The following is a 51032-nucleotide window of genomic DNA, read 5'->3' on the forward strand; positions in this document are numbered from 1 at the left end:
CAATGCATACGTAATCAGTATGCCCTCCTGTCTCGTCATCTTCATATCAGCAATTCCAACTGATATCTTCTTCTCCATCTATCATTCCACTCCTAGTTTTTTCATAAGAACATTTAAAGACTCTACATCAGGCAGAAGCAGCATATTACTATTTAATGCTTTTCCGTCTATTTTGAATTTGCCAGTTATCATCATAATCCTGTCTGAATGCTGCCCCATCATCGCGATTGGCACGCTCATAATTCCACCTAACATATTCACGGCAAGCTGCGGAACTGACAGTTCTACACTCATATTCACCAGGGAAGCCATTGCAGTAATATAGGATGAAATAACTATATTACCAATCTCCATGAGAACAGACGAATCAATCTCCTCTAATTCAAAGAAATCTTCCTTCGTCTTACCCAGCATTCTCAATAAGATTTCATCAGAAAATTCTTTCGTCAGAATGAACAGCATGATACCGCCCAATTCTCCCGACATCTCAACTAATATAGCCGCGACCACTTCCTCCGGATCTCCCACATTGACCAGCGCCTCATTAAAATCCAGAATCTCCACTTTGGGAAGGGACATGTTCACCTTCGCATTCATCATACTGGATAGGGCTGTTGCGGCGTTACCGCCGCCAATACTGCCGATTTCCTTCAAAATATCAATCTCCAGCTCGTTCATTTCTTCATATGTTTTTATCCCCATAATCCACCTCTCTATCCCCTTAATGTATTAACCGTATTCACAATCTCATCGGATGTCTGAACCATCTTCAAGGCATAGGAATACGCTCTCTGCGCCTCAATAATGCGGGTAAAATCATCAGAAACACTTGCGCCTGACATCTCCAATGCATGATCCACCACTTTTGCACCTGGCATCAAAAACGGCTGCCCGTTCTTTACAGACGGCACATATTCGTTATCTCCGACACTTAACATCCCGTCCATTATGTTGAAGCCGTAGACTCCAATCTGCCCGCTTAGCTCCCCGTCAATAATCTGAATTGGGTTACTGTTCTGGTCCAGAACAAAGTTCCCTTTATCGTTCACGAGATAGAATTCATCTCCGCGCTTTGACATACTGAAATGTCCGTTCCTTGTATATGTAATCTCATTGGTAATCGGACTTCTCATCATGAAAAATCCGGAATCAACGATTGCATAATCGAAATCTCCCTGTGTCGTTACCAGTCCCTTAGGACTGAAATCCGTCTTCGTCTGTTCTACAAGGATTCCTGTCCCCGCTTTCATCGGGGTATCGTCCCCGTTATAGTTATTCAGATTATAATACATCAGATCCGAAAATACCGGCGTTTTTGCTTTATAACCATAGTTATTCACATTTGCAAGGTTGTTGGCAACTACATCCAGCTTGCGCTGTTCCTCCATTGCTCCTCTTGCAGCAGTATAAAATGATGTGTACATATGCCTCTCCTCTCTGTCCTGCGTGTCAAACCGCCATATACAGCCTGTAGCTGGTCATCTGTTAGCTGCGCCCTACGTTGCAGAACCTATTGTAACCATCTTTGCTTCCAACTGATCATAAATCTTAAGAATCTGAGCCGAGCTCTGCAGAATTCTCTGACTGCTGATCATCCGTGTCATCTCCTCCGCCATGGAAACATTGGAGTCCTCCAGATATCTCTGTGTAACTGTGGTTCCACCGTCTGCCGCCTGAGGCTGTGCATTGGCTCTGAACACGCTTCCGCTAATCTTGGTCAACTGACCGTAATCCGCAAAATCTACAATCTGCAGCGTTCCGAAAAACTGATTTCCCTCCTCGCTGAAGATATTTCCCTGTTTATCGATAATGATATTATCTGTAGTCAGACGAATGGCTCCATTGGTCCCCTGCACCCTTCCGATTCCCGGCAGGGTTAAGTATCCCTCATTATCCAGGTTAAATGAACCGTCCCTCGTATATACAGGCCCTTCGCCGGTATCAATAACGAAGAAGCCATTGCCGGTCAGTCCCACGTCCAGAGCATCTCCTGTCTCCCGAATACCTCCTTCTGTATAGTCCGTTACCCTCTCGTCCGCGATGTTCATCCGTGATACCATACCTACTGCAGTCTTACCATCCCTGTCATATCGGTAGATCATCTCGTCCCGGAAGGTACTCTGCATGATTCTGTCCATCTTATATCCCGGAGTGGATACATTCGTCATATTGTTGCTGACGACATTCAGATTACGGTTCTGTGTGATCATATTAGAAGTTAGATCATAATACCCTTGAAACATTCCTGCTCTCCTTTTCTTCGTTAAATCTCTCCATGTGTTTCCTTAGTTTCTTTATTGCATTCGTATGAATCTGAGAGACACGCGGCTCACTGACACTCAGCACATCCGCAATCTGTCTCATATTCAATTCATCTATATAGTATAGTGAGATCACAAGCTGCTCATTCTCCTTGAGCGTACCGACCCCTTCCGCCAGAACCTGCGTAAGCTCCTTCTTAAGAAACTTACTCTCTGGCTGCTCACTTTTATCCCCCTGCGGCAGCGTCACTCCAACCTCATTCCCCTGTGCCTCCGCCAATACCATATCCAGTGAAAGAATGTTAAACAGTGATGCCTTGCGCATCGTCTCCTGATACTTCTCAGGGGTAATGTTCAGATAGTCTGTCACCTCCTGTACAGAAGGATAATACCCAAGTTTATTATATAACGTTGTGACCGCTTCTTCAATATCTCTAGTGCTCTTTCTTGTACTTCTTGGCACCCAATCCTGCTTTCTGGCAAGATCAATAATCATTCCTTTGATTCTTTTGGAAATAAATGTCTCGAATTTTACATTTTTATCCATATCAAACTTATCAATGGAGGACATAATCGCAATAACGCCCTCGCTGATGATATCATCTACCTGAGAAAAACTCATATAAATATCCCGCATTTGAAGCGCAATGCTCTTCACAAGATAGATATAGCGCATAACGATCTCCTGCTTTACTTCCAGGCTGCCCGTCTCTTTATACAGTTTTAAAAGATCTTCGTTCGTTTTGTCTTTATACCGTTCCTGCGTGTTCATATTGCACTCCGTTAAATTTTGTTCTACATCGCTATATTGCCAACTGCCTGTATCTGGATATTGTTGCTGATCTCATTAAACGACAGCACATACACATCTGGGAAGAATTGCTCTATCAGACGGTAGACATGGATTCTTACCACCTGACTTGTCAGAATAATTGGCGTCTGGCCAAGCTCCTGAAATTTCTTTACTTCCTCAGACATCTGTGTAATCACATTCTGCATCACATCCGGACTAAGCGCTAAGTATACGCCATGGTCGCCGTTTGTTAAGCTGGTAATAATATTTTTCTCCAGCTCGGCATCCAATGTCACGACTCTCATGCTGTTGCCCTCGCAGAATCTTCTGGTAATCGTACGTTTCAGCGCAACACGAATATTCTCCGTAATGGAATCCAAATCCCGCACCGTCATGGAAGAATCTACAATGGTCTCCATGATCGTCTCCATATCCTTAATTGGAATACCTTCTTTCAGCAGATTCGTCAAAATCTTCTGGAAGTTACCGTAAGAGATCAAATTCGGGATTAATTCGTCTACAAGCCCTGGCGACTGCTTCTTCATATTGTCAATCAGACGTACAACCTCCTGACGGTTCAAAAGCTCATGAGCATGCTTCTTCACAGTCTCTGACAAATGTGTCAGCATAACAGACAACGGATCAATAACCGTATATCCATAGATCTCAGCCATTTCTTTCTTATCCACGGTAATCCATTTACTAGGAATACCATATGCAGGCTCAATGGTATCTATTCCATCGATCTCCTTCTCAAGATTCGGCGGCTCTAAGGCAAGGTAGTAGTCTACCAAAATCTCTCCTTTCGCAACTTCCTCTCCCTTAATCTTAATAACATACTGGTTCGTGTTCAGGCTTGAGCTGTCACGCAGCCTGATGGACGGAATGACAAGTCCCATCTCCTGTGCATACTGACGCCGGAAAATTACGATACGGTCGATCATCCTTCCGCCGCTTGCCTCGTCTACGAGAGGAATCAGGCTGTACCCAAACTCCATCTCGATTGGCTCCACTGAGATCAAAGAATATACGCTGTTGATATCTTTGAAATTTTCTTCATCCTCCATTATATTCATCGGATCAGCTTCCGCAACCCCGGACTGCCCATAGCCATTGGTCCCTGTTCCGGAACCGCTGCAAACGACTGCATACGACGAAGGAGGTAAAAACCACCAAGCATCATTATAAGAGCAATCACTGAAAGCTGGAGCTTTGGCATCCCCGGAACTGCAATCAAAATAGCAAGAACGCCGCCTGCAATCATAATTGACCTTGGCTGTGCTGAGAACTGTCTTGTCACATCAATGTTCAGACTGTCTTCCGCAACCGCACGGGTTACAATCATACCGGTCGCCGTTGAGATAAGGAGTGCTGGTATCTGCGATACCAGACCGTCGCCAATGGTCGCAATGGAATATACTTGAAGTACTTCCGCAAATCCCATACCGCCCTGTACCATACCGATGATACAGCCGCCCAGGAAATTGACTGCCGTAATGATCAGGGACATGGTTGCATCTCCCTTAACAATCTTCGTAGCACCATCCATGGAGCCATAAAAGTCAGCTTCCTTCTGAATCTTGTAACGCCGCTCCTTCGCCTCATCCTCTGCGATAAGTCCGCTTCCCAAGTCAGCGTCAATCGCCATCTGCTTACCAGGCATAGCGTCCAACGTGAATCTCGCCGCTACCTCAGCTACACGCTCCGCGCCCTTAGTAATAACAAGGAACTGTACTAATACAATAATCAGGAAGATAACAACTCCGACAACCACATTTCCCTGGAGAACAAAGTCACCCATGGATTTGATTACCTGTCCCGCCGTACCTGAATTACTAAGGATACTTCTCGTGGAAGATATATTGATTCCGATACGGTATAAGGTTGTGATAAGAAGCAAAGAGGGGAAAATAGAAAATTCCAGCGCCTCTTTGATATTCATACTGATCAAAAGGATAATCAGCGATACCGCAATATTCAAAATAATCATAACGTCCAGAAAAAACGGACTTAACGGTATAATCAACAGCAGAACAATCATGACTACGATCAATGATACCGCATTATTTAATATATTTTTCATCCTCTACACCAACTTTTTATTCATTCGGAATACCTCAACCAGTATCTCCGCTACCACTCCATAATACTCTGCTGGAATCTGTCCTCCAAGCGGAGTCGAAGCATAGATTCCCCTTGCAAGGGGCTTATTTTCAATCACCGTGACATTGCTGTTCTCTGCAATCTCTACGATCTTAAGAGCAATATAATCCTGGCCTTTTGCCACGACGACAGGGGCATTGTCATGGTCTATATCATATCGAAGCGCAACTGCAAAATGCGTAGGGTTTCGGATAATAACATCTGCATCCGGAACTGCCTGCATCATTCTGCTCCTGGCCATGCTCTGCTGGAGACTCTTAATCTTACCCTTGACCTTAGGATCTCCTTCCATCTGTTTGTATTCTTCCTTGACTTCCTCTTTGGACATCTTAATATCTTTTTCATATTTCCATCTCTGGAAGAAAAAGTCAAAACCCGCAACAGCTGCAAAAATCATCCCTATCCTTAAAACCATGCTTATAATCTCATTCAGAACATACGTAGCAACGCTAATAGTATTAATATCCATCATCTGCGCAATTACTACAAGCTGCTCCTTCAAAATCCTATATATAACTACTGCCAGAACAATAATCTTTAGAAGCGATTTAAGCACTTCCACAAGCTGTCTCGTAGAAAACAGATTTTTAATACCTTTTATCGGATTAAGCTTACTAAGTTTAAATTTTAACGGCTTCTTAGTAAAAAGGAACCGTGTCTGTATTCCAGTGGTAAGCACGCCAATAGCCAGACTAATTACACCAATTGGAAAAATACACCATGCCAACGTTTCCACCGCTTTCATACCTACAAGCTGTAGATTACCAAGAGAAAGCTCATTGATATCTGCAACCGAGGAGATCTGAAAGATTAAACTCTCCCGAAGTCTGCGGTAAATAGTTGGAAAAAATAATTTTATACAATAGAAACACCCTACAAGCGAAGCGACCGCGATAACGTCCTTACTTACAGGAACATTACCTTCCTTACGTTGGTCGTTTCGCTTCTTAGGTGTGGCTTTTTCGGTTTTTTCATCTGACGCCAAAGGTGTTCACTTCCTTTATAAAAATGTCAGTATTCCCTGGACCGTCTTCATCATCGTTGTCATGATCTTCTCGATGAATTCGCCTGCAGGCGCATATAGAAGCGCCAAAAGGCCCAGACCAACAATTAATTTCATCTGAATATTAATTACAAATATACTAATCTGCGGCACGACTTTATTCAGGATTCCAACTCCCATCTCCACAAGAAACTCTGCGGCAATCATGGGTAACGCAAGCTTCACTCCCATGCTCACACATTCCAGAAAGATATCAATAATTTTCAGCGCAAGTCCCTGGGTAAGCACAATTCCGCCATATGGCACGATTTCTGCCGAAGTCAGCAAAATTTTCATCAGCGCCAGGTGACCGTCTACTGCGAAAAAAAGCATAATCAACCATGCCTGATACACACTACCTGTTATAGGCATCTGTGCATTACTCTGGGGATCATACACTGTAGCCATAGACAAACCAATCTGATAGTCTATAATATATCCTGCAAAACTAACAATAAAAAAAAAGTGCATGACATATCCTAACACATATCCTGCCGCAAATTCTTTGATCAGAAGGAATCCGAACTCAATCGTACTCACAATCTCTACCGCCTCTTCCATCGAGGCCGAATATACCATCATCGTTAAGATAAAAATAAATCCTCCCTTAACTCTAATCGGTATATTATTTCTTCCCAATATCGGATTCATTAAGATAAACCCTGACATTCGCATCATAATCAGCGAAAATAAGGTAAGCTGTGCGGTATTATCTATCGACATGTCATCACTCCTCGCATCAGCCTTGTATCATCCGAAAGATCTTCGTGGTAAAATCCTGTAATGACTCTAACATAGAACTGCCGGAAAAGACAAGTATGACACCTATTACCAATAATTTCGGCACAAATGTAATCGTCTGTTCATGAATCTGCGTCGCTGCCTGTATGATGGAGATCAAGATGCCTACCAGCATACTGATCACCAACATTGGACCTGCCAGTTGGATAATCAGTATGAATACCTCATACATCAGGTCCGCCACTTCTCCATTCGTCATCTATATACTCCTTCCCGTCATCGGAAACTATTGACAATCGTGGAAAACAGAAGCTCCCATCCATTTACAGTTACGAATAACAGCAGCTTGAACGGCATTGAGATCATCGCCGGAGGCAGCATCATCATACCCATAGACATAAGGGTAGATGAAACCACGATATCGATCAAAAGAAATGGAATGTATAACAAAAATCCTGCAGTAAATCCTCTTTTCAACTCACTCGTCATGAAGGATGGGATTACCACTGTCATAGGAAGATCTACTCTGTTTTCTGTTTCCTCCACCCCCGACATATCCACAAATAGCTTAAGTGAACTCTCCTCCGTATTCGTCAGCATAAATTCCTTCAGTGGAACCTGAGCGCGGGAAATGGCTTCTTCCTGAGTAATCTCCTGGTTCTTATATGGCGTATAAGCTTCTGTATTGATCTGCTTAATGACCGGATCCATAATAAATAAAGTCAAAAAGATTGCAATTCCGACTAATACCATATTTGGCGGCGTTTGTTGGACACCCATCGCATTTCTCAAAAAGAGAGAATGATTACTGTTCTTGCAAAAGACGTCACCATGATTAAAAGAGAGGGCAGAAGTGATATGACTGTCAACATCAGCAGGATATCCAGTGTAGGAACCTGATTGCCATTCACATTGATTAATGAATCGTACACTAATTTCTACCTCCTCTTTTCGTTATGTCACCCAGTTTATCCATCATCGATTTAAAGTCTGGTATCTTCCCAGCTCCTTCTTCTCCATCCGGCTCCAAAGGAAACAGATCCTCATCCGAAATCTCGGACAGGAGACTGACCTGGCCTGACGTGACACCAACGAGCAGATATTTTCCACCCACCTGCACAATCGCAATGTGTCTGTCCTGGCCAAGGGTGATCTGATCGATCAGGCGCATATAACGAGAACTGCCGTTTCTGCCCAGCCCTTTGCCTATGTATTTGCTGGCCAAATAACTCAGATATATAATCACTATTACCGCAACAAAGGTGGCAATCACTCTCCACATATCTTTCCTTCCCTACTCTCTTAATGCTGCTCTAACGCAATCAGATTCACTTTCATGATCTCTGTAATTCTTATTCCAAAGTTGTCTTCCACAACTACAACATCACCCTTTGCAATGCACTGACCATTGACATATAAGTCTACCTGCTCGCCCGCCAGTTTGTCCAGAACTACCAGGGAACCTTTTGTAAAGTCAAGTATATCCTTCACCAGCTTCTTTGTCCTGCCAATCTCAACGGAAACCTCCAGAGGCACGCTCATGATCAGTTCCATGTTTTCTTCCTGTTCGCCCTCCAGTACGATTCCGGTATCCGCCTTCAAATTTGGCTGCATTGGAGGCTGTACATGGATCATCTTCGGCTCAGGCGGCGCTGCCACCGGCTTGGGCGCACTATTCTGCTCCTGCATCTGCTGCTGCATCTGCTGCATCTGCTGCATCATCTGCTGCATCATCTGCATCTGCATCATAGAAACATCGGGACTCACCATGGGCTGTGCTGCCCCCTGCATCATCGGCATCATCGCAGGCTGTGCTGCTGCACCTGCCGTCGGTTCAGCTACGGGCGCTGCCGCAGCCTGTGCTGGAACTGGCGCCGGTTCTGGCGCTGCCGCTGGTGTCGGTGCGGGCTCTGCTGCTACTGGTGTCGGCGCAGAAGCTGGCTCTGGCGTTGGTGCTGGCGCCGGTTCTGGGTCTGGCTCTCCGCCTACCATACCTGCAAGCATTCTCTCAATTTCCTCCTGAGACATCTTGCCCCCCGAAGCCTCTGCTGCCGGTTCGCTCGCTGCCGGCGCTGGTTCCGGTACTGGCGCTGGCGTCGGCGCTTCTGCCTGCGGTACGCTTTCCTGTCCGCCTGGAACATAAGGAATAATATCCTCCGGCGGAAGGAAACCTTCCACCAGTCCCTTTGCCAGTGCAATCGGCATAACATTAAAGAATTCGCTCTCCAACTTATCTGCAATCTTCAAAGTGAATCCAATTAATACCTTTGGTTCTTCATCTATAAAATATTTATCTATAAACTGCTGCTCATTCTCCACCTCAAAAGAAATTGGCGTGGAGATATCTACTACTCTACCTAAGAATTCAGACAACGCTGTCGCAGATGCCCCCATCATCTGGTTCATGACCTCACAGACTGCACTGATGTTGATCTCATCTAACTCAAAATCTTCATCCGCAATCTCCATCCCCATAGCCATCTCGACGATTACTTTAATATCATGCCTCTTAAGAAGCATAACATTCTGACCCTCCAGACCAGCAACATAAGTAATCTCGACACAGACTGCCGGATCAACCCTGTCTAATTCAAACTCTTCTTTTTTCACGATGTTGACAATAGGTGTCGTTATATCTACCCTTGCACTCAGCATCGTGGAAACTGCTGTTGCCGACGCACCAAGGCTGATATTGAGTATCTCACCTATCGCATCTATTTCCAGTTTACTAAAGCAATCTGAATTCATATAAACCCTTCTCTCCTTCCGGGAAAATCACCCCTTTTTCTATTTGCCGATATCCAACGCTTTCTGCGCCATCAGCTTCATGGCATTAAAGGCCGTAATGTTTGCCTCATAGGCTCTCGTCGCAGACATACCGTCTATTGTCTCTTTTACAAGATCTACGTTCGGCATCATAACATAGCCTTCCTCATTTGCATCCGGGTGATCCGGATTATAAACAGGATTCAGGTCTCTCTGATCTTCCACAATCTCCGTTACTTTCACTCCGCCCTTGGACGCAGTCCGGTTTAGGAGGCTGTTAAATTTGGTACGAAAAGAGGTGGTCGGTACCTCCTGCAAGACTACCATCTTTCGGCGGTAAGCTCCCCCGCTGGCCGTCCTGGTTGTCTCAGCATTGGAGATGTTCTCTGCTGCAATATCAAGCCGCTGCCTCTCTGCCGTCATCCCTGATGCACTTATATCAAATGAATTCAAAAAAGACATACTAACCTCCTTAAACTAGCCAAGGATCTTCTTCACAGTTGATAAGACACGCTCCGGCTTAAATGGCTTTACAATAAAATCCTTTGCTCCTGACTTAATGGAATCCATAACCATGGTCTCCTGTCCCATAGCAGAGCACATAACAACCGTTGCTCCTGGATCCATCGCCTTGATCTCCTTTAATGTCTCAAGACCGTCTTTGTTCGGCATGGTAATATCCATGAATACAAGATCCGGCTTCTCAGCAGTATAAGCCTCCACCGCTTTTACACCGTCCTCTGCTTCAATCAGATCCGTATACCCTGCCTGTGACAGCGTATTTTTTAACATCATTCTCATAAACGCCGCATCATCCACTAATAAAATCTTTGCCATTTCTTCTACCTCACTTTTGTTAATGTTATTGTTATCATTATAATTTATTTACTCAGATAATCCTTGGATTTATCTGGTAGTTATACTGCCACGTCTTCTTCCGCCTCTTCAAGCAACTTGTTCGGCTCAATCAGACGATCCTCAATCTTGACTGCTACATTCTTGTTATGTACGCCAAGCTGGCCATTGAACCATGGCTGGCCCTCGATATAGAGGGAAATCAGCGAATCCTGTGGTTTGTTCAGGTCGATGACGTCTCCCACATGGAGATTGTATACATCGTCCAGATTCAGCTTCGCTATGCCAAGCTGCGCCATAATATCCATCTTGGATTCTCTGATATTCTCCAGAATATCCTCCTTGGTGTTCCGAAGATGCGCCGCATCGATCTTCTTTGCCAGATGCTTCGTCTTATCAATGATTTCAAACATGTTGCTTAAAAGCGTGCCTGGCATACAGATATTCATACTTCCATCAATTCCGCCAAGGGATATGTGCAGCATGATAATTACTACTGTCTCATCTACACTAATTCCCTGGAACATACTTGGGTTCTCTTCCACCCGCTCGAACTCAACATCCAGATTGATATAACCAGCCCAGACATCTTTGGTAATCATAACCAAATACTTTATAATTTTTGCATAGAGGGCAAGCTCAATATCCGTATAAGTATAAGACATATCTACCGACATATCCATCCCCGTCCCTCCAAGCATACGGTCAATCATAGACGCCATCAGCAATGGACTAATATGCATCAGCATTGGAGGGTTACTGGACCGATCGGGCAAGTCTATATTAGCGATTGTGAGTACGTCCGACTCATTCAACGCATTTCCAAATTCGTAATAACGCTGCTCCTCAACCCCCATAACCTCAACTTCACTGGCAGCCCGGAACAGACCATTGATCTGTGAAGCAGCTATCCTGGAGTAGTTATCGTAGATACTGCTGAGCATCTTCAGCTTATCCTTCGTATACTTCTTTGGACTGAAGAAGTCGTACTTTTTGTACTCCTTCTCCTTTACTACCTCCTTCTTTTCCTCTACCACCTCATCCGCACCGGAATTCTGCATGGAATTCAGCAATGCGTCTATCTGACTTTGCGATAATACATCTGCCATCCTAAACTCCCACTTTCCTTACTTTACTCGGTTGTTCTGTTCATCATCTGATAATACTCTTCCAGAGAATGTTCTACTGCGTCAGACTTGGTGATCAGTAATTCAACCCTCCGGTTCTTCGCCCGATTCTCCGGCGTATCAAACGGTGCAACAGGCCTGAACTGTCCATATCCCATCGGAACAATCTTATCTGGCGTTACTTCCGTCCGCTGTTGGATGAATGCCGCAACCCTTGCCGCTCTCTCCGATGAAAGAACCCTGTCATTCTCCGGATTGTTCGGAATCACTGGGTCTGCCTGCGTCGTATGTCCCAACACCTGAATCTCCTTCACAGAGTCCTTGACTCCTGAGATAATCGACGCAAACTGCGCCAAAACATCCATTCCCTCCTGTTTAATCACAGAACTGTCTCCGTCAAAGAATACATTATCCTGAAATGTGATAAAAGTATAGCCATCCCCTTTAAACAGCTCTACTTCGCTATTCATATTCGCTTCATCCACTGCGGCTTTCAGACTCTCATACAACTCGTCAAATGCCTCTGCCTCTACTGCTCCCGACACATCGTTGGGCGCGCCAGGGTCAGTCTCATCTGCAATCTGGGACAACTCCTCGGCTTCAGGGTTGAAGCTCTTAACAATCATAATCCATTTCGACTGGTCCAAAGTAGAGATGGAGTATAGTAATACGAAGAAACATAACAGCAGAGTTACCAGGTCTCCATAGGTGTCCATCCAATTGGCGCCGCCACCGCCGCCGCCTTTGTTCCTCTTCTTCATAGCTCCCTCCTGTTATTCTTCTGCCTTTTTGCCCTTTGCAGCAACTGCATCCGGATCCAGAAGCTTCTGGCGCTCTTTCTGGGACACGAATGTAACCAGCTTCTCACGCAGGAACTTCGGATTGTCTCCCGCCTGAATTGCAAGGATTCCCTCAATCATAATCTGCTTATACAGTAATTCCTCGTCATTCCTTACTCTCAGTTTCTTAGCAATTGGTGAGAATATCAAGTGGGCAAGTATACATCCGTAGAATGTCGTAATCAACGCTGTTCCCATGGCAGGGCCAATGTCTCCCGCACCGCCTTCATCAAGATTCATACCCTTCAGCATGTTGACCAGTCCGACCAGCGTACCAATCATACCAAAAGCAGGCGCTTTCGCATCCAAAGTATCATAAATCCCGATACAGTCCTCATGTCTTGACAGCATGGCTTCCACGTCACTCTCCAGAAGGGTACGTACTTCTTCCGGTTCTGTTGCATCCACAATCAACATGATGCCTTGCTTGAAAAACATGTCATCAAGCTCATTCGCTTTCTCCTCCAACGCCAGCAGACCATTCTGTCTCGCAAGCTGAGCCATCTCAACCAGTATATCAATCAATTCACCGATGTTATACTTCTTCCCCTGAAATAGCATCTTCGTATGCTTGGGAAGAGTCAGCAACATATTGAAGGGATAACATGCGATTCCCGCTGCAAGCGTACCTCCAATAACAATCGCGATACTGGGAAGGTCCCAGAAGTTTCAAGCTTTGCCGGTCCGATACCTACGAATACGATCAGCACCGCACCGATAACCACACCTAAAATACTAGTTATGTCCACTTATCTTCACCACCCTATTCCTTAATTACTATACTATCTATCTCCACGGTAGCAATGTATCTTACCATTGTACTCAATTGTTTTCCTGATTATCTCTTCCGCACCTTCTTTTACGATGTAAAACTTGCCGTTAGTCATAAGGATCTTTGATTCCGGTATCAATTCCACAGATTCTATATGCGCACAATTCAATACGATCTTTGTGTCATTTAATTTCGTCAGCATTATCATATCATAGTTCCTCATAAATTTCAAACATATCCCAGTATATGGTGAAGATGTATTCGCCATATACTGGAATATGCTGTCAAAATCACATCTATTACTTGCCGGCGGTTATTAACGCTTCATATTAACAAGCTCCTGTAACATTTCATCCGTTACTGTGATAATCTTTGAGTTGGCCTGGAACCCTCTCTGGGTTGTAATCATGTTGGAAAATTCATTCGCAAGGTCTACGTTTGCCATCTCAAGTGTTCCTCCTAAAAGCTTTCCAACCGGACCGCCGTTGGGTTTGATCGCCTCTACATCCCCGCAGTTTGGACCCACTGAGTAATAGTAACCGTCCTGCTTCTCAAGGCCGTTGGGGTTCTCTACGGAAACCAGGGCAATCTGTCCGACCGGAATAGTACGGTTGTTTCTGTCGGTTCCCATAATAGTTCCGTCTTCATTGATTCTCCAGCTCTGGATATCATACCGCTGACCTGTTTGTTCATCAATCGGAATACGAATGGCAGTCAATTCGTCCGCATACTCTGCCGCTACGCCTGGAATCAAATCATTTCCCTGATTTCTTCCATCTTCTACTGGCTCAACAAAATCCACATTTGGCGTACCCACTGGACCATTACCATCATTCACAAACATCGCTCCATAAATTCCAGTACCCGCAGCGCCAATTGTTGTAGCAAATGTATCGCCAGCCTCTTTTGCTGTAATTGTAAGCGTTGCACTATTAAGATATCTTCCGATACGGTCCAGGCTGACATTGACTTTCGTGAAATCCAGTCCGTTACACTCTGGCACAAGTTTTCCATTTTCATCCAGCTTCTGCTTTGACACATATGTTACCCAGTCATTCACGGCATCTTCAAAATCATTTACCGAAGTAACGTTTGTGTCAACCTTTACACCAGCTATTGTAATCGTCCATTTTGTACCTGCCGCAGCACCCTGAGCCGGCTTCTCCAGTTTAACAGGAACATCTTTAATCGTAACAGAGCTGGCTGACGCCGGTGTCTCCGGCGTTCCTGTTCCCTCAATCGGCGCATATCCATACACATAACTTCCCTGATTATCTACCATATATCCATTGTTATCTACACGGAAGATGCCGACTCTTGACAAACTAAGTCCTGATGACTCCACGTTATCAAACGCACCGTTTACCATATTACCTACCAGGAAGAAGCCTGTTCCGTCAATCATACAATCCAGATTGTTGGAGGAGGGCGCCGGGGCGCCGGTGTTAAACTCCGTAGAGATTGATGATAACTTTGAACCGTAACCTACCTGAGAAGCGTTATGTCCTCCGGCTGCTCCCGCCAACTGGCTTCCGCCTGTACTGCTGATAGAATTCGTATACATTCCGTCCTGAAAGTTATAGCTAAAAGACTTAAAACTCCATGTATTAACGTTCGCTATATTATTACCGATAACGTCCAATTTGGACTGATGTGCCTTGAGTCCTGCAACTCCTGCAATCATTGATCTAACCATTTGTTATACACCCTTTCTTTATTATATCCTGCGCGTCTTTGGGAAACCTATGGTATTCTCCATCGGCTCCACTGTGTATCTGCAAGTCATACAGATACGAAACCCCCATCAAATGGTCCGGCTTACATTAAGACCGCGCTGTCAATATTGGTAAATATATTTTCCCTCATCTCTGTTCCTGACATTGTTGTCACTACGACGTTATGTGGAACATTTACTATAAAAGCCCCGCTCTCGCCGATGATAACCACGTCTCTTGCACCTTTTTCCCTGGCTTTCGATACTGCCTGGTTCAAGTCCTTAAGGAGACCGTCTGTCATCTCGATTCCCCGCTCCCGGACTCTCTGTACCGCATGTTTGGAGAACTGAACGGACTGAGCTTTGTCGGCTTCTTTCTGCAAAACGTCTGCGAACTGCACCTTAGTGACTGTATTCGCACCTGCACCTGTGATTCCCTGTGTCTGCAGCTGCGCTGACGCATGCTGCAGCTTAAGCGCTCCGGCATTGGTAATCTGGTTCATCTTACTCATCACTTGCACCGCCTTTATCTCTAATCCCCTTAATCCCCTTAACTACTCTTTATCCTTATCACCTGTCGTATTGTCAGTATCCGTCTTATCGGTTCCTTCCGTCTTGTCTGTGTCATTTTTATCCTTGTCTTCATCCTTCACCGGAACTTCACCGATACCCATTACTTGTGACAACTCGTACTTTTTTCCGTCGATATATACTGCCGTAGCGCCAGTTAAATCTACGCCTGTTACCGTTCCCTTCTTGGTTCCGGTTACTTCGCCCTCCTCATTCGTAATCGCAACGGTTACTTCTTTTCCGAGCAACCCTGTAGAATAGGTGGTCAAGGTTACCTGCGACAGATTGTTGGAAACGGTTGCAAAATTAGATACTGCCGACGTCACCTGAGTCATAGCATTCATGGTAGCCATCTGTGTCATCTGATTCATCATTTCACTGTTACTCATCGGATTCATGGGATCCTGATATTGAAGCTGTGCCGCCATCAATTTCCAGAAATCATCCATGGTCATATCGCTCTTGTTAGATACCGCCGACGTCTGTGTAGCCTTCGACGCATCGTATTGATATTGGGCGGCATCGCTCTTTAATACATCTTCAACTCCTGCCATATTCTTCTCCTTTCTTATCCAACCAATCCCAGACGCAGCTTCTGCAAAAATTGTTCTGCATCCTCACCGTCCTGGTTCTGATTTTTGTCTTTCTTCTCCTGCTTTGCGTTCTGGTCTGCCTGCTCATTTTCATCCCGTGTCTGATTCAGGTAGTCAGTCTCCTGCTTCTCCACAATAATGGTCGTCTCCCCGCCAAGATTCCGGTCAATGATGTTGCCAATCTCACGCGCGTTCTGACTAAGTGCATCCATAGCACGCTTTTCTGAACAAACGATCGAGATTGTTGCCTGATTCCCTTCATACAGTACTTTTACAGCAATCTTTCCAAGATTTACAGGTTCAATATGAATCTCAAACTCCTTCACACCCTCCACAAGCTTGGAAAGCATTGTATCTGTAACCTTCTCTGGAAGTTCCTCTGGCTGCTCTACATAAACTCTGGCAATCGTCTCCGGCTTTTCCACCTCTGGCTGTGGGATCCTCTCCGCCTCTGGTCTTACTGCCGCCGCTGCCTGCTCCGGCGTAAACTGCTCTGACTGTACCTCCCCCTTTTCCTGGGGCTGTTCAGTTTTCACTGCCTCTTTTAAATTCGATGAGAAATCCTGGGGCTGCTGCTGTGTCTCAGACGCGTCTTGTGTCTGTACAACCGACATCGCTTCCGCCGCCTTCACCTCTGTTTTCCCTTGCATCTGCTCTGGACGAGTCTCAGCCTGCTTCGGTAAAACCGTCTCAACCCTTCCGGTTTCCGGCATCTGAACCTGCTGAGCTTCTGCCTCAGTCTGCACTTGAACCGCCTCTGTTTCTTTAGCGTCCGTCATCTGCATCATCAGTTCTTTGCCTTCAGCTTCAGTCTGCACCTGAACCGCCATCTCTGGCGTTGGGGCCGGGGCCTGTTCTCCCGTCTTCTGCTCAACAACAGCGAAGCCACAAGAGAGCCGTTGGCACATCTGCGCCGCAATCATTGCTTCCGCCTGACTGGTATCTGTCTCTTTGCTGTCTGTCTTATCCGTCTTGTCCTTAGACACTCCTTCTTGCTTCTGCTCGCCTGATGCCTCGGTCTTATCTGTCGCTGTATCCTGATCTTTATCCTTGGTTACTTCCTTACTATCCTGTTTCCCTTGTGCATCCTCATCCTTGCTCTGAAGCATCTTCCGGAAGTCATAGTCTCCAGATACATCCCCAGTCTGATTAGGCGCTTTCGTCTTTCCTGCAGCCTGAAATGCAATATCCATCGTCTTCATACTCAATTTCTCCATGGGCTTCCTCCTCCTTTCTTAATAATATTGGTGTAACTCTTGACACTCTAATTTACAGCCACGCCCTATAATATATGAGAGAATACTGTTTTTGTGTCTTCGTTACATTTATAGTAATCTGTCCGGAACAATATCCATCATCCCTGACAGGATTACCCGACAATTCTCGCCATCGCCCTTTTGTGGCAACAAATTCTTCTATAAATTGTTCTTCTTCCTTCTGGACTTCCTTCTCGTATTCCTTGTACTTCTTTTCCTTTAATTTATCTATGGAGGAAGTTTCTTTTTTGCTTCCACCACCTCGTTGCGCTTGGCTTCTTCCTTCTCCTGGAGCTTCGCCAGTTCTTCATACTTCTTCTTAATCTTAATCCCCAGCGCCTCCAGATAATTCTCATAGGTATGGATATCACAAATCTTCATTCCACTCATCCGGCTATTCCGAAATTCTATCGTACAACGGCGATGCTCCTCCTCCATTGTCTCAATGGTTCGTTCACATTCCCTAACCTTCGCAAGAATCCTGGCATGCTCTGCTTTTAGTCCATCAAGCACCTGCTCCTTATAATTAAGTACAGTATCCAATGAAAAAAAGAACTTCTTCATCGCAATATCTCCTTCATCATCTCTAAGGATTTGTCACTCGGAAAACTCTCGTCTATCTTCTGCATGAGAAAAGCATTGACTCTGTCAATCTTGGAAATAGCCCCGTCAAGCCTGGGATTCGTCCCTGACTTATAGGCTCCAATTGAAATCAAATCTTCATTCTTAGCATATATGCTCAAAATATCTCTCATCTTTGCTGCCGCTTCACGGTGATCCTCTGGTACAATATTCGTCATCAGACGGGAAATACTGGCATTTACATCAATCGCAGGAAAGTGATTTTCATTCGCCAGTTTTCTTGTAAGTACAATGTGTCCGTCCAGAATACCACGGACGGTATCTGCAATCGGTTCGTTGGTGTCGTCACCCTCCACCAACACCGTATAGATACCAGTAATCGAACCCTTCTCGAATTTCCCGCTTCTCTCCAATAGCTTCGGGAACTCTGCATATATGGAAGGGGTATAGCCTCTTGCAACCGGCGGCTCTCCGGTTGCAAGCCCAATCTCACGCTGCGCCATTGCGAAACGGGTAAGAGAATCCATCATCAACAGAACATCCTTCCCCTGATCTTTAAAATACTCTGCAATGGTCGTCGCCACAAGGGGACATTTCATGCGCAGCATTGCGGGCTGATCAGAAGTCGCAACCACAAGTATGCTGCGTTTCATTCCCTCCGGTCCGAGATCCTTTTCTATAAATTCACGAACTTCTCGGCCTCGCTCTCCCACGAGAGCAATCACATTAATATCGGCTTTAACATTTCTCGCAATCATTCCAAGTAATGTACTCTTGCCGACGCCACTACCTGCAAAAATACCGATACGTTGCCCCTTCCCAACCGTGTTCAGCCCATCAATCGCTTTCACGCCAAATTCCAACGGGTCCGTAATCGGAGGTCTTGCCAAGGGATTGATATAATTATTCTCTACATAGTAATAACGTGAAGAAGGAAGCGGTCCTAAATCATCCATAGGATTCCCTGTGGCATCTATGATCCTTCCTCTCAAAAATTCACCTACCGGAATCTTCAAACGCTTCCGGGTATTTCTCACAAAACTGCCGGCAGCCACACCATTCAAATTCTCGTATGCCATAAGCTGCATCTTGTCTCCACGGAACCCCACAACCTCCACGGGAATCTGCCTGTGCTTTTCTTCGTTGTAAATCATGGCAATATCCCCGATACTTGCACGGTTTCCGGAAGACTCCATCGCCATTCCAATGACATTCTCTATCTTTCCTATGTAACTGATCGTCTCTGCTTTCTGTATCAGCTCCGGCAATTTTGAAAACATTCTCTCTCTCCTTGATTACACCCTGACATTGTTCAGTATGTCTTTGATGTTCTCTAACTGCGTACCGACGCTAGCGTCAATAATCTCATCGGGCAATTCTATAATACATGTGCCTTCTTCTCCATTATCCATAGTAACAATCTTAATATTCTCAGAAAGTTTGGACAGTTTATCCAAAAATTCCGTATCTACATCCATAGAAACAGCCGTATCACACTTCGTTATATAGATCTTGGCCCACTGTTTTTCGTGATCTTATCGGTAGCCGCAAGAATCATACGCTTCACGATGTCGCCGCTGGACTGCAGGCTGGTCTGGATCACCTTTTCCGCCACAGTAAGGGAAATCCGTTTCAAATCATCCACATACTGCTCAAGCAGCTTCTCCTTCTCCACCGAAACACTCTGGATTACCTCTGATATATTATTCTGAAGTTCCTGTATCTCGGCGTCTAAAAGCCTGCGCTGTTCGTCATAAGCTTCCCGCGTCCCATCCTGGCGTCCCGTCTCCTGCCCTTCCCGATAGCCCTGATCCCGCAGGTATTCTGCCTGGGAGCGGGCATCATTAATAATCTGCCTGGCCTGAGCCCTCGCTTCCTCCAGAATTTCTTCTACCGAAACAGCATTTTCTTCATCTTCTTCAGCATCGCCCTCTGAGTCTTCATCTTCCTCTTTCGGCTCCTCAATGAGCTTGAAGCCGGCAAAGAAGTCGTACGGCTTAACGTCCTCCTTCTTCTCCGGTTCTTTTACAATCCTAGGCAATGATTTCATCCTTTCCGCTCTTAACAATAATCAATTCTCCGGCTTCTTCCAGTCTCCTGATTACGCCGACAATTCTCTGCTGCGCTTCCTCCACGTCTCTCAGACGTACATTAACCGTAATCTCAAGGTCAGACTGAATACTCTCAGCCATACGTGAAGATACATTGGAAAATACAAGCTCCTTGATCTTCTCGTCGGACCCTTTGAGCGCGTATACGATATCCTTGACATCGCACTCGCGGATAAATCTCTGAATTGATCTGTTGTCCATGGACACAATATCCTCGAATACGAACATCTTCTTCCGAATCGTCTCTGCCAGTTCTTCGTCGTTTTTGCCCAATTCGTCGAAAATGTACTTCTCGTTCGCTCTGTCCATATGATTCATTACATCTGCTATGTAATCAATACCGCCAATGGTGGTAACATCTGTCGTAAGAATGCTGTCAAACCGCTTCTTAAGCGAATCCTCCACGACCTTAATCGCTTCCGGAGACGCGCTCTCCATTCTGGCAATAGCTTCCACAACCTTAATGCGCTTCTCCTTGGGAAGCTCGCTAATAACCATAGACGCCTGATCTGAATCCGCATAGGACAGAACCAATGCAATCGTCTGCGGTCTTTCATGCTGCAAAAATGATATCAAATTCTTTACATTACTCTTACGTATAAATTCAAAGGGCCGTATCTTCAGAGATTTTGACAACTTATCCAGCAGCGATTGTGCTGTGCTTTCCCCAAATGCCTTCTCAAGCACTGCTCGCGCATACTCCATACCGCCGTCAGTTACGACCTTCTGGGTCAAGCAGGTCTTATAGAACTCATCCAGAACAAGCTCCATCTCATCAGGGCTGATATGCCCTAACTTTGCCACTTCAATCGTCAGCCTCTCAATATCACTCTCGCTCAGATGCTTATAGATCTTCGACGCTTTATCAGCCCCAAGGGAAACAACGACAGCAGCAGCTTTCTGCTCAGGCGTCAGCTTGCTCTCTTTAACTTCCTTAGTTTCCTTGGTTTCTTTGCTTTCTTTATTCTCCTCCATCTGCAACGCCCCCATTCAGCCAGTTCTTCAATAACTGAGCAGAAATCTCTGCATTCTGTTCCGCGAATTCCCGTACATTCTTCTTGAGTTCCATACTCCTGTCGTTCTGAAGCTGAAGAAGCTCCTCATTCATATCAAGCACAGCCGGAATTTCTTCCACTGTCTCAGCTTCTTCGACCAGCTCCTCAATTTCCTCTTCATCCTGCTTCCGCCTTCTGACTATCAGGATAATAATAACTATAATTAACAGCAAGAGCAGAGCTGCGGCTGCAATAATTGCCCACAACGGTATACTCTCCAGAATTCCGCCAGACGATACTTCTTCAGATTCATCGTCTGCATCGATTCCATCAAACGGCGCGCTCACAATCGCAATCTTCTCTTCCTGGGCGTCTGCCGCGATACCCGCCGCATTTCCCACCAGAGAACGAATCTGATTCTCTCTTAAGCTTCCATATCCATTACCGTTAATCGCAACAGATACCGTAAGGTCCTCCAATTCGCCAGGATCAATCTGCCCTTCCTCTTTCAACTCGTTGACCAAATAATCCCGAACCGCGCTTTCACTGTATGCATTCGTTCCGTCAGCATCCCCATCTGTATTATATTCAGGTGTATCTGCATTTGTCTCAGTCCCCGCAACTCCTCCAGCGCCATCTCCCGTTCCAGCCTGTTCCTCATAAAGCTCCTCATGGCTGATGATTCCCGACTTATCCTCCTCGTTAATCTTATCCGGAGTCGTATAAGTCGTCTGCTGGCGAATTAACCTTTCCATATTCAAACGGGCATGCGCAGTAACACGTACATTCTCCTGCCCATAGATTGGACCAAGTACCTTCATAACACTGGCAGAAATAGAGTTCTCCACCATTCTCGCAAGTTCTTCCGTGGTAGAACTATTGGAGGAATTCCCATTTCCATCTACAGAAACGTCATTTCCATTTCCATCAATAACCGCCACATCTTCAAGCTCCATCCCAGGGATACTTTTGGCCACCAGCCGCTGAATCGCAACGACCTGGTCTTCCGTCGGCGAACCGCCGTCCTGCATAATCGCAACAACCGAAGCGCTGGATTTTTCTTCCTCGTCATTCAAGGCATACTTACTTTCTTCTCCCAATGCAATCGTAACCTTGGCATCCTTCACACCATCAAACAGACGAATGGTAGAGCCGATACGATCCTGCAGTTCGTAGAGCTTGTAGGTCTTCTTATCCGAATCAGTGGTCAACATACTCGCATTATCCTTAAACGTATCATATGTAAATCCATTCTTTGGATATCCTGCCTGAACAAGCGTCGCCTTCGTCTGGTCCACCGTGTCCTCTTTAACCATAATCGTCGATTCGCCATTAAACTTATAATCTATGCCGTCTTCCGTCAATTTCTGCGCAATCTGCTGCATTTCTTCCTGCCCCAGTCCGGAAAACAATTCCGTATACGGCCGGTTATTCAGGATGATCGCAATCGTCACCGCACCACCAATCAACACCACCGCACCGACAATGATCATAATCTTCACTTTTCTGCTTAAATTGCCGACAAATTCTTTAAACTGCTCAAACTTTTCCTTCATTGTCCAAAACTCTCTTACTTTCCGATTCTATGTATCATCGTTATTTTTTACAGTAAAAAATATCCGTCTACCATGTACACATCGTACTATAGACTGATACGCATAATCTCATTATAAGCCTCTAACGCCTTGGTACGCAACGACACCAACATATCCACGGCAAGCTGAGCCTCTGAAGACGCAATTCCAACCGTATGCGGATCTTCAATCTGCCCTGTTGCCAGTTGATACTGCCTCTTTGCCAATGTATCTTCTGTTGACCTTACATTATCAATCGCTTCCTCAAAAATAGATTTAAATGCGGAAATCCCTTCCTGTCCCTTTATTGTGTCCGAGTCCGCAACTCTTGCCTCTCCATTCACATTTCCCAGACCTGATACAGCCGCCATACTCCTCAACGGCTGTAATGGTGTAATGAATCTATCTTCCATATTATATCAACCCTTTCTGCTGCGTTATTCTTATTTACACATCACGACTTTTACCTATTATAAATACATTCTTATAAATATATTTTGTAATGCAGATCTTCATAATACATCAAAGTTCACATATCACTTACTGCGCTTTAATCGCCGTCTGATAACGCTTCACATCGTTAGTCACTGACTGAATCAAATACTGATAATGCAACGTTGTTCTTGCCATCTTAGTATTCTCAACATCTGCATTAACATTGTTCTCATCCACTCTTCCAGAATTATCCCTGCTGTATACCAGACAATCCGCCTCATCAATCGCCTGACGAACCTTCCCATTGTCCTTCGTCTTACTTGCCGCCATCAGACGCTTACGGTAGATATCCTCAAAACTAACAGACTGGCACTTATACCCCGGAGTATTCACATTCGCAATATTCAAATCTATGATCTCCTGCTGCTTCCACAAGAAATCCAAAGATTTGTGTGCCATCGAAATCGTATTTCCAAACATCCTATGTCACTTCCTTTTTATTAATTGATAACTTTTCCGTTTTAAAGGTTGACATTCTCCAACCACTCTTGTTCATTATAGACTTTATTCTACAAAAAGTCTACACTTTTCGTTAGAAAATAACATTTACTTAGTAAGAAAATCCTGGTAAATTTATCAGGCTTTTTCCAGCAACTTTTACAAAAACGTACTCTGTCCATTCATCTCAGAAAGAGAGCGCGTAATCACGCTGGCCCTGTTCATCATCTGAAGCCTCATCATCTCAACAAAATACTGGGCGTTTTCCTGAGACAAGGTATATGTACCGCTTTTCGAGGTATTGTTCTTCACCCCTGCTTCCTCTCCTCTAAGAGCCGTTCCATAAGCAAATGTCTTCTCTGCGCCTGTGTTCACATTCTTTTCCTCTACCGTCTTGCCTGTCGTCAGATTAGAATTCATATATCCCTTAATTCTTTGGATATAGTTTCTCGTCTCCTTAAACGGGGGAACACCTCCATATTTTGCAACGTTCCCGCTACCCGCATTGTATGCAGCCAACGCCAAATCTATGTTACCATTATACTTCTTAAGCTGCTGAGAAATATATTTGGCGCCTCCCATAATATTGCTTCTCGCGTCAAAGGGGTCCTCCACCCCAAGCGACCTCGCCGTAGCAGGCATCAACTGCATAACCCCCTGCGCTCCAGCCGAAGATACCGCATTCGCATCGAAGCCAGACTCCGCTTTACCCATAGCTTTCAGCAAATTCAGCGGCACATCATATAAATTCGCCGCTTCTTCAAAAATCGCATCCATACTCGTGCTTCCTGTCTGTATGGAAGATGTATCCTCCACCGCACCGGTATTCTTTACGGAATTCAATCTCATCATCGTATTATATATGTCTGCAAAGCTTTGACTTGCAGAAGACGTCTGCCCCGTATACGTATAAGACGGATCATCTGATATCCCTTGAATCTGGTTCAGAACATTACTCATATACTTGTACCAATTATTATAAATCGTATAATCCATTCCCATTGTCCTTCTCTCCATCCACAATTAAAGGCATAAATTATGTCCTACTCCCAAGTACATTTACATATTATATTGTATAACTTAGCTTAAAACATACTTATACCACTCTATCTTATATTTATACCACGTTTTTTTCGTTTTGAAAAGGTTTTTAGGCCAACTTTTTTACAATTTATGCTATTATACGCCTTTAGGAAAGCAGAATAAAGTGTAAATGATTAAAAATATATTTAAATTATCATTTTACATCCATCTTTTTCCCTCTTATAAAATTATAAATTTTATAAAACAAATTTACAGATACTGACAAAAATTTACCACAAAATATGACAGGAAACTTTTAAACAGATATTTACTTTTATAGCAAAACGTTATAAAATAGAAAGTGCATATTACTCGTTATTTTATATTTTAACTATTATTATGTACTAGGAGGAATGAAACGTGTTTAGAAACTTAAAAGTGAGGAGCAAGCTGCTTCTCTCATTTGGAATTATGATGGGATTTTACATTGTCTCAATCATTGTAGCCAACTTCGGGCTCGAACGTGTTCTCGAAGGATTAGAGAATTTTTACGACCGTCCTTATCCAATGGTTCGGTATTCTTTGGAGGCTGAGTCTTCCACACGTCAGAATCAGTTAAATATGTTCCGTGCACTGACCACCGAAGATGAGACAAAGAGACAAGAGCTGCTGGGACAGGTCAACGACCTTGCACAAGTCATGAGCAACGCTCTTGATAAACTGACCGAGGTTTACGGCTCAGATGATGCTTTAGTATCCGCAGCTTTGGACGCGGCGTCCAAGTTAAAGACAGCCCGTGAAAAGTCTTTATCTTATCTGGAAGCCCACCAGGGAAATCAGGCGCTTTCTGTATTGAATGGTGAATATGCCGATGCCGGTATTGAATTCCAGGAAGCCATTGACGCAATTATTGAAAGAGCCGAGACAAATGCTGAATTATTCTACGAGGAAGGTCATGACACCAAAAAATTCTGTACAATCCTGTTGGTAGGCGTTGCACTTTTCAGCCTTTTTGTGATTTGTATTCTTGCACTCCGACTGACAAAGAGCCTTACCTCCCCAATCGTAGAGATTGAAAACGCTGTGAAAGAAATGGCAAAAGGTAATATGCATACAAAAGTTACATACGAATCTAACGATGAACTGGGCGGACTCGCTGATAATCTTCGTTCTTTATTAAAGACTTTGTCCGGTTACATTGAGCATATCAGCCAGAGGCTTGGCTCTCTTGCAGATGGTGATTTGTCCGTTGAGATGGATATGGACTACCTTGGAGATTTCCAATCTCTTAAGCGTTCCTGCGGCAAGATTATTGAGTCTCTGAACGATGCCATGAGCCAACTCCATCAGGCATCCGACCAGGTTGCCGAAGGTTCTGAGCAGGTATCCAGCGGCGCTCAGGCGCTTAGCCAAGGCGCAACAGAGCAGGCAAGTTCCGTGGAAGAGTTGGTTGCTACTCTTAACGAATTATCTGACAAGGTCAACAAAACCGCTCACAATGCTCGTGATGTCAACGATCTTATGGGCCTGACTGTGGGCGAGATTGACAACAGTAATAAGATGATGGAATCTATGATGACTGCCATGACCAGAATCAATGAGTGTTCCAGCGAGATCGAAAAGATTATTAAGACGATTGAAGATATTGCATTCCAGACCAATATCCTGGCATTGAACGCTGCTGTAGAGGCTGCACGTGCCGGAGAGGCTGGCAAGGGATTCGCAGTAGTTGCAGATGAAGTAAGAAGCCTTGCTTCCAAGAGCCAGGAGGCTGCAAAGGATACAACTGCACTGATCAGCAATTCTCTTACCGCTGTTTCAGAAGGAAATCAGATTGCATCTGATACACAGGAATCTCTGTTGAAGGTTGTGTCAAGCGCACAGAAGATTTCCGAGAATATGGCTGCTATCACAGAGGCGTCTGATATGCAGGCAGAAGGAATTCAGCAGGTTACACTTGGTATCGACCAGATTTCTTCCGTTATTCAGACGAACTCCGCTACGGCTGAGGAAAGCGCTGCGGCAAGCGAAGAACTTTACAGCCAGTCCAGTCTGCTCAAGAGCTTGGTAGGACGTTTCCGTTTGAAGACTATGGCGGGACCTATGACGCCAGTTGCAGCAAGAACTCCAGATCCTATTTCGGTTTCTGCTCCTGTTTCAATTCCAGATCCTATTCCAGAGCCTATTCCAGAGCCCGTTTCGGAGACAGTGGTAGTACCTGCACCAGTTCCGAAGACTCCGGTAAGCAGCGGGGCTTTTGTGGATGATATGGCGAAATATTAAGAGCTTTGAATTTATAATCAATATTATATTAAAGGGGGACTCCTTCCATTGCAGAAGGAATCCCCTTTATTTTTTACTTAAAAAGACAGCATACGCCGACGAAAACAAAATAAACCTCATCCTTGTTTCCCCAGTCGTAATATTTCCTGTTTCATCCGCAGAACCTCCAGATCCTCCGGTAAAAGCGGCAATAACTGCTCCATCACCCCATATGCTTCATTCCACTGTTTTACCTCTATCAATCCCCGTAAAACCTGCTTCACCTGTCCTCCAAGCACTGTAAACTCCTCTGGCGCCCTCTTACTCTGGGCTTCCAGTTCTTCCTCCAGATTCCTTAGTAATTGACTTACCGCTCCCGACATTTGCGGATAGATCAATCCCCCTTCTTTCAAAAGAGTAAGGCTATCTTTAAATCGTCCCTCATCTATATGATCTAAAGCCTTTTTCAGAGCCACGGCGAACCGATATCTTGTCGGAAGGGCATAAGTCTCTGGAGCCGCTAAAGCTTCCTCTTTATATACTGCCTGTGCATCAGTCAGCACGCTTTCACAGTAACCCATTAATAAATCTCTTAATCTGGACGCCTCCAACAACTCCCTTGTCAACAACTTCTCCAGGTAGCACTGGTCTAATCTCCTCCTATAAAAGGGAAATCCATCTAATAAAGGCATGAGCTTCGGATAAAACGCTTCCATTTCCGTCCATTTCTTATTCCCTGTTACAGCTTCGGCATATTCGTTCCAAGCCTCCGGCGGCATCTTCTTCAACATGGGCTCCAGCAAAAATTGATTCCGTACGGCAATCTCTATCAATTCCCACTGAAAACCATCCGGACAGTCATCAGCGCACTTCCGCCATAACGCCTTCGCTTCTTCCAAATGTCCCTGGCTCTCAGCATATAGTACTTTCTGGATACGCACATATGGGTTTTCGGTATCCAGACTGGCATACACCCCCAAGATTGCCTCCCTTTTCCCTTGATATTCCTTTTTCCATTCTTCCAACCGAGGATAATGCGGAAAGACTCGTTCCCTCTCCTCCCAGGGAATCCAGGTAAGAAGCTGGCTTGCCATCTGGAAATCCATGGCTTCCAAAGCAAAGAACAATCCGTCCATATACACCGGAACCATTTCCTTCGCGGCCATATCAAACGTGACTTCGGCAGCGTTCTGCAGCATAGCCTTTTCCCTATGCGTCAGAAGATACATAAGCTTCTCATGATAGAGTCTGACATATTTTAGCCCTTTCCTATATTCTCTAAGCTTTCTACATACCGTTACCAGCATTATGCTAAGATGAAGGGCGCCGGCCTCCAGAGTCCGTGGATGCTTAAGGATACGCTCACCTTCCTCCAGGGCAAGCCTTAAATCGTCAGTATAGAAAATCAATAAGGGCAGGTTCACCTGTAACCATAGCTCATAGTTATAGATGCGTTTCTCCCTCCTGGCAAGCCAAAGCCCCTTCCTACAGTATTCAACCGCCGAGTCAAACTCACTCACACTTCTGTATTCCTGGGCAAGCTGCATACAGCATAATGGGGATGTAGGGTTATTTTCATACATTTCTAAAAGCAGCGGCAGGTTACGGCTGGTCCTCGTGTCCTTCTCCTCAAACCGCTCCTTCCTTGCATATCCGTAATGATGGACAAATGCTGACAGATGTTTACATGGTTCTGCAAGAGGAATAAGATTCTCGTGGATTGGAAAAACAAACTCTGTTTCCGGTGTCAGACGACACATTCTGCCTACGCCTCCATCGGAATAACGCTTCCCCTGAAAATCTAAATAATTTCGTGCAACATAAAAGGCAGACTGATACTGCCGATATTCCCCACTCTTAAAAAACTGGATAATTTCTGTTGTATCTTCAAACCACTCATCGTCGTCAATATACAGAAACCATTCTCCCCGCCCTTCCTTCAGCCCTGCATTTCGAGCTTTGGCAAAATCATCACACCAGGTAAATGGAATAATGTGGGATGTATACTGACGTACAAGCTCCAGCGTTTCTTCATTTTTACCGGTAAAGACAACAATCAATTCACTGTCCAGCTCCCTAAGAAGTGGCTTCAAAGAAGCAAGACACTTCCCAAGGGTCTCCATCCGGTCCGATACCAGCATGGAAATTGTAAGCTGTATATTCATAGCTTTCTCCTCCTTATTAATTCCTGTCCTATCCAGATTAATTCCAGTTCTTCGGGCATCAGCGGAAGGACCTGCTTAAGAATCTGGGAAGCCTGTACCGTCTGGCTTGTATCTAGCAGAGCATAAAGTGTGTCCTTCATCTGTCCGGCAAGCTTAAGGAATTCTTCTCCTGCATGCAGGGCAGGGTTATCCATCCTTCGGGCAGCCTGGCGGAATAACTCTGTAATCACCCCCGTCATATCCGGCATAATATGGAGCGCCTCTCCCAACAGCCGGACAGCCTCCGGCATCTGCATCTGCTCTAATTTCGCTAACGCTTCCAGGACAGTGGATGCAAAGCGGTATTCATTTGGCAGAGAGGAAATATTTTTCACTTCAAATATTTCGTCATGGTATAAGCCTCTATAAAACTCCATGATACACAGACAGTAAGCTTCTAATGTTTGTATCAGTTCTTCCCAAAGAGGGAAGCCCTTGGATAATTTCTGCCTTAGTCGATGCTTTTTCAGGCATAGACTGTGAAACGGATAATCTTCTTTTAGATTTTCTTCACACGCCTGAATTCGACTGTTTAATGTATAGGGCAATTCCTCAACCACTTTTGCGACAAAAACCCATGTATCCCAATCTGCCTGTTTGGCCAAAAGTGACACACTAATCTGATGACGGATGGCTTCTTTAAGGAGTAACTTCCTTAGATATGCTTCATCTGAATCTGGGTGAGTCATGCAGTGAAGAAGCAACGCACCTCCTTCATCAGTTTTATTATCTTGGAGCAAACACAATGCTTTTTGGAATAGCAGATAAACCGGTAACGCTTCTCCTTCCCTGAGAGAATTCGACGCATCTGAAGGAATGGAAGCATCTGTCCAAAATTTAGAAAACACTTTTCTAAAAGAGGATGTATATATCTCTTTCCAGCGTTCAAACTCCGGATAATAACGGCATAGGATATCCCCTTGTTCCCATGGCAGACGCTTTAAAAAGAAGAAAGCATCTTCCTGTGCATCTAATTTTAATGCACAAGCAACACAATCCACCCGTGCCCCATAGAGGTGGTCTGGAGTTTTAATATAACCTTCGCAAAACTCCCCATAGGTTTGCTGTTCCCAAAGCTTTTTGTTTTCGTCCATTTCTTTCAGAAGCTTTTCAAATTTGTACCCATAACATACTGCCTTTTCTGGTTCTTTTGCCTCTCTGCACAGATGAATAAGCTGCTGATAAAGCACCAAACAAATCAACTCCGTTAGAGCTTCCTGTGTTATGAGGGTTTCGAGTTCTAAAACGGCTGATCTGTTCCCTGGTTTGTTAGAAACAAGGTAGGAAAGATAAGCCTTAAACCACCCTGATGAATACAAGTCCCCCGATTCACGGCAGACGCAAAGCCCTCTTCGGCAGTATTCTTCTGCCGCTTTCCAATCTCCTGCCAGTTCAAGCTCTTTGGAAATCTGTATATAATTTTTTACCTGCTTTGGATGACTCTCAATAGCTTGTAAAAGCAGGGGAATATTTCGGGATGTTTTTGAATATTTCTATTTTCAGCATCCTTTACATAACCGTAATGATGGACGCAGGTTTGTAAATATTTACAAGGCTCTATACGCGGGACTAATTCTTCATGAATTGCCCCCTGAAATCGGCTTTCTGGATATCTTTGCACCATCCGAAAAGCGGAAAAGTCAGAATATTTTGTTCCATTCCAGTTCTCATAATTCCGTTGTATATAATGGGCGCTGTGATAATGCTTATACTCACCGCTTAGGAAGAACTGGCAGATTTCTTCCACATCGTCAAACCACTCATCATCGTCAAGATAGAGGAACCATTCTCCCTGTGCAGCCTTTAAGCCAATATTTCTGGCGGCGGAAAAATCATCACACCATTCAAAGGTTATGACCTGGGGCGTATACTTTTGGGCAATTTCCAGAACCTTTTCGTCTGTTCCGGTAAATACAATAATTAATTCACTTGGAATCTTCACAAGGAGCGGTTTTAAGGAATCCAGGCAGCGTTCCAGGGATTCCCTGCGGTTGGAAGCAAGAAGGGAGATGGTAAGTATAATATCCATAAGAAATATAATCCTCCTGTGGGAAAAAGAAAGCGCCCATCCAATGGACCGGCGCTTTCTGTAATCATTAAATTGAAAATCCGATATAGCGTTACTAAATTACTGTAACAACTGAAGAACTCCCTGTGGAACCTGATTAGCCTGAGCAAGCATAGCCTGAGAAGCCTGAACCAGAATGTTGTTCTTAGTGTAAGCCATCATTTCCTTAGCCATGTCAACGTCACGGATACGAGACTCAGCAGCAGATAAGTTCTCTGTCTGAACACCTAAGTTGTTGATAGTGTGCTCCAGACGGTTCTGTAATGCACCGAAGTCGGAACGCAGAGAGGAAATATCATCAATAGCATCATTGATTGTATCAATAGCCTCTCTGGCAGTATCAGCCTCGCCGATATCAAGCGCATCGATTCCCAGACTATTTGTATCCATTTTTTGAAGCGTAATTGTAATCTGGTTATCAGTCTTAGATGTCTCACCAGCATGGATAGCAACTTCTTTTGTATCTCCGCCAAGGCTTGAGAATAAAGTAGTTCCATTAAAGTTAGCAGTATTACTGATTCGGTCAATCTCATTTCTTAACGCAACAATTTCCTTCTGCATCTCACTACGGTTAGCGCTTGAATAAGTTCCGTTAGCAGACTGAGTAGCCAGCTCAACCATACGATTCAGCATGGAGTGAACCTCTGTCAAAGCGCCTTCAGCCGTCTGTACAAGAGAAACACCGTCTTCGGAGTTCTTCTGAGCTGTCTGCAGACCAGTGATCTGAGCACGCATCTTCTCGGAAATGGCAAGTCCGGCAGCGTCGTCGCCAGCGCGGTTGATTCTGTAACCAGATGATAGCTTCTCCAGGTTCTTTGTTAAAGAAGAATTGTTGTTAGTTAAATTTCTGTGTGAATTTAAAGCTGTAATATTATGTTGGATTCTCATAGTTTTTCCTCCTTGAAATTGGTCAGGGACTTCCTTTTCCCTGCATGATTATTCATTATTTTTTTATAAAAGCGAAGTGTTCGGGAGTGCAAAAAATATACTGTCCGGACCTGCCGGCGAACTGTCCAGAAAAGTACAGATAAGTGGACAAAATCCTTAATCTTCAAAATGAATTAGTTTTTGATATTCTCGAATACGTTTATTTTTAAAGTACTTCGTCCCATCGTGACATAACGCCGCGAAATCTTCAGTAGATATGTAATCCATTTCCCATTGTTGATATAGTTCCTGAAAATTATCCGGCATAGGTATTTTGGGTTTTCCAAACCGAATTCCCTTGCCTTGGCCGCCGCAATGCCTTCTGCCTGCCTTTGGCGAATATTGTTGCGCTCATTTTCTGCAACAAAAGAAAGAAGCTGCAATACAACATCACTGATAAAAGTCCCCAGCAAATCTTTTGTCCGTGTAGTGTCTAACAAGGGCATGTCCAGAATACGGATATCAACCTTTTTTTCTTTTGTAATGACACGCCATTGTTCCATAATCTCCTGATAATTTCGGCCCAATCTGTCTATACTCTTTACAATAATCAGATCTCCTTCCCGGACACGCCGCATCATTCGCATCTTTCACAAGCAGGTCGTTTGAAATTCTTCCCACTCTGTTTATCGATGTAAATATCTTTTGTGTCCATCCCCGCATCAAGGAGAGCAATCATTTGCCGTTCAATATTTTGTTCCTGCGTAGAGACTCGGATATAACCGTATACCTTATTGTTCATTTCATACCTCCTACATTGAATTTACCTGATTTTGAGTATACATAAAAATATCCTGATTGCATAATCTTTCTTGATATACATCCATGAATCTTCACATGTTCCCAGAGGTATGGCAGTTGAATTCTTGATTGTTAAACGTTATAATAGAAAAAACGAATGGGGAGGATGAAAATGACTACAATAGGACTTGTTATGATTGTAAGAAATGAAAGCCGCAGTTTGGAAAAATGTTTATCATTGGCAGAAAAGCTCGTAGATGGAATCTACATTACAGACACCGGCTCAACTGACAATACAATAAAAATTGCTCAGGAATACAATGCACATATTTCAGAATTTGAATGGTGCAATGATTTTTCGGCCGCCAGAAATTTTGCTCTTGAACAATCCCCTTGCGACTGGAATCTAATTCTGGATGCTGATGAATATCTGGTTTCGGGAAAAAGAGCAGATATCCAGCGATTTGTAGACTCCGGCAGACATGTGGGTGCAATTGAGAGGCACGACAGCTATAGAGAAGCTAACGGAGAAATTAGCCAAAGCTGTGTATTCACAACCCGGCTGGTTCCCAAAGGAACTTTTATGATGGGAAAGTACACGAACAGATTATAAGCGATCTTCCAATTGCTCCTCTTAATCTGGTTTTTGACCATGACGGCTATCTCCAAGGCGGTAAAGGGAAACGGAATCTGGAGATTCTTTTAGAAGAACTGGATAGCAATCCTAATGACTCCTATCTTCTGTACCAGGTTTCACGGACATTATGGCTTATGAAAGAATTTGCAAGGGCAGACGGTTACTTTGAAAGATTCTATCAGCTTGTGCCTGACTCCGGAACAGGTTACCGTTCAAGCGGCGTGATATCGTATATCTATAATCTATTAGAGCTTAAAAAATATGAGAAGGGTTTTCAGCTTATAGCCGCTGAAAAACAAAGCTTGGGCGCCTATGCAGACTTTCATTTCGCATGCGGAGCTTTCTATACTCAGGCCATTTTCGCAGATATACAGCATTATATTGGATATCTTCCGGAAATAGAGCAATCCTACCGAAGATGTCTGGAAATTGGGGAGGTGCCGGAGCACGAGGGTGTGTTTGGAAACGGTTCATTTAAAGCCGCATATAATCTGGGCGTCTGGTTTGAGGTGAACGGCAAGGCCAAAGAAGCCTCGGCTTACTATAAAATGGCGGCAGAAAAGGGCTATCAGCCCGCCAAAGAGCGATTGAAAAAAATTATTTAAAAAAATTGAGAAAAAGACTTAAGATATCTCAAAAACATACGATAATATAGGTGTCAAGAAGTTTTCGGTGCAGTCCAAATAAGTGTACCTTTTTAAACAGTTCGCCGGCAGGTTTAGGCAGATATACTTAATTGTTCTCCCGAACACTTCTATAAAGAAAAAAATTAATAAATATGCAGGAAAAGGAATTTCCTGACGCAAATTCAAGGAGGAAAAACTATGAGAATCCAACATAATATTACAGCTTTAAATTCACACAGAAATTTAACTAACAATAATTCTTCTTTAACAAAGAACCTGGAAAAATTGTCATCTGGCTATAGAATCAACCGCGCTGGTGATGACGCTGCCGGACTTGCTATTTCTGAAAAGATGCGTGCTCAGATCACTGGTCTGCAGACAGCTCAGAAGAACGCAGAAGATGGTGTTTCTCTTGTACAGACAGCAGAAGGCGCTTTGACAGAAGTTCACTCCATGCTGAATCGTATGGTTGAGTTGGCTACTCAGTCTGCAAACGGAACTTATTCTTCCACAAACCGTAATGAGATGCAGAAGGAAATTACTGCGTTAAAGGACGAGATTGACCGAATCAGTAATACGGCTAACTTCAATGGTACGACATTGTTCAAAGGATTTACCTCAAAAGCAGTTGCTATCCATGCAGGTGAAACTTCTTCTCCAAACAATCAGATCAAGATTACCTTGAAGCAGATGAGTTCAACCGGAATCGGCGATACCAATACTGGTGTTACGGGTGTTAATATTTCAACCCAGACAGGCGCTACAGCCGCAATTAACGTTATAAACGATGCAATTGATGCAGTATCATCCTTACGTTCCGACTTCGGTGCATTGCAGAATCGTCTGGAGCATACTATCAACAACTTAGGTGTTCAGACAGAGAACTTATCCGCTGCTGAGTCCCGTATTCGTGACGTTGATATGGCTAAGGAAATGATGGCTTACACTAAGAACAACATTCTGGTTCAGGCTTCTCAGGCTATGCTTGCTCAGGCTAATCAGGTTCCACAGGGAGTTCTTCAGTTGTTACAGTAATTTCAATTTAATGATTATAGAAAGCGCCGGTCCATTGGATGGGCGCTTTCTTTTTCCCACAGGAGGATTATATTTCTTATGGATATCACACTTACCATCTCCCTTCTTTCTTCCAACCGCAGGGAATCCCTGGAACGCTGCCTGGATTCCCTAAAACCGCTCCTCGTAAAGATTCCAAGTGAATTAATTATTGTATTTACCGGAACAGACGAAAAGGTTCTGGAAATTGCCCAAAAGTATACGCCTCAGGTCATGACCTTTGAATGGTGTGATGATTTTTCTGCCGCCAGAAATATCGGCTTAAAAGCCGCACAGGGGGAGTGGTTCCTCTACCTTGACGATGATGAATGGTTTGATGATGTGGAAGAAATTTGCCAGTTCTTCCTAAGCGGGGAATACAGGCACTATTGCTGCGCCCATTATATACAGCGGAATTATGAGGACTGGAACGGGACAAAGTATTCTGACTTTTCTGCCTTCCGGATGACCCGAAGGTATCCAGGAAGTTGTTTCTATGGGGCAATCCATGAGGAATTATCCCCGCGTATAGCGCCTTGTAAATATTTTCAAACCTGTGTCCATCATTATGGCTATGTGAAGAATACTGAGAATGGAAATATTTCCAAAACTTCCCGAAACATCCCCATGCTTTTGCGAGCCATTGAGAATCAGCCAAAGCAGGTGAAAAACTATATCCAGCTTGCTAAGGAGTTCGATCTGGCTGGTAATTGGAAAGCAGCAGAGGAATACTGCCGGAAAGGGCTTAGTGTCTGCCATGAATCAAGCGACTTGTATTCAACAGGGTGGCTTAAGGCTTATCTTTCTTATCTTATTTCTAAAAAACCTGGTAATATACCGGCAATCTCAGAGATTGAAATGCTTCTAACACAGGAGCCTCCAACGGAGCTGATTCGTCTGACGCTTTTCCAGCAGCTGATTCATCTGTGTGCAGAAGAAAAGGAACCGGGGAAGGCAGTAGGGTACGGACATAAATTTGAGAAGTTACTGAAAAAGATGGATGAAGACGGGAAGCTCTGGGAGCAGCAAACCTATGGTGAGTTTAGTGAACATTATATTAAAAGTTCGGAGCGCCTTTACAACACGCGGATGGATTGCGCTGCCTGTGCGATGGAAATGCAGGATTGGGCGGATGCGCTATATTTTATGAAGCTCTTTCCCTGGGATACGGAGGATATCCTGCAGCGGTATTATTCAGTTTTTGAAAAATGGAGAAAGACATATAACGAGCCTTTTACTGACCTGCTTCTTCAGATATTGGAGGATATAATGAATGACTCCGGTATATCCCTTTATTTTGATGTTAATGAAGCTTCCGGCGTGTCCCTTCCTGTCTATCTGCTGTTTCAAAGAGCATTAGCATATTTTAATAAGGGCCAGAAAAACGAAGGTCTAAGCCTGTTTACATATTGCATAATGCATACGGATAATGAGTGTTTACGACAACTGCTGCTTAAGGAAGCCATTTATCATCAGGTCAGTGTGATTCCATTAGCGGCACAGATGGCTCTGGATATCTGGAATGAGCTTGTAGGAAAAGTGGTGAAGGTGCTGCCGTTTTCTCTAAATGACCGCCTTCAAGTATGTGTAAAGGAGATAGAGACTCGCTATCCACTCCATAGCCTCTGCTTGGAGAAACAGAGGCTTGAACAAAAATTATCTAAGGGCTTCCCTCTGTGGGATGGTCTTACAGAAGATTTAGAAAATTATTGCATGTGTATCACAGAGTTCTATAAGGGCCTTTACCGTGAAGATTGGTTAAAGAAAGAAAACAGTGTATTTCTCCCCGCTGAATATCGTTTTGCCAGAATAGCTTTAACGGCGTTAGAAGCCTTAAAGCAAGAGGAGATACCAGAGGCGGTCCGCCTGTTTGGAGACGCTTTTCATATCAATCCAGATATGTCGGGAGTGATTACAGAGTTAATTCGACAGACTGTACGCAGGCTTGGCGATCCGGCATTGCATGGGGGAACAGAATTCTTACAGCTTGCTAGCCAGATGAAAGAGATGCTGCGTACTCTGTTGTATGCTAATCAGACAGAACAGGCTGCCGAAATTTTGAACCAACTTCTTCCCATTATACCGGAAGACCTGGAATTGATTTGGATACGTCAAGAATTCATAAGGAGGACAAGGTCATGAATATACAGCTTTCTATCTCCATGTTAGTGTCAGACCGAATGGAGACCCTTGGAAAATGTCTTGCATCTTTGAAACCGCTTCTCACAGAATTGGACAGCGAACTGATTGTTGTTTTTACTGGAAAAAATGAAGAAACGTTGGAGCTCATACAGCAGTATACGACGCATATCATTCCATTTACCTGGTGTGATGACTTCTCAAAGGCCCGAAATGCCGGATTGAAGGAAGCGAAGGGGGAATGGTTCCTGTATCTGGATGACGATGAATGGTTTGAGGATACAAGGGAAATTATTCAGTTTTTTAAGAGTGGTGAATATAGGCGATACCAGTCTGCCTTTTATATTGTACGAAATTATCTGGACTTTGAGGGTGAACGATTTTCAGATGGAGATGTAGGGAGAATGTGCCGATTGACACCAGAAACGGAATTCGTATTTCCCATTCATGAAAATCTGATTCCCTTTTCCGAGCCATGCAAAAAACTTACTGCGTTTGTGCATCATTTTGGTTATGCAAGGAAAGAAACATATGAACGAAAAGCTACTAAGACTAGCAGGAATCTTCCGCCTCTTTTGGAAATGTATGAAGAAAATCCTAATTCACCTCAATGCTGTATGCAGATTTCTCAAGAATACAGAAGTGTGGGAGAATATGATAAGGCGGTCGAATACTGCCGGAGGGGGCTTTCACTAGCACGAAATGATGAGTTAATCTATAATTATGAGCTATGGTTACAAGTGAATCTTCCGCTTCTAATTTCTTATACTGGTGATCTGGAACTTGCGTTGGAGGAAGGGGAACGAATGCTTAAACATTCACGAACTTTGGAGGCAGGCTCCCTTCATCTGAGTGTAACGCTTACGGCCCTATGTCTAAAATTGAAGAAATATCGGAAAGGCTTGCGTTATGTTCGCCTGTATCATGAAAAGCTGCTGTATCTTCTAAAGCATCCTGAAAAAGCTATACTGCAAAGAGCGCCGGGGCTGACTTTAGACAGCGCCAAGAAAGAAACGGTTCCTGTCTATATGGACGGACTGTTTTTTGCCGCAGAAGATAAAGATTTTCAGACGGCAAAGCAGATTCTCTCTTGGATGCCCTGGGAGGATGAAAATCAGATGATGCCTCATTATCCACGGTTGGAGGAATGGAAAAATACCTTTGAAAATCAAAAGGATGCTATTCTGAGAGAGTATGAGCATCTAAAGACGTCTAATTCATACGTATGTATTCAAAAGGTACTTTTTGCAGAGAAACAAAAGCGAAAGCAAAAGGCGGAGGAATTATGGAGAGAATGTGCAGCCAACTGTCCGCCGGGGTTCCAGTGGGAGTTATTTGAGATTGCTGTGCGTAATCAGTTTTCATTAGAAGCATTGCTTGACCACATGTCTCCGGAGGCATGGAATGAATATTCGGAAACGGTAACGGAACGCAAGGAATGGGCAGAAATGCAGGCATTCTATCAGAAGATTATGCCGTTATTGAAGGTACGTCCGTTCTATGAAAGGAAGCTGGAGCAATGTTTTTTGGAGAAGCTTCTAACAAGGGAACTGTTTGAGCCAGTTAAATTAATTGAATTGTTGAAGCAATATTGTACAAGCATCTGTACCGATGCATCATTTTTATACAAGGAGGAGGTTCTTGCCAAGCCTGAGGCTTTTGCCCTTCCGACCAGATATCGCTTTGCTGCACCTCTCAAGGATGCTTTGAGACTCATAGAGGCTGGAAAATTTATTGAGAGTTTTCCACTTTTGAAGGATGCCCTTCATATCTATCCGAAGATGTCAGGAACAGTTGGACAGTTGCTGCGGTATTTAGAGGAAGAAATACAATCTCCAAAGCAGGCTGTACCGGAGGAATTTATGTTGCTTGGTGAGCAGGTAAAACAAGTTCTGCGCGGGTTGATAGATGGTGGACAGTGGACTGAGGCATATGGAGTCATGGGGCAGTTGTTATCACTTCTGCCGGATGATCTTGAGATTCTGCGAATGAAGCAGGAGATTTTACGGCAGGGCGCAGGGATACAGAACTTGTATTAGAAGAAACTCCTTTTGCGATTGGATTGATGATCATATTCTCTGCAGGGATTCTAGGACAGATTCCTGCAATTACGGGTAGCTGCTTCAAAAGATTAAGATAAAGTTTATAGTGGAGACAATGATGTATATATCACTGCCTCCACTACATCGGTCTATTTATTTCTCGGCAGTTCCATTTGGCACGTATCGCTGGACTTAGAAAAGCCTGGGACGATACATAGCTTTTGCGATATGATAATCCTCTTTATTAGGTATTTTGCAGGGTGTATTCTCATATTAACGTACATTGTTGGACGAAGTCCACCCACCCGAAGGGTATGCATTACGGTGTGCCCTTTGGGTATACTTACTTGCTGTAATCCTGCATTTTCTTTCTAAACAGTTCTTCTGATAGGTTAGCCTGGGCGGCTGCTTCTGCAATGGATAACAGATTACCGCAAACAAGATCAAACAGCATCTCTAATCTTCCTTCTTTACGCCCCTCTAATCTCCCTTCCCTTAAAATCGTCTTTGCCTCATATTCAAGAACCTTTCCTCCCATAACCGATTTCACTCCTCTCCTGACCGCTTCATATTTTCCTGCGATATGCTCCAATACCTTACCCGACATATCTATAATCGTACATTTCGTGTATTCGCTGATCTCATGGTCTTTCAGCAGATCTTCCAGCCGGCTCCTGATTTCTTCATATTCCCCTTTCAGTTTCTCCAGCTTTGACTCATCCTGGTTATATTCTTCAAATCTCCTCTCGTGTGAAAAAATATAAAAGGGAATCAGGAATAAAAGCCTTTTTTAAATATTTCTCCCAACGTATACTGCTGTGACTTCATCACCTGAATCTCATAGGAAATACTGCCTCCCGGCGTGATAATCTCTGTCTTTAACTGATTCGGCGTTGTGCTGCCGCTTCTCAGATATAATACGGCAGAATGAGGCAGCGTCACCCGTAGCACATTTCCTTGGATCACCCCTCATCCAACGCGATTTGGGTATCATATTCAAAGAATCTGATTAACATACTGTTGTCTGCGCTGCTCTGACATTCCAGATGATATTTCTTGGTTTTCGTGCCGATGATTTTAAAGCAGGTATCTGTAATTCGTTCCGCTTCATGGCCATCCTGTTGATTTATATAATGCTCATTTGGCGAAAATATAATATCTTCCTTCCCTGTGTAGTTCTCTCCAAACACTTCGTTAATCACCGGGATAATCAGGCCGCTACAGTCATTCAGTAAGGTACGGAATACGTCATCGTAAGGTGTATTGGCAGTACCCATGTTTTATCAATCCTCCCCGTCAGAGATAAAAGACTCTGTTTATAAGATAAGTTTAGCATTATTCATAGGAAAATACAATCTGGAATTCGGTATAGTTATATCAGTAATTTATGCTGTGATTCCATCAATGCGTACTTTTCTGGACAGTTCGCCGGCAGGTCCGGACAGTATATTTTTTGCACTCCCGAACACTTCGCTTTTATAAAAAAATAATGAATAATCATGCAGGGAAAAGGACGTCCCTGACCAATTTCAAGGAGGAAAAACTATGAGAATCCAACATAATATTACAGCTTTAAATTCACACAGAAATTTAACTAACAATAATTCTTCTTTAACAAAGAACCTGGAGAAGTTGTCATCTGGTTACAGAATCAACCGCGCTGGTGACGACGCTGCCGGACTTGCTATTTCCGAGAAGATGCGTGCTCAGATCACTGGTCTGCAGACAGCTCAGAAGAACTCCGAAGACGGTGTTTCTCTTGTACAGACGGCTGAAGGCGCTTTGACAGAGGTTCACTCCATGCTGAATCGTATGGTTGAGCTGGCTACTCAGTCTGCTAACGGAACTTATTCTTCTACGAACCGTACTGAGATGCAGAAGGAAGTTAAAGCATTAAAGGCAGAAATTGATAGAATCAGTAAGACAGCTAACTTTAACGGGACAACATTATTTACAGGTACTACAACAAGTGTGGTTATCCATGCTGGTGAGACATCATCTCCAAATAATCAGATTACTATTACTTTGAAGACGATGAACACAACTACGATGGGAGATAATACGGTGGGTGTTAGCACTGTAAACATTGGGACTCAAGCACAGGCTACAGCTTCGATCGATACAATTAATAAGGCTATTGATGCCGTATCTTCTATGCGTTCCGACTTCGGTGCATTACAGAACCGTTTAGAGCACACCATCAACAACTTAGGTGTTCAGACAGAGAACTTATCCGCTGCTGAGTCTCGTATCCGTGACGTTGACATGGCTAAGGAAATGATGGCTTACACTAAGAACAACATTCTGGTTCAGGCTTCTCAGGCTATGCTTGCTCAGGCTAACCAGGTTCCACAGGGAGTTCTTCAGTTGTTACAGTAATTTAGTAACACTATATCAGATTTTCAATTTAATGATTACAGAAAGCGCCGGTCCATTGGATGGGCGCTTTCTTTTTCCACAGGAGGATTATATATCTTATGGATATCATACTTACTATCTCCCTCCTTGCTTCCAACCGCAGGGAATCTCTGGAACGCTGTCTGGATTCCTTAAAACCACTCCTTGTGAAGATTCCAAGTGAATTAATTATTGTATTTACCGGAACAGACAAAAAGGTTCTGGAAATTGCCCAAAAGTATACTCCTCAGATTATAACCTTTGAATGGTGCAATGATTTCTCTGCCGCCAGAAATATCGGTTTAGAGGCTGCGCAGGGGGAGTGGTTCCTGTACATTGATGACGACGAATGGTTTGATGATGTGGAACAGATCTGCCAGTTCTTCCTAAGCGGTGAGCATAAGCATTACCACAGCGCCCACTATATCCAGCGAAATTATCAGGATTGGTTTGGAACAAAATATTCTGACTTTTCCGCCTTCCGCATGGTACGCAGAATTCCTGAAGCCTGTTTTAGAGGGGCCATACACGAAGAATTAACTCCCGCAGAGAGCCATGTAAATATTTCCATACTTATGTCCATCATTACGGATATGCAGGAAATGGCGAAAACAGGGAGGGACAAAAAACAGCCAGGAATATACCCCTGCTCTTGAAAGCTATACAGAACAATCCAGGGCATGTCAAGAATTACATGCAGACCACTAAGGAGTTTGACCTGGCAGGGGACTGGAAAAAGGCGGAGGAATACTGCCAAAAGGGGCGTGCTGTATGCCGGAAGTTTGGTGATACATTTTCAGAGGGTGGCTTCAGGCTTATCTGTCCGGCTTGTTGTGCAAAAAGTCTGAAAAAGGAGAAGCGATTCTGGAGATAGAGTCTATGCTTAAGGCGGAGCATCCCAAGGAGTTGATTTCCCTTGTTTTATACCAGCAGTTGGTTCATCTGTGTGCAAATGGAGACGAACCAGAGAAAGCTGTCTGGTACGGCCGTAGATTTGAAGAACTGCTGGATTACATGGAGGAAAATCCCTGCCTCTGGGTACAGCAAGGTTATGGTGAGTTTTGCGAAGATTATATTAAAGCCCCCGACCACCTCTATGGATTAAGAATGGATTGTTCTGCCTCTGGGCTAAAGTTGAAGGACCAGAATACGGCGTTATTTTTTTGAAACGGCTGCCCTGGGAACAAGGGGATATCCTATGCCGCTATTATCCGCAGTTTGAGCGCTGGAAAGAGAACTACGCTTCTTCTTTTTGGGAAATATTTTCTAAGCTTTGGTCACACGAGTATATCTGTTCAGATACGGCTGGTTCCCAAGCAGCTAGACTGCAGAAAAGCAGAGAAGCAGACAATTCGCTCAAAGATGGACGTCCTGTTTCGGTTTATCTGCTATTCCAAAAAGCGCTGTATCTGATGGAAAATGATAAGCCCACAGAAGGAAAGGAGTTGTTTTCCCATTGTCTGGGTCATCCAGATTCATATGATACATATCTAAGGCAGTTATTCTTAAAAGAAGCCATTGGTCACCAGATAAATATGTCACTGTTGGCAAAGCAGATGGATTTAGCGGCATGGGACCGTTGCACGGACAAAGTCATACAGGAATTACCGTATACATTAAACAGCCGGATTCAGGCGTGTGAATTACATCTGGGAAAAGAATATCCGCTTTACAGCCTGTGTCTAAAAAAATATCGGTTAGAGCAGAAGTTATTTAAGGGCTTCCCTCTCTGGGAAGAACTGATACAAACACTAGAAGATTACTGTCTGTGCATTATGGAGTTTTACAAAGGCTTATACCGTGAGGAGATGTTTGAAGGGAAAAATATTTCCTGTCTGCCAAAGGAATGCCGTTTTGCAGCCACCGTTCTGGAAGCATTAGAGAAATTAGAGCAAATGCAGATGCCGGAGGCTGTTCGTCTGTTGAGTGATGCAATCCATGTCAAGACGGACATGTGGGGAGTGGTTACAGAGTTGTTCCGCCAGGCCGCCCGTCGGATGGATGACCCTGCCCTGCAGGCAGGAGACGAGTTCCTTAACCTTGCTGGCCAGATGAAGGAGACGCTTTATACTCTATTGGATGCAGGCCAGACGGCACAGGCTTCCCAGATTCTTAAGCAGGTCCTTCCGCTGATACCGGAGGAACTGGAATTAATCTGGATAGGCCAGGAATTAATAAGGAGGAGAAAGCTATGAATATACAGCTTACGATTTCCATGCTGGTATCGGACCGGATTGAGACCCTTGGGAAATGTCTTGCTTCGCTGAAACCACTTCTTAGGGAGCTGGACAGTGAATTGATTGTTGTCTTTACCGGTAAAAATGAAGAAACGCTGGAGCTTGTACGCCAGTATACGTCCCACATTATTCCCTTTACCTGGTGTGATGATTTTGCCAAAGCTCGAAATGCAGGGCTGAAGGAAGGGCGGGGAGAATGGTTTCTGTATATTGACGACGATGAGTGGTTTGAAGATACAACAGAAATTATCCAGTTTTTTAAGAGTGGGGAATATCGGCAGTATCAGTCTGCCTTTTATGTTGCACGAAATTATTTAGATTTTCAGGGGAAGCGTTATTCCGATGGAGGCGTGGGAAGGATGTGCCGTCTGACGCCGGAAACGGAGTTTGTGTTTCCAATCCATGAGAATCTCGTCCCACTTGGGGAGCCTTGCAAACATCTGTCAACATTTGTACATCATTACGGTTATGCAAGGAAGGAGTGTTTTGATGAGAAGGACACGAGGACCAGCCGTAACCTGCCTTTGCTTTTGGAAATGTACGAGAAAGACCCAGATTCTCCTCGATGCTGTATGCAGATTGCCCAGGAATACCGGAGTGTGAGCGAGTTTGGTCCAGCGGTTGAATACTGCAGGAGGGGGCTTGGGCTTGCCAGGAAGGAAAAACAGATTTATAACTATGAGCTATGGTTACAGGTCCATCTTCCATTATTGATTTTTTATACGGGTGATTTAAGGCTTGCCTTGGAGGAGGGGGAGCGTATCCTTAAGCATCCGCGGACACTGGAATCCGCCGCCCTTCATCTAAGTGTGACACTTGTGGCGGTATGCCGTGGGCTGAAAGAATATAAGAAGGGGCTGAAATACGTCAATCTCTATCATGAGAAGTTTTGTTATCTTCTGGAGCATAAGGAAAAGGCTGTGCTGCAGAGCGCTGCAGGGATTACGTTTGATATGGCCGCGAAGGAAATGATTCCGGTCTATATGGACGGGTTGTTTTTTCGTTAGAAGCAGAAGATTTCCAGATAGCAGGCCGGATTCTTTCCTGGCTTCCCTGGGAGGACAGGGAACAGCTCCTTCCTTATTATCCTCGGTTGGAGGAATGGAAAAAGAAGTATCAGGGGAAAAAGACAGCAATCTTGGAAGCGTATGCCAAGATGGATACAGAAAATCCTTATGTGCGTATACAGAAAGCACTTTATGCTGAGGGCCAGGGACATTTAAAAGAAACGGAAGAATTATGGAAAAACTGTACAAAGGACTGTCCGCCTGGTTTCCAGTGGGAATTGATAGAGATTGCCGTACGGAATCAATTTTTGCTGGAACCCATGTTGAAGCAAATGACACCGGAAGCCTGGAACGAGTATGCAAAGGCTGTGACGGACCATAAGAAATGGGTGGAAATGCAGCAGTTTTATCCGAAGATTATGCCTTTATTGGATGGATTCCCTTTTTATAGAAGGAGATTGGAACAGTGTTACCTTGAGAAGCTAATGACAAGGGAATTGTTGGAGGAAGTCAGACTAAGGGGCTTTTTGAAGGACTACTGTGAAAGCGTACTGGCTGATGCACAGGCAGTATATAAAGGGGAGGCTTTAGAGGCTCCAGAGACTTATGCCCTTCCGACCAGATACCGTTTCGCTTCAGCTCTCATAAATGCATTGAACCTTATAGATGCAGGGAAACTAATTGAGAGTTTTCCGTTTTTAAAGGAGTCCCTTAAAATCTATCCCAAGATGTCCGGAGCAGTTGGGCAGTTGCTTCGTTACTTGGAGGAAGAAATACAATCTCCGAAACAAGTCATAACAGAAGAATTTATGTTACTTGGAGAGCAAGTCAAACAAATCCTGCGTGGTCTAATAAATGGAGGACAATGGGACGAGGCTTATGGAGTCATGGAACAACTGCTGTCACTACTTCCAGATGACCTTGAAGTTTTGCAGATGAAACAGGAGATATTGCGGCAAGGGGCTAAAGCATAATGCGATAGCCCCTTGTTATTAATTATGCATGCAAATCTACAATATTTTCCGCCGCATCCAACTGGTCAAAACTAATCTGCTGATATCCTTTTAGATTTATCGCAGAATTCATTGGTTTCACAGAATCTAAAGTATAATTATAAATCACATGTGAATCCCATTTTATCCCTGAAAAATCCTTTTCAGTCTTATATGTATAAGGCGACAGTTGGTTACCCGTGTAATCCGCATATCGCTGTTCAGCGATATGCGCCTGCTTCATTAAATCTTCCTTTGCTTTGGCAAGCCGCTGTAATGCATCTTCTGTGCTTTGCGCGCCTTTTAAGCCTTGAAGGATATTTTCAGTATTGTCATGCAAATCAGTTAGTTGCTTCTTCGCTTCCTCCCCAAAAGCTTCCCCATACAGCTTAGAGGCATTATCAATGCGAAAATGGGAAATACCTATAACGGAACTCATCTGCCATGACATATCCGCATATTGATTTTTCATCCATTTCGACAAAGTTTCTGATTTGACATCATCTCCTTGAGATACGGCTTTGTCATATTCTGATTGCATATATTTGATCTGTTCTTCCATACAGGTCAGGTTATCTACCGCATTCCCAACTGCATTATAATAACGGTCCATCTCACTTGCGACTTTTATAGGGACTTCTGTTTCTCTGATAAAAGACATGAGAGGCCCATTACTCTTGCGGGTAAGCTCTGACATCTTTTGATGTAATTCCTGTTTCCATTCCCTTTCCTGAGAAACAGGTTTTTTGATAAAGCTGTTAAAAAATGAATGAAACGTATTTTTTCTAGCCGACTGCGTAAAAAGTAATCCTTGTGTGTTAATTTTCATAAGACACCTCTTTCCTTAAATTTTTATAGAGATTCTATTTTGCAGAAATGCCTTTTGCTCTTTTATTATAGCTGATTCCTACTGCAAGTATTTTACCTGAATATCGGGGTTCCTCGCCCAATTTGCCCCTAAAGCAAAGTGCATAATTTTTATTTTTTATTTGCTGTATTGCATCTTCGGGCGTGCTGTCTATTTTTAATTCAAGAATGATCGCATCAGCATGACGACGTTCCGGATAAAAAACAAAATCAACAAAACCCTTACCCGCTTTATCTTCACGTTCTACGCGGTATTTATCCCGTGCAGACAGATAAACCAGATTAACTACGGCTGATAATTCTGTCTCATTATTATATTCAAAAATAGGGGACTCCGTATTATGCACAAACTCCAATATCTCTGTCATTGTATCCGTGTCATGGCTAAGTGTAGCCCGCAGCATTCTTTCGGATTCCCTGGCTAAACGGTACACATAGCCAAGCCCCTCGTTTGACAGCAATAACTGATTAAATTGCTCCATTAGTTCCCTGTTTGGAATAAATACATCTCCATCCTCATAGGTGAGGAGTCCGTAAATGACCATCGCTGAATAAATCTGCGCCTTTGTGTTTAACTCTTTGGCTGTTGCAGCGTATTCCTGCATTTTTGCGTTCACACGTTCACCGGTAATCATTAGAATAAAATCTTCACGGATTTCTTCTACATTGTCTTTGATATAATAAAAAATCTCATCGTAGGGTCCCGAACTCGTCCAGTAATTTCTTAATTGATTATTTGTTAAAGCGCATACTATAGAACGAGGATTATATACCTGCCTGCCGCTTGCTGTATGATATCCATTATACCATAAACGTAAGTCTTTGCGGGAAATTTTCGGATTATTAATGTTTTGTTTGTAAATATTGTAAAGGTGATCGACCTCTGAATCCAAAAATCCAAAATATTCGCTGAAGCGTTCTGAGGTAGCAATATCGTATTCTAAAAACATGTTAAGTTCCGAACCGCTGGAATATTTTGCAATTGGAAGTACTCCGGTCATATAGGCAAATTCTACGTATACCTGACCTTTTAATAAATTTTTAAAAATTCCAGGTATTTTTCCTGCTCAGAAGGTGTAATAAAGGATTTATGGAAAATAGCATCCCATTCATCTATTATAAAAATGAATTTATCATTCGTGTGTTGAAAAATATTTAAAAGATTATCCCACACTGCGCCTTCTATATCAATAGCAATTTGTGGATAAGCCTCTGCCAAGTCGCGGTTAAGCCCATTCTGAAAACGGTTAATGTATGATGTATAGCTCTCACAGTCTCTTGGCATTCGGCTGAAATCAATGAAAAATATATTGTGCGTATTTAGGTGTGCTGTATATTTTTTATCCTTCAATATTGTCAGATTATGAAATAATTCTTCTGCGTCTGCTGCTTTGCATAAAAATGCTCCAACCATATTAGCCATAACGCTTTTTCCAAAACGTCTTGGTCTTGTAATACAGTAATATCGGTCTTCTGTGCCAAATGCAGGGATTAATTCACCTAGCAAGTCGGATTTATCTACAAAATATACTCCTGCTTTTGTTGCCTTGTATGCTTCAAAAGGTGCAGGACTATTTAAAAACATTCCCATATTTGAAAACCTCCTGGTTTTACACCTCATTTAAATGTATTAGTATATCTTATTGCCATCATATCATATTTATTTTTGTTTTTCTATGCATAAATAGAATTTGTTATACAGTTCCTTAACTGTAATATGTATTAAAGTGTACTTTTCTGGACAGTTCGCCGGCAGGTCCGGAGAGTATATTTTTTGCACTCCTGAAAGCTTCAATATTATAAAAAAATAATGAATAATTATGCAGGGAAAAGGATGTCCCTGACCAATTTCAAGGAGGAAAAACTATGAGAATCCAACATAATATTACAGCTTTAAATTCACACAGAAATTTAACTAACAATAATTCTTCTTTAACAAAGAATCTGGAGAAGCTGTCATCTGGTTACAGAATCAACCGCGCTGGTGACGACGCTGCCGGACTTGCTATTTCCGAGAAGATGCGTGCTCAGATCACTGGTCTGCAGACAGCTCAGAAGAACTCCGAAGACGGTGTTTCTCTTGTTCAGACGGCTGAAGGCGCTTTGACAGAGGTTCACTCCATGCTGAATCGTATGGTTGAGCTGGCTACTCAGTCTGCTAACGGAACTTATTCAAGCGCTAACCGTGCTGAGATGCAGAAAGAGGTCGTTGCTTTAAGAGAAGAAATAGACAGAATCAGCAACACTGCTAACTTTAATGGAACTACTTTATTCTCAAACCTTGGCGGCGATACAAAAGAAGTTGCTATTCATGCTGGTGAGACATCTAAGACTGATAATCAGATTAAGATTACACTTAAGTCAATGAGTGCAAGTTCTATGTCAGCTAAGATTGGTAATAAGACAGAAACTATCGATCTTACGACAGATGTAGATATCTCAAAAGCTAGTTTAGCAAAAGATTCCATTGATAAGATTAATACTGCTATTGACATTATTTCTTCTCTGCGTTCCGATTTCGGTGCATTGCAGAACCGTCTGGAGCACACCATCAACAACTTGGGTGTTCAGACAGAGAACTTATCCGCTGCTGAGTCCCGTATCCGTGACGTTGATATGGCTAAGGAAATGATGGCTTACACCAAGAACAACATTCTGGTTCAGGCTTCTCAGGCTATGCTTGCTCAGGCTAATCAGGTTCCACAGGGAGTTCTTCAGTTGTTACAGTAATTTCAATTTAATGATTACAGGAAAGCGCCGGTCCATTGGATGGGCGCTTTCTTTTTTCCACAGGAGGAATAGAACCAATATGTATATCGCACTTACTATATCTTTACTTGCATCAAATCGCACAGCTTCCTGGAACGATGCCTTGATTCCATAAAACCGCTTCTTGTAAAAATCCCATGCGAATTGATCATCGTACTGACAAACACAGATGCAGATGTAAAAAAAATTGCGGAAAATTATACGCCTCAGCTTATACCCTTTAAATGGTGCAATGATTTCTCTGCCGCCAGAAATATCGGCTTAAAATCCGCACAGGGGGAATGGTTCCTGTACATTGATGATGACGAATGGTTTGATGATGTAGACGAGATCTGCCAGTTCTTCCTGAGTGGTGAATACAGGCATTACAACAGCGCCCACTATATACAGCGCAATTATCAAAATTGGGAGGGCACAAAGTATTCTGATTTTTCTGCATTTCGGATGATAAAGAGAATTTCTGCAAGCCATTTTCAGGGAGAAATCCATGAAGAATTAACGCCTCGTATAGCTCCCTGCAAATATTTCCAGACCTTTGTACATCATTATGGTTATGTAACAGACAGCGCTAACTCACCAAAAGCTTTTCGGAATATACCTATGCTTTTGCAGTCCATTGAAAAACATCCAAAACAGGTTAAAAATTATATCCAGATTGCTAAGGAGTTTGGTTTGGAAGGAAACTGGAAAGCAGCCGAAAAATACTGCCGAATAGGGTTAGATATTTGCCAAAAATCTAAAGATTCATATTCAATGGGATGGCTTCAGGCATACCTGGCGTATCTGACAGGAAAAGCGCCGGGGAAAACTCCGGCAATCCAAGAGATTATAAATATTTTGAATGAGGAAAGTCCTTCTGAGCTCGTCAGGCTGATTCTGTACCAACAGCTTATCTATCTTTATTTCGAGGCACAGGAATCAGAACAGGTCGTCCGGTACGGATGGAAATTTGAAAATTTATTGGACGAAATGGACAGCCAAGCGTATCTCTGGAAAGAACAGAGTTACGGAGAATTCTGTGAAAATTATGTAAAAAATCCGGAACGCTTATTTGGAACAAGAGCGGCTTGCGTTGCCAGTGCATTGGAACTCCAAGAGCAAAAAGAGCGCCGCATACTTTCTCAAACGGTTTCCGTGGGATACAGAGGAGATTTTGGGCAGATATTATTCTGATTTTGAAAAATGGAAAACAAAATATGCTGCTCCTTACGTTCAAATTCTCTTTGAGATATTACAAGATATAATGATTAGCTTTAATATACCCGAAGTTTCCTGTATTTATAAATATCCGGATATACAAATTCCCATCTATCTTTTACTTTAAAATCGCTGGATTCTTTGAGCAAAGAAATAA

The 51032-nt window shown here is 43.6% G+C and carries 54 protein-coding genes and 4 pseudogenes (1 of these 58 running past the window's edge); 15 read left to right on the top strand and 43 right to left on the bottom strand.

The window, feature by feature from the left end; translation table 11 throughout:
* From GN277_RS27130 to GN277_RS27275, 31 genes and pseudogenes are all read right to left on the bottom strand, one after another.
* Nucleotides 1-78, bottom strand: the 5' end (the start) of a protein-coding gene (locus GN277_RS27130) for a chemotaxis protein CheD (protein ID WP_159756147.1). The gene continues 405 nt to the left of window position 1, outside the view; the window shows 78 of its 483 coding nt (coding positions 1-78); its start codon is at nucleotides 76-78; the stop codon falls past the left edge of the window.
* A 3-nt stretch (nucleotides 79-81) separates the two neighbouring features.
* Entirely contained in the window at nucleotides 82-702 is a 621-nt protein-coding gene (locus GN277_RS27135) for a chemotaxis protein CheC (protein WP_159756150.1), read from the bottom strand.
* A gap of 11 nt (nucleotides 703-713) precedes the next feature.
* Nucleotides 714-1424, bottom strand: a complete 711-nt coding sequence (locus GN277_RS27140) for a flagellar hook-basal body protein (protein WP_159756153.1) — start codon at nucleotides 1422-1424, stop codon at nucleotides 714-716.
* A gap of 72 nt (nucleotides 1425-1496) precedes the next feature.
* Nucleotides 1497-2243, bottom strand: coding sequence for a flagellar hook-basal body protein (locus tag GN277_RS27145; RefSeq protein ID WP_159748802.1), 747 nt, complete (start codon nucleotides 2241-2243; stop codon nucleotides 1497-1499).
* A complete protein-coding gene (locus tag GN277_RS27150; RefSeq protein WP_159756156.1) occupies nucleotides 2224-3033 on the bottom strand; it encodes a sigma-70 family RNA polymerase sigma factor in 810 nt (269 codons plus the stop codon). The genes GN277_RS27145 and GN277_RS27150 overlap by 20 nt, the downstream gene beginning before the upstream one ends.
* A gap of 23 nt (nucleotides 3034-3056) precedes the next feature.
* Nucleotides 3057-5137, bottom strand: a pseudogene (gene flhA, locus GN277_RS32265) (flagellar biosynthesis protein FlhA).
* A 3-nt stretch (nucleotides 5138-5140) separates the two neighbouring features.
* Nucleotides 5141-6202 carry a flagellar biosynthesis protein FlhB gene (gene flhB / locus GN277_RS27160; RefSeq protein WP_159756159.1) on the bottom strand — a complete coding sequence of 354 codons (1062 nt, stop codon included), beginning with the start codon at nucleotides 6200-6202 and terminating at the stop codon, nucleotides 5141-5143.
* A 15-nt stretch (nucleotides 6203-6217) separates the two neighbouring features.
* The gene (locus GN277_RS27165; RefSeq protein ID WP_159756162.1) at nucleotides 6218-6982 is read right to left on the bottom strand and encodes a flagellar biosynthetic protein FliR; all 765 of its coding nucleotides are present in this window, start codon (nucleotides 6980-6982) and stop codon (nucleotides 6218-6220) included.
* A gap of 16 nt (nucleotides 6983-6998) precedes the next feature.
* Nucleotides 6999-7259 (bottom strand): flagellar biosynthetic protein FliQ, encoded by a 261-nt coding sequence (locus GN277_RS27170; protein WP_159748804.1) that lies wholly within the window; start codon nucleotides 7257-7259, stop codon nucleotides 6999-7001.
* A 17-nt stretch (nucleotides 7260-7276) separates the two neighbouring features.
* Nucleotides 7277-7872: pseudogene (gene fliP, locus GN277_RS27175) on the bottom strand (flagellar type III secretion system pore protein FliP).
* A gap of 59 nt (nucleotides 7873-7931) precedes the next feature.
* A complete protein-coding gene (gene fliO / locus GN277_RS27180; protein WP_159748808.1) occupies nucleotides 7932-8282 on the bottom strand; it encodes a flagellar biosynthetic protein FliO in 351 nt (116 codons plus the stop codon).
* Nucleotides 8283-8302: 20 nt separating this feature from the next.
* The gene (gene fliN / locus GN277_RS27185) at nucleotides 8303-9748 is read right to left on the bottom strand and encodes a flagellar motor switch protein FliN (protein WP_159748810.1); all 1446 of its coding nucleotides are present in this window, start codon (nucleotides 9746-9748) and stop codon (nucleotides 8303-8305) included.
* A gap of 39 nt (nucleotides 9749-9787) precedes the next feature.
* The gene (flgC, locus tag GN277_RS27190) at nucleotides 9788-10228 is read right to left on the bottom strand and encodes a flagellar basal body rod protein FlgC (protein ID WP_159756164.1); all 441 of its coding nucleotides are present in this window, start codon (nucleotides 10226-10228) and stop codon (nucleotides 9788-9790) included.
* A gap of 15 nt (nucleotides 10229-10243) precedes the next feature.
* Nucleotides 10244-10603: a response regulator gene (locus tag GN277_RS27195; protein WP_159748812.1), complete on the bottom strand. Its 360-nt coding sequence runs from the start codon at nucleotides 10601-10603 to the stop codon at nucleotides 10244-10246.
* A gap of 80 nt (nucleotides 10604-10683) precedes the next feature.
* Complete coding sequence (locus tag GN277_RS27200) at nucleotides 10684-11730, bottom strand: flagellar motor switch protein FliM (protein WP_159756167.1); 1047 nt, start codon at nucleotides 11728-11730, stop codon at nucleotides 10684-10686.
* Nucleotides 11731-11753: 23 nt separating this feature from the next.
* Nucleotides 11754-12509: an OmpA/MotB family protein gene (locus tag GN277_RS27205; protein ID WP_159748816.1), complete on the bottom strand. Its 756-nt coding sequence runs from the start codon at nucleotides 12507-12509 to the stop codon at nucleotides 11754-11756.
* 12 nt (nucleotides 12510-12521) lie between these two features.
* Nucleotides 12522-13336 (bottom strand): annotated as a pseudogene (locus GN277_RS27210) (motility protein A).
* Between the two features lie 33 nt (nucleotides 13337-13369).
* On the bottom strand, nucleotides 13370-13627 hold the full coding sequence (locus GN277_RS32270) for a flagellar FlbD family protein (protein WP_334296659.1): 258 nt from the start codon (nucleotides 13625-13627) through the stop codon (nucleotides 13370-13372).
* A 48-nt stretch (nucleotides 13628-13675) separates the two neighbouring features.
* Entirely contained in the window at nucleotides 13676-15055 is a 1380-nt protein-coding gene (locus GN277_RS27220) for a flagellar hook-basal body complex protein (protein ID WP_159748822.1), read from the bottom strand.
* Between the two features lie 122 nt (nucleotides 15056-15177).
* Nucleotides 15178-15585: a TIGR02530 family flagellar biosynthesis protein gene (locus tag GN277_RS27225; protein WP_159748824.1), complete on the bottom strand. Its 408-nt coding sequence runs from the start codon at nucleotides 15583-15585 to the stop codon at nucleotides 15178-15180.
* Nucleotides 15586-15627: 42 nt separating this feature from the next.
* The gene (locus GN277_RS27230) at nucleotides 15628-16197 is read right to left on the bottom strand and encodes a flagellar hook assembly protein FlgD (RefSeq protein ID WP_159748826.1); all 570 of its coding nucleotides are present in this window, start codon (nucleotides 16195-16197) and stop codon (nucleotides 15628-15630) included.
* A 14-nt stretch (nucleotides 16198-16211) separates the two neighbouring features.
* Complete coding sequence (locus GN277_RS27235) at nucleotides 16212-17453, bottom strand: flagellar hook-length control protein FliK (protein WP_159748828.1); 1242 nt, start codon at nucleotides 17451-17453, stop codon at nucleotides 16212-16214.
* Between the two features lie 267 nt (nucleotides 17454-17720).
* Nucleotides 17721-18056, bottom strand: a complete 336-nt coding sequence (locus GN277_RS30660; RefSeq protein WP_244324936.1) for a flagellar FliJ family protein — start codon at nucleotides 18054-18056, stop codon at nucleotides 17721-17723.
* Nucleotides 18053-19354, bottom strand: coding sequence for a flagellar protein export ATPase FliI (gene fliI / locus GN277_RS27245; protein WP_159756170.1), 1302 nt, complete (start codon nucleotides 19352-19354; stop codon nucleotides 18053-18055). Before fliI ends, GN277_RS30660 begins: the two co-directional genes overlap by 4 nt.
* Before the next feature lie 15 nt (nucleotides 19355-19369).
* The gene (locus GN277_RS30665; protein ID WP_244324937.1) at nucleotides 19370-19552 is read right to left on the bottom strand and encodes a hypothetical protein; all 183 of its coding nucleotides are present in this window, start codon (nucleotides 19550-19552) and stop codon (nucleotides 19370-19372) included.
* Between the two features lie 23 nt (nucleotides 19553-19575).
* Entirely contained in the window at nucleotides 19576-20124 is a 549-nt protein-coding gene (locus GN277_RS27250; RefSeq protein WP_244324938.1) for a FliH/SctL family protein, read from the bottom strand.
* Nucleotides 20108-21160 carry a flagellar motor switch protein FliG gene (gene fliG / locus GN277_RS27255; protein WP_159756173.1) on the bottom strand — a complete coding sequence of 351 codons (1053 nt, stop codon included), beginning with the start codon at nucleotides 21158-21160 and terminating at the stop codon, nucleotides 20108-20110. The genes GN277_RS27250 and fliG overlap by 17 nt, the downstream gene beginning before the upstream one ends.
* Nucleotides 21147-22736, bottom strand: coding sequence for a flagellar basal-body MS-ring/collar protein FliF (fliF, locus tag GN277_RS27260; protein ID WP_159748832.1), 1590 nt, complete (start codon nucleotides 22734-22736; stop codon nucleotides 21147-21149). Before fliF ends, fliG begins: the two co-directional genes overlap by 14 nt.
* Nucleotides 22737-22822: 86 nt before the next feature.
* Nucleotides 22823-23167 carry a flagellar hook-basal body complex protein FliE gene (locus tag GN277_RS27265; protein WP_159748834.1) on the bottom strand — a complete coding sequence of 115 codons (345 nt, stop codon included), beginning with the start codon at nucleotides 23165-23167 and terminating at the stop codon, nucleotides 22823-22825.
* A gap of 127 nt (nucleotides 23168-23294) precedes the next feature.
* Nucleotides 23295-23669 (bottom strand): flagellar basal body rod protein FlgB, encoded by a 375-nt coding sequence (flgB, locus tag GN277_RS27270; RefSeq protein ID WP_159748836.1) that lies wholly within the window; start codon nucleotides 23667-23669, stop codon nucleotides 23295-23297.
* A gap of 177 nt (nucleotides 23670-23846) precedes the next feature.
* On the bottom strand, nucleotides 23847-24704 hold the full coding sequence (locus tag GN277_RS27275) for a lytic transglycosylase domain-containing protein (RefSeq protein ID WP_244324939.1): 858 nt from the start codon (nucleotides 24702-24704) through the stop codon (nucleotides 23847-23849).
* 426 nt (nucleotides 24705-25130) lie between these two features.
* On the opposite strand from GN277_RS27275, the gene GN277_RS27280 reads away from it, so the two are divergent.
* Nucleotides 25131-26993 carry a methyl-accepting chemotaxis protein gene (locus tag GN277_RS27280; RefSeq protein ID WP_204162681.1) on the top strand — a complete coding sequence of 621 codons (1863 nt, stop codon included), beginning with the start codon at nucleotides 25131-25133 and terminating at the stop codon, nucleotides 26991-26993.
* Between the two features lie 116 nt (nucleotides 26994-27109).
* Here GN277_RS27280 and GN277_RS27285 read toward each other — a convergent pair whose 3' ends face one another.
* From GN277_RS27285 to GN277_RS27310, 6 genes and pseudogenes are all read right to left on the bottom strand, one after another.
* Entirely contained in the window at nucleotides 27110-29137 is a 2028-nt protein-coding gene (locus GN277_RS27285) for a glycosyltransferase (protein ID WP_159748838.1), read from the bottom strand.
* A complete protein-coding gene (locus tag GN277_RS27290; protein WP_159756176.1) occupies nucleotides 29134-30369 on the bottom strand; it encodes a hypothetical protein in 1236 nt (411 codons plus the stop codon). The genes GN277_RS27285 and GN277_RS27290 overlap by 4 nt, the downstream gene beginning before the upstream one ends.
* Before the next feature lie 47 nt (nucleotides 30370-30416).
* A complete protein-coding gene (locus tag GN277_RS27295; RefSeq protein WP_159748844.1) occupies nucleotides 30417-30572 on the bottom strand; it encodes a hypothetical protein in 156 nt (51 codons plus the stop codon).
* A gap of 27 nt (nucleotides 30573-30599) precedes the next feature.
* Nucleotides 30600-31205: a glycosyltransferase gene (locus GN277_RS27300; RefSeq protein ID WP_159756179.1), complete on the bottom strand. Its 606-nt coding sequence runs from the start codon at nucleotides 31203-31205 to the stop codon at nucleotides 30600-30602.
* A gap of 99 nt (nucleotides 31206-31304) precedes the next feature.
* On the bottom strand, nucleotides 31305-32132 hold the full coding sequence (locus GN277_RS27305) for a flagellin N-terminal helical domain-containing protein (RefSeq protein WP_159748848.1): 828 nt from the start codon (nucleotides 32130-32132) through the stop codon (nucleotides 31305-31307).
* A gap of 156 nt (nucleotides 32133-32288) precedes the next feature.
* A pseudogene (locus GN277_RS27310) lies at nucleotides 32289-32913 on the bottom strand (recombinase family protein).
* 171 nt (nucleotides 32914-33084) lie between these two features.
* Here GN277_RS27310 and GN277_RS30670 point away from each other — a divergent pair.
* From GN277_RS30670 to GN277_RS27330, 5 genes are all read left to right on the top strand, one after another.
* Nucleotides 33085-33525 (top strand): glycosyltransferase, encoded by a 441-nt coding sequence (locus GN277_RS30670; protein WP_244324940.1) that lies wholly within the window; start codon nucleotides 33085-33087, stop codon nucleotides 33523-33525.
* Nucleotides 33526-33683: 158 nt separating this feature from the next.
* Nucleotides 33684-34154, top strand: a complete 471-nt coding sequence (locus tag GN277_RS30675; protein ID WP_244324941.1) for a hypothetical protein — start codon at nucleotides 33684-33686, stop codon at nucleotides 34152-34154.
* A 219-nt stretch (nucleotides 34155-34373) separates the two neighbouring features.
* Nucleotides 34374-35210: a flagellin N-terminal helical domain-containing protein gene (locus GN277_RS27320; protein WP_159756182.1), complete on the top strand. Its 837-nt coding sequence runs from the start codon at nucleotides 34374-34376 to the stop codon at nucleotides 35208-35210.
* Between the two features lie 78 nt (nucleotides 35211-35288).
* Nucleotides 35289-37370 carry a glycosyltransferase gene (locus tag GN277_RS27325; RefSeq protein WP_159756185.1) on the top strand — a complete coding sequence of 694 codons (2082 nt, stop codon included), beginning with the start codon at nucleotides 35289-35291 and terminating at the stop codon, nucleotides 37368-37370.
* Nucleotides 37367-39406, top strand: coding sequence for a tetratricopeptide repeat-containing glycosyltransferase (locus tag GN277_RS27330; protein WP_159748854.1), 2040 nt, complete (start codon nucleotides 37367-37369; stop codon nucleotides 39404-39406). Before GN277_RS27325 ends, GN277_RS27330 begins: the two co-directional genes overlap by 4 nt.
* Before the next feature lie 346 nt (nucleotides 39407-39752).
* On the opposite strand, the gene GN277_RS27335 is transcribed toward GN277_RS27330, so the two are convergent.
* From GN277_RS27335 to GN277_RS27345, 3 genes are all read right to left on the bottom strand, one after another.
* On the bottom strand, nucleotides 39753-40016 hold the full coding sequence (locus GN277_RS27335) for a hypothetical protein (RefSeq protein WP_159748852.1): 264 nt from the start codon (nucleotides 40014-40016) through the stop codon (nucleotides 39753-39755).
* 164 nt (nucleotides 40017-40180) lie between these two features.
* Nucleotides 40181-40375, bottom strand: coding sequence for a hypothetical protein (locus GN277_RS27340; protein ID WP_159756188.1), 195 nt, complete (start codon nucleotides 40373-40375; stop codon nucleotides 40181-40183).
* Nucleotides 40372-40686 carry a hypothetical protein gene (locus GN277_RS27345; RefSeq protein WP_159756191.1) on the bottom strand — a complete coding sequence of 105 codons (315 nt, stop codon included), beginning with the start codon at nucleotides 40684-40686 and terminating at the stop codon, nucleotides 40372-40374. Before GN277_RS27345 ends, GN277_RS27340 begins: the two co-directional genes overlap by 4 nt.
* Before the next feature lie 268 nt (nucleotides 40687-40954).
* Here GN277_RS27345 and GN277_RS27350 point away from each other — a divergent pair, with 268 nt between their 5' ends.
* From GN277_RS27350 to GN277_RS27380, 7 genes are all read left to right on the top strand, one after another.
* Complete coding sequence (locus GN277_RS27350; protein ID WP_159748862.1) at nucleotides 40955-41788, top strand: flagellin N-terminal helical domain-containing protein; 834 nt, start codon at nucleotides 40955-40957, stop codon at nucleotides 41786-41788.
* Nucleotides 41789-41886: 98 nt separating this feature from the next.
* On the top strand, nucleotides 41887-42462 hold the full coding sequence (locus GN277_RS27355; protein WP_159756194.1) for a glycosyltransferase: 576 nt from the start codon (nucleotides 41887-41889) through the stop codon (nucleotides 42460-42462).
* On the top strand, nucleotides 42459-42680 hold the full coding sequence (locus tag GN277_RS27360; RefSeq protein ID WP_159756197.1) for a hypothetical protein: 222 nt from the start codon (nucleotides 42459-42461) through the stop codon (nucleotides 42678-42680). Before GN277_RS27355 ends, GN277_RS27360 begins: the two co-directional genes overlap by 4 nt.
* A 5-nt stretch (nucleotides 42681-42685) precedes the next feature.
* Complete coding sequence (locus GN277_RS27365) at nucleotides 42686-42973, top strand: hypothetical protein (RefSeq protein WP_159756200.1); 288 nt, start codon at nucleotides 42686-42688, stop codon at nucleotides 42971-42973.
* On the top strand, nucleotides 42970-44001 hold the full coding sequence (locus GN277_RS27370; RefSeq protein ID WP_159756203.1) for a hypothetical protein: 1032 nt from the start codon (nucleotides 42970-42972) through the stop codon (nucleotides 43999-44001). The genes GN277_RS27365 and GN277_RS27370 overlap by 4 nt, the downstream gene beginning before the upstream one ends.
* Nucleotides 43998-45050, top strand: coding sequence for a glycosyltransferase (locus tag GN277_RS27375; protein WP_159756206.1), 1053 nt, complete (start codon nucleotides 43998-44000; stop codon nucleotides 45048-45050). Before GN277_RS27370 ends, GN277_RS27375 begins: the two co-directional genes overlap by 4 nt.
* Before the next feature lie 86 nt (nucleotides 45051-45136).
* Entirely contained in the window at nucleotides 45137-46024 is an 888-nt protein-coding gene (locus GN277_RS27380) for a hypothetical protein (RefSeq protein ID WP_159756209.1), read from the top strand.
* Between the two features lie 22 nt (nucleotides 46025-46046).
* Here GN277_RS27380 and GN277_RS27385 read toward each other — a convergent pair whose 3' ends face one another.
* The 3 genes from GN277_RS27385 to GN277_RS31265 all read right to left on the bottom strand — a co-directional run bounded on the left by GN277_RS27385 (nucleotide 46047) and on the right by GN277_RS31265 (nucleotide 48500).
* The gene (locus GN277_RS27385; protein WP_159756212.1) at nucleotides 46047-46604 is read right to left on the bottom strand and encodes a hypothetical protein; all 558 of its coding nucleotides are present in this window, start codon (nucleotides 46602-46604) and stop codon (nucleotides 46047-46049) included.
* A gap of 301 nt (nucleotides 46605-46905) precedes the next feature.
* Entirely contained in the window at nucleotides 46906-47910 is a 1005-nt protein-coding gene (locus tag GN277_RS32625) for a PD-(D/E)XK nuclease domain-containing protein (RefSeq protein ID WP_456300600.1), read from the bottom strand.
* A gap of 29 nt (nucleotides 47911-47939) precedes the next feature.
* The gene (locus GN277_RS31265) at nucleotides 47940-48500 is read right to left on the bottom strand and encodes an AAA family ATPase (RefSeq protein ID WP_456300601.1); all 561 of its coding nucleotides are present in this window, start codon (nucleotides 48498-48500) and stop codon (nucleotides 47940-47942) included.
* A gap of 275 nt (nucleotides 48501-48775) precedes the next feature.
* Between GN277_RS31265 and GN277_RS27395 the strand changes: the two genes are divergently transcribed.
* Both GN277_RS27395 and GN277_RS27400 read left to right on the top strand, forming a co-directional pair.
* Entirely contained in the window at nucleotides 48776-49639 is an 864-nt protein-coding gene (locus GN277_RS27395; RefSeq protein WP_159748874.1) for a flagellin N-terminal helical domain-containing protein, read from the top strand.
* 129 nt (nucleotides 49640-49768) lie between these two features.
* The gene (locus GN277_RS27400) at nucleotides 49769-50851 is read left to right on the top strand and encodes a glycosyltransferase (protein WP_280178662.1); all 1083 of its coding nucleotides are present in this window, start codon (nucleotides 49769-49771) and stop codon (nucleotides 50849-50851) included.
* Nucleotides 50852-51032 lie beyond the last annotated feature (181 nt).

Source organism: Sporofaciens musculi, assembly GCF_009830285.1.
In the GTDB taxonomy this organism is placed as follows: domain Bacteria; phylum Bacillota; class Clostridia; order Lachnospirales; family Lachnospiraceae; genus Sporofaciens; species Sporofaciens musculi.

Coding starts and splice junctions, on each gene's coding strand:
- GN277_RS27300 (WP_159756179.1), bottom strand. CDS start 31,205: ATGGATATTATACTTACCATCTCCCTTCTTGCTTCCAACCGCAGGGAA.
- GN277_RS27230 (WP_159748826.1), bottom strand. CDS start 16,197: ATGGCAGGAGTTGAAGATGTATTAAAGAGCGATGCCGCCCAATATCAA.
- GN277_RS27345 (WP_159756191.1), bottom strand. CDS start 40,686: ATGGGTACTGCCAATACACCTTACGATGACGTATTCCGTACCTTACTG.
- GN277_RS27135 (WP_159756150.1), bottom strand. CDS start 702: ATGGGGATAAAAACATATGAAGAAATGAACGAGCTGGAGATTGATATT.
- GN277_RS27145 (WP_159748802.1), bottom strand. CDS start 2,243: ATGTTTCAAGGGTATTATGATCTAACTTCTAATATGATCACACAGAAC.
- GN277_RS27350 (WP_159748862.1), top strand. CDS start 40,955: ATGAGAATCCAACATAATATTACAGCTTTAAATTCACACAGAAATTTA.
- GN277_RS27220 (WP_159748822.1), bottom strand. CDS start 15,055: ATGGTTAGATCAATGATTGCAGGAGTTGCAGGACTCAAGGCACATCAG.
- flgC (WP_159756164.1), bottom strand. CDS start 10,228: ATGTCTTTTTTGAATTCATTTGATATAAGTGCATCAGGGATGACGGCA.
- GN277_RS27305 (WP_159748848.1), bottom strand. CDS start 32,132: ATGAGAATCCAACATAATATTACAGCTTTAAATTCACACAGAAATTTA.
- GN277_RS27275 (WP_244324939.1), bottom strand. CDS start 24,704: ATGGAGAGAAGGACAATGGGAATGGATTATACGATTTATAATAATTGG.
- GN277_RS27140 (WP_159756153.1), bottom strand. CDS start 1,424: ATGTACACATCATTTTATACTGCTGCAAGAGGAGCAATGGAGGAACAG.
- GN277_RS27195 (WP_159748812.1), bottom strand. CDS start 10,603: ATGGCAAAGATTTTATTAGTGGATGATGCGGCGTTTATGAGAATGATG.
- GN277_RS27325 (WP_159756185.1), top strand. CDS start 35,289: ATGGATATCACACTTACCATCTCCCTTCTTTCTTCCAACCGCAGGGAA.
- GN277_RS30660 (WP_244324936.1), bottom strand. CDS start 18,056: ATGAAGAAGTTCTTTTTTTCATTGGATACTGTACTTAATTATAAGGAG.
- GN277_RS30665 (WP_244324937.1), bottom strand. CDS start 19,552: ATGGATGTAGATACGGAATTTTTGGATAAACTGTCCAAACTTTCTGAG.
- GN277_RS27320 (WP_159756182.1), top strand. CDS start 34,374: ATGAGAATCCAACATAATATTACAGCTTTAAATTCACACAGAAATTTA.
- GN277_RS27250 (WP_244324938.1), bottom strand. CDS start 20,124: ATGAAATCATTGCCTAGGATTGTAAAAGAACCGGAGAAGAAGGAGGAC.
- GN277_RS32625 (WP_456300600.1), bottom strand. CDS start 47,910: ATGACCGGAGTACTTCCAATTGCAAAATATTCCAGCGGTTCGGAACTT.
- GN277_RS30670 (WP_244324940.1), top strand. CDS start 33,085: ATGACTACAATAGGACTTGTTATGATTGTAAGAAATGAAAGCCGCAGT.
- GN277_RS27285 (WP_159748838.1), bottom strand. CDS start 29,137: ATGAATATACAGCTTACAATTTCCATGCTGGTATCGGACCGGATGGAG.
- GN277_RS31265 (WP_456300601.1), bottom strand. CDS start 48,500: ATGGGAATGTTTTTAAATAGTCCTGCACCTTTTGAAGCATACAAGGCA.
- GN277_RS27395 (WP_159748874.1), top strand. CDS start 48,776: ATGAGAATCCAACATAATATTACAGCTTTAAATTCACACAGAAATTTA.
- GN277_RS27335 (WP_159748852.1), bottom strand. CDS start 40,016: ATGTCGGGTAAGGTATTGGAGCATATCGCAGGAAAATATGAAGCGGTC.
- GN277_RS27225 (WP_159748824.1), bottom strand. CDS start 15,585: ATGAGTAAGATGAACCAGATTACCAATGCCGGAGCGCTTAAGCTGCAG.
- flgB (WP_159748836.1), bottom strand. CDS start 23,669: ATGTTTGGAAATACGATTTCGATGGCACACAAATCTTTGGATTTCTTG.
- GN277_RS27150 (WP_159756156.1), bottom strand. CDS start 3,033: ATGAACACGCAGGAACGGTATAAAGACAAAACGAACGAAGATCTTTTA.
- GN277_RS27235 (WP_159748828.1), bottom strand. CDS start 17,453: ATGGAGAAATTGAGTATGAAGACGATGGATATTGCATTTCAGGCTGCA.
- GN277_RS30675 (WP_244324941.1), top strand. CDS start 33,684: ATGAAAGAATTTGCAAGGGCAGACGGTTACTTTGAAAGATTCTATCAG.
- GN277_RS27365 (WP_159756200.1), top strand. CDS start 42,686: ATGCTTAAGGCGGAGCATCCCAAGGAGTTGATTTCCCTTGTTTTATAC.
- GN277_RS27200 (WP_159756167.1), bottom strand. CDS start 11,730: ATGGCAGATGTATTATCGCAAAGTCAGATAGACGCATTGCTGAATTCC.
- GN277_RS27330 (WP_159748854.1), top strand. CDS start 37,367: ATGAATATACAGCTTTCTATCTCCATGTTAGTGTCAGACCGAATGGAG.
- fliI (WP_159756170.1), bottom strand. CDS start 19,354: ATGTTTTCAAAATTGCCGGAGCTGATACAGAAAGCAGAGACGATCAGT.
- GN277_RS27165 (WP_159756162.1), bottom strand. CDS start 6,982: ATGTCGATAGATAATACCGCACAGCTTACCTTATTTTCGCTGATTATG.
- GN277_RS27375 (WP_159756206.1), top strand. CDS start 43,998: ATGAATATACAGCTTACGATTTCCATGCTGGTATCGGACCGGATTGAG.
- GN277_RS27205 (WP_159748816.1), bottom strand. CDS start 12,509: ATGAAGAAGAGGAACAAAGGCGGCGGCGGTGGCGGCGCCAATTGGATG.
- fliN (WP_159748810.1), bottom strand. CDS start 9,748: ATGAATTCAGATTGCTTTAGTAAACTGGAAATAGATGCGATAGGTGAG.
- GN277_RS27385 (WP_159756212.1), bottom strand. CDS start 46,604: ATGGAAGAACAGATCAAATATATGCAATCAGAATATGACAAAGCCGTA.
- fliO (WP_159748808.1), bottom strand. CDS start 8,282: ATGTGGAGAGTGATTGCCACCTTTGTTGCGGTAATAGTGATTATATAT.
- GN277_RS27355 (WP_159756194.1), top strand. CDS start 41,887: ATGGATATCATACTTACTATCTCCCTCCTTGCTTCCAACCGCAGGGAA.
- GN277_RS27265 (WP_159748834.1), bottom strand. CDS start 23,167: ATGGAAGATAGATTCATTACACCATTACAGCCGTTGAGGAGTATGGCG.
- fliF (WP_159748832.1), bottom strand. CDS start 22,736: ATGAAGGAAAAGTTTGAGCAGTTTAAAGAATTTGTCGGCAATTTAAGC.
- GN277_RS32270 (WP_334296659.1), bottom strand. CDS start 13,627: ATGGCGAATACATCTTCACCATATACTGGGATATGTTTGAAATTTATG.
- GN277_RS27170 (WP_159748804.1), bottom strand. CDS start 7,259: ATGACGAATGGAGAAGTGGCGGACCTGATGTATGAGGTATTCATACTG.
- fliG (WP_159756173.1), bottom strand. CDS start 21,160: ATGGAGGAGAATAAAGAAAGCAAAGAAACCAAGGAAACTAAGGAAGTT.